The sequence below is a fragment of the Pseudarthrobacter raffinosi genome (genome assembly GCF_023913835.1).
Lineage (GTDB): Bacteria > Actinomycetota > Actinomycetes > Actinomycetales > Micrococcaceae > Arthrobacter > Arthrobacter raffinosi.
The window spans coordinates 1-56093 of record NZ_JAMXBG010000013.1 but is presented as its reverse complement, the minus strand read 5'-3'; the positions used below and the strand labels follow the sequence as shown (position 1 = coordinate 56093).

Below are 56093 nucleotides of genomic sequence, written 5' to 3'. Positions count from 1 at the left end.
TGGACATGATCGGAACATGCGCCGACGTGACCCGCATTGAAGACGTTGCCGCGCGTCTATTTGTTTCGCCGAGAACCCTGCAACGGGCAGCGCGGAAGTACATCGGCCTGAGCCCGTCCGCGCTTATCCGAAGGCGCCGCCTGCAAGAGGCCGCTGACCGGTCACGGACCGACCCGGCGACAGACCTCGCGGCGATAGCTGCCGAACTCGGCTACACCGACCATGCCCATCTGACGAACGACTTTCAAAAGTTCCTAGGATTCACGCCAAGCACGTATCGACGATCAGTCCTCCAGGACCAGGCCGAGAATCATGACGGCGGTGGATAGCTGAGGGCCCGGTGTCTTGCGCAGACCGCGTCGGGGTCATGGCATGGACGAGGACCCGGACAACGCAAAGGCCCCGCCTGCTCCTCTGGGGCGCGGGCGGGGCCTTGGCTGTCTTGCCTTAGACGCTGGGGGCGATCTCCGGGATGCGCGGCTTGGCGTTGCCGGCGAACGTGAACTTGGCGTCGTCGCCTTCGCCGTCCACGTCCACTACAACGATGTCGCCGGCGTGGAGCTCGCCGAACAGGATCTTCTCGGAGAGCTGGTCCTCGATCTCGCGCTGGATGGTGCGGCGCAGCGGCCGGGCACCCATGGCGGGATCGTAGCCGCGGGTCGCCAGGAGCACCTTGGCCGCGGTGGTGAGCTCGATGCCCATGTCCTTGTCCTTGAGGCGCTTCTCCAGGCGGCCAACGAACATGTCCACGATCTCGATGATCTCGTCCTGGGTGAGCTGCGGGAACACCACAACGTCATCCACACGGTTCAGGAACTCCGGACGGAAGTGCTGCTTGAGCTCTTCCGTCACACGGGCGCGCATCCGGTTGTAGCCGGTCTGCGTGTCTGTGCCGGACTGGAAGCCGGTGGCCACGCTCTTGGAGATGTCCCGGGTGCCCAGGTTTGTGGTCATGATGATCACGGTGTTCTTGAAGTCCACCACGCGGCCCTGGGAGTCGGTCAGGCGGCCGTCTTCCAGGATCTGCAGGAGTGAGTTGAAGAGGTCAGCGTGCGCCTTCTCCACTTCGTCGAACAGGACCACGGAGAACGGACGACGGCGGACCTTCTCGGTGAGCTGGCCACCCTCTTCGTAGCCGACATAGCCCGGAGGGGCACCGAAGAGCCGTGAAACGGTGTGCTTCTCCGAGTACTCGGACATGTCCAGCGTGATGAGGGCGTCCTCGTCACCGAACAGGAATTCGGCCAGGGCCTTGGCGAGCTCGGTCTTGCCGACGCCGGTGGGGCCGGCGAAGATGAACGAGCCGCCCGGACGCTTGGGGTCCTTCAGGCCTGCACGGGTACGGCGGATTGCCTGGGACAGGGACCTGATGGCCTCGTTCTGGCCCACCACACGCTTGTGCAGTTCGTCTTCCATCTTCAGCAGGCGCGTGGACTCTTCCTCGGTCAGCTTGAAGACCGGGATGCCGGTGGAGTTGGCCAATACCTCGGCGATGAGATCCTCATCCACCTCGGAAATGTCATCCATACCGCCGGACTTCCAGTGGCGTTCCTTCTCGGAGCGCTCGGTAATGAGCTTCTGCTCCTTGTCCCGGAGCGAAGCGGCGCCTTCGAAGTCCTGCGCGTCGATGGCGGATTCCTTCTCCATCTTCAGCTTGGCGATCCGCTCATCCATGGCCTTCAGCTCCGGCGGAGCGGTCATCCGGCGGATGCGCAACCGGGCACCGGCCTCATCGATCAGGTCGATGGCCTTGTCCGGCAGGAAGCGGTCCGAGATGTAGCGCTCGGAGAGGTTCGCGGCCGACGCGAGGGCGCCGTCGGTGATGGTGACGCGGTGGTGCGCCTCGTAGCGGTCACGCAGGCCCTTGAGGATCTCGATCGCGTGCGCGACGGAGGGCTCCTTGACCTGGATCGGCTGGAAGCGGCGCTCAAGCGCGGCATCCTTCTCGATGTGCTTGCGGTACTCATCCAAGGTGGTGGCACCGATGGTCTGCAGTTCACCGCGGGCCAGCATGGGCTTCAGGATGGACGCAGCATCGATCGCACCCTCGGCCGCACCGGCACCCACAAGCGTGTGGATCTCGTCGATGAAGAGGATGATGTCGCCGCGGGTGCGGATTTCCTTCAGGACCTTCTTCAGGCGCTCTTCGAAGTCACCGCGGTACCGGGAGCCGGCCACGAGTGAACCGAGGTCCAGGGTGTACAGCTGCTTGTCCTTGATGGTTTCCGGGACGTCGCCGCGGACAATCGCCTGGGCGAGGCCTTCGACGACGGCGGTCTTGCCGACGCCGGGCTCACCGATCAGGACAGGGTTGTTCTTGGTGCGGCGCGACAGGACCTGCATAACGCGTTCCATCTCGGACTCGCGTCCGATCACCGGGTCCAGCTTGTTCTCGCGCGCAGCCTGCGTGAGGTTGCGGCCGAACTGGTCCAGGACCACGGAACCGGCGGGAGTGCCCTCGGGCTGGCCGGGACCGACGCCGGCGCCGGTAGTCTCCTTGCCCTGGTAGCCGGAGAGGAGCTGAATGACCTGCTGGCGGACGCGGTTAAGGTCTGCGCCGAGCTTGACCAGCACCTGGGCGGCCACACCCTCACCCTCGCGGATGAGGCCCAGCAGGATGTGCTCCGTGCCGATGTAGTTATGGCCCAGCTGCAGGGCTTCCCGCAGCGAGAGTTCCAGCACCTTCTTGGCGCGCGGGGTGAAGGGGATGTGGCCGGATGGGGCCTGCTGGCCCTGGCCGATGATCTCCTGTACCTGTTCGCGCACGCCGTCGAGCGAAATGCTCAAGGACTCAAGAGCTTTGGCGGCAACGCCTTCACCTTCATGGATCAGACCCAAGAGGATGTGTTCGGTACCAATGTAATTGTGGTTCAGCATGCGTGCCTCTTCTTGGGCAAGCACAACTACGCGACGGGCACGGTCCGTAAATCGCTCAAACATTTTCGCCACACTCCTAGCTACGACGTACTTTGATGCTACGTGGCGGACCCCCACTTGGGGAGCGTGTTCGCCACAGGGGAAACATGACGTGTTCAACCTCCCGTCACCCTGCACCGCTTGGATCAATGCAAGAACCTCAAGCAAGGAGAAACGTCATGGAAGTCATCACCCTGCTCATGACCGCCGCGACCGTAGCCCTCGCCGGGATTGGCGGGCTCTACTACTCCTACGCCTGCTCGGTGATGCCGGGGCTGCGCGCCACCGATGATGCGACATTTGTCAGTGCCATGTCCGGGATCAATACCGCCATCCAGAATCCGGTGTTCGCGCTGAGCTTTGTCGGCGCCTTCCTCGCATTGGCGGGCTCGGCAGCCTTTTCGTGGGCCGACGGGCTTGCCAGCGCACTCCCCCTCTCTGTTTCCCTGGCCTGCTACACGGCCACGCTGGTCATCACCTTCGCCGCGAACATCCCCTTGAATAAATCGTTCGAACGCCGGTGGACCCGGTGGAACATCCACCGCACCTGGCTGTCGCTGGCCGCACTGGTCGCGCTCAGCGTTGCCTGGGCAGCGTTGGGTCAGCCGTGAGATTGCAACAGCGCGCTACTTCCGGAAGTCGAACAGCGCCGTGTGTGTTGTCCCGTCGTTCAGTCCCAGTGTGAATTGCCGGCACGTCCCTGCCCAGTCTTTCTGGGTTTTCCACACGTAGGTGTAGGTATCGGAGCCGGCCGCGTAGCTCAGCGAACTGCCTCCCGCGGCGACAGTCTGCTCCACTTCGTCCGGCGCGGTGCCGCCGGGGCACGCTATAGCGGACGACGACGGTGCTCCCGCCGCCAGGATATCCAGCCCCCGGTTCCCGCCGACCCCCAACTTGATGGGCGCGGCAGCGCCTGCCTTCATGGCGTTCAGGGTGCCGCCGTTATCCACCGGCTGCAGGAACCCGCGGAACGGCCAACGCGGCTGGCCCACGGCGAACTGTCCTGGTAGCCAAGCAATTCCGCGAAAGCGCCGTCATCGCGGCCTGAAGATGCTGTGTACCAGCTTTCAAGGAATCCTGCGGCGGTGGTCCTGATCTTGTATGTTCCATTCGTCAGATCGAACGACGTGCTTGCCACGCCCGAACTTGCCGTTTGCGGGATCGCAAGCACAAGGCCGCCATCAATGGCGTTGAAGACCTCAAAGGTGACGTCGGTGGCAATTGCGGGGCCCGGACTCGCATTGATGCTGGCCAGGAGTTCCGTCGAATCCAGGACGACGCTTAAGCGCACTTCATCATCCGCGAATGCCGGAGCGCCGAGAGGCACAGCCAGCAGGAGAATCAGCGTCGCCAGGACTGCCGTAAATCGCCGAGACCCGCTAATTCCAGACATTCCAGGCTCCCGCCGCGTATACATTCGAGTGGGCGAATTCGAGCGGGCGTCCCAGACCGAAGGCTCAAACCGAATCGCCGGCTCATCCCAAGGAAATTGCGCGACGATTAGCCCAACGGTACGACCGGAGGCCGTTAGTCAGCAAGGATTTTGCGCATACCCAAGCCCGTCTTTGCGCATTCAAAATTGGCATCAAAAAACCCTGCCCCCACCCGAAGGTGAAGACAGGGCCTAATACGCCGTCGGAGAGGCGTAGGTCAGGAATTTGCCTTTTGGTAGGCTTCCTGGATTTCAGCCTGAATTCGGCCGCGGCTGTTAACCGTGTAGCCGTTATCCCGCGCCCATTGACGGATCTGCGCGGAGTCGTTGGTACGGGGACCTACCACCGCTTTGGTGCGGGTGGCTCTGCCGGCCGAGGTCTTGCGCCCGGCAGCAACAAAGCGCTCCAGGGCAGAACGGAGCTCGGCCGCGTTGGCCGAGGACAGATCGATTTCGTAGCTGACCCCATCGAGGCCAAAACGGACGTTCTCGTCCGCAGATCCCCCATCCAGATCATCGACGAGGATGATGTTTACTTTCTGTGCCATTAAATATGTCTTCCTCTTGGAAAGGTTCGGTTGTCAGAAAATGAGGATGTTCCTATTAAAAGTATGAACCTCTTTATGGCAACGCGTCAAAGCGTCGGATCGTTCCTGTGGATATCCACAGGAGTCCGCAGAAAGCTCTTCCGAGCTATTTGTCCGTTTCCGGGTTCTGTTCCTTCAATGGCGCGGTGGAACGCGCGTCCGCCTCGGCTTGGGCACGCTTTTCCGCCTGCCGCTCGGACTTATCGGCATTGAAGATGGATTTCATGGCGAACCAGAAAAGCAGGCCAACCACGAGCGACGGCAGCAGTACGGCTACATATTCCATGATTAGTGGCCTTCGGGCTTCAGAAGCGGGAAAAGGATGGTTTCGCGGATACCGGCGCCGGTGAACAACATAACCAGCCGGTCAATACCCAGACCGATGCCGCCCATGGGCGGCGCGCCGTATTCGAGGGCCCGCAGGAAGTCCTCGTCCAGCTGCATGGCCTCGACATCGCCCGCAGCAGCGTGCCGCGACTGTTCGGTCAGCCGCTCACGCTGGATGACGGGGTCGATCAGCTCGGAGAAGGCCGTGCCGCGTTCCATGCCGCCGATGATGAGGTCCCAAGCTTCGATCAGCCGGCCGTCCTCCCGGTGCGGGCGGGCCAGCGGCTGGGCAGACGGCGGGTAGTCGTACACAAACGTGGGGTTCAGCAGTGTGGGCTCCACAATTTCGCCGAACAGTTCCACGGCCAGTTTCTCGGCGTCCCACTTCGGGTCCACCTTGACCTCGTGCTTTTGGGCGATTTCGCGCAGCACCTCAAGCGACGTATCAGGTGTGACTTCCTGGCCAACGGCGTCGGACAGTCCCGGGTAGACCGAAACCCAGGCCCAGTCGCCGTCGAGGTTGATTTCCCCGGCTTCCGTCTGGAGGGTTCGGCCCACACCCGCGGCGTCAGCGGCGTCGAGGATGATCTCCTTGATGCGCTCGGCCATGACGAACTGGTCCGCCCATGCTTCGTAGCACTCAAGGGTGGTGAATTCGGGGCTGTGGGTGGAGTCCACACCCTCGTTGCGGAAGACGCGGCCCATGTCGTAGACGCGGTCGATCCCGCCCACGACAGCACGCTTGAGGTAAAGCTCGGTGGCAATGCGAAGGGTCATCTTCTGGTCGAACGCGTTCATGTGCGTCTCGAACGGGCGGGCCAGGGCGCCGCCGTGGACCAGCTGCAGGATGGGGGTTTCCACCTCGACATAGCTGTGGCGGTGCAGGCTCTCGCGGATGGAACGGGTAATCGCGGCGCGGGTGTAAACCATTTCCCGGGCTTCGTCGCGCACCATCAGGTCAACGTAGCGCTGGCGGACGCGGGTTTCCTCGTTCAGTTCCGCGTGCAACACCGGCAACGGACGGAGTGCTTTGGAGGCCATGGACCAGGACTCGGCCATCACGGACAGCTCGCCGCGGCGGGAGGAAATCACTTCGCCCTTGATGAACACGTGGTCGCCGAGGTCCACCAGCGCCTTCCAGTCAGCGAGCGCTTCCTCGCCCACGTTGGCCAGGCTGAGCATCGCCTGCAGCCGGGTGCCCTTGCCGTCAACGCCGCCTTCCTGGAGCGTGGCGAAGCAGAGCTTGCCGGTATTGCGCACAAAAACCACGCGGCCCGTGACGCCTACAACGTCGCCCGTGGTGTCGTCAGCCTCAAGGTGCGCGTACTTTTCGCGGATCTCCGTGAGGGAATGCGTGCGTTCCACACCCACCGGATATGCCTCGGTGCCCCGCTCGATCAGCTTTGCACGCTTGTCCATGCGGATGCGCATCTGCTCGCTGGCGTCGAGCGGCTCTGGGGCATTTTTTGGGGTGGGGGTGTTTTGGGAAGTCACAATCCCCAAGTTTACCGGGAGTTCGCGCCGCCGGCTCCCGGCGGACGCCCAGGCATAGACTCGGGCTGTGGAGACGTGGAAAGTTGAAGCGGAGGACGGCGGGCGCCTCGACGTGCACTCCTTCCGCACCCCCGCGGGGCTGGACCCGGCGACGGCGGGACCTCCCGGCGTCGTACTCATCCACGGCACTTTGGTCACCGACGCCCTCTACCGGCCCTTTGCCCGGAAGCTCAGCGTCCTGCTGTGCCGGCCGGTGCACTGCTACAACCGGCGCGGCAGGGCGGGGTCAGCCCCGCAGCCGGAGGACTATTCCGTGAAGACCGAAGTCAGTGACCTTGCCGCGGTCATGCGCCAGACCGGCGCGACGGATGTGGTGGCCCACAGCTACGGCGGCTTCGTGGCGCTGCAGGCGGCCCGGACCCTGCCCGTGGGCCGGCTGGTGACCTATGACGCCGCGGTGTCGCTGTCCGGAAACCTGAGCCACCGCTGGCGGCCGGAGCTTGAGGATGCCGTCACTGCGGGCCAGCTCAACCACGCCTGGGCGCACCTGGTCCAGGGCCTGGCCACGGCGGGCCCGCTGTCCTACCTCCCGCTCGGCGCGCTGCGAATGCTGAGCATCCTCTCGGCCAGGACCAACCTGGGCGCGGAGATGCGCCAGCTGCTGCCCACGGCCGTCACCGAAATGCGTGCCGTACTCGACGCCGAAGCCGAACTGGACCATTTCACCGCCCTCACCACCCCCGTCCTGATGCTCAGCGGCGGCTGGAGTCCGGCGTATTTTGCCGAGACGGGGCGGCAACTGGCGGCCGCCGTGCCGTCCATCACCTTCCAGGTGGTCCCCGGCCAGCTGCACGAGGGGCCCATCCGTCCCGGCAAGGGGCTCGCCGTACGGATTGCCCGGTTCATCAGCGGCAGCGACGGCCAGGCCCGGAAGCTGGGGAGGCGCCGGTAGGTCGCTTCGCCGATGGGGAGCTTTGCCGCGCGCCTAGGATGAGGAGCGTGAAAGAACAGGAAGTCCCCACGCACGACGGCGGCAGGCTGGCTTTGTACAGCTACGGAACCGAGGATGCGCCGGGAGAGCGCCGGGTAGTGGTCATCGGCGGTGCATTCCTCACCGCCCTGATCTACCGGCCGTTCTCGATGGCATTGGCCGACGGGCTGGGCGACGGGTGGGCCGTGGATGTCTATGACCGGCGCGGCAGGGGCAACTCCACCGAGCAGCCGGCCGACTACTCCATGGCCACGGAGATCGCCGATGTCCGCACGGTCATGGATGCCACGGGCGCCCGCAACATCCTGGGCCACAGCCTCGGCGGATCGGTTGCCCTGAACGCCGTCCAGGAGTTCGCGGGCACCCCGCACGAACCGGACAAGCTGGCGGTCTACGACGCGGCCGTCAACATCGACGGCAGCGTCGACATGTCCTGGCTGGACGATTTCGAGGCTGCGGTGAACGCCGGCAAGGTGGGGCATGCCATGGCCCGGATGAAAAAAGGCATGCAGCCGGGCACCGCGCTTTCAAAGATCCCCGAGCCGGTCCTTGCTGGGCTGATGGCCGTGGTGTCCCGCACCAAGGTGAACAAGATGCTCCGGGAGCTGATGCCCACCGGCGTGGGCGAACTGCGCGCCGCGTATGACGAAGCCGAGCATGCCAGGAACTTCGCCGTCCTGCCCGCCAACACGCACTTTATGGTGGGCGGCAAGAGCCCGAGCTACTACAAGGTCACGGCCCAGCGCCTTCATGCTGCCGTCCCGGGGAGCACGTTCGAGCTCTCACCCAAGGGCTTCCACGGCTCCATTCCCGCCGCGGTGAAGGAACTTGTCACTGACATCGCGGAATACTTCAGGGGCTAAGGCTTTCCGCAGGTTGCTCGGCTAGGCTCGGATCATGACGAGCGAGAACATCAAGACCCCCGACGGCGGCACGCTGGAGCTCTACTCCACGGGTGCTGAACTGGCGTCCGCCGGCTCCGGCGTGGTTGTGGTCCCGGCCTCCATGGTGACCGCCGCCGACTACACAAAGTTCGCCCAGAAGCTCAGCGCAGCCTTGGGCCGCCCGGTCCACACCTTCAACCGCAGGGGCCGGGGTTCGTCGTCGCCGCAGGCCGAGGACTACACGCTGGACGCGGACATCCGGGACCTGGACGCCGTTATGAAACACACGTCCAGCACCGACGTCTTTGGCCACAGCTTCGGCGGCGCGGTGGCCCTGCACGCGGCCCGGACCCTTCCGGTGGAGCGGCTGGCCGTGTATGACCCGGCTGTGTCCGTGAACCACAGTGTGAAGGCCGACTGGACCACTGAATACGAACGCGCCACGGCTGCCGGGGACGACGACCGCGCCCTGGCCGTGCTCACCAAGGGCCTGGAGACCGGCGCCTTCTCACGGATGCCGCTGTCCATGCTCACCATCGCCAACAAGCTCACCGCCGGCACCCACGTAGGCAAGCAGCAGCGTGAACTGATGCGCACCGGCGTCCGGGAAATCAAAGCGATCATCGCCGCGGACATGCCAGCCGAGCCCTTCCTGGAACTGCCCCTGGAAACGCTGATTATTGTGGGCGAGAAGAGCCCCGCGTACTTCGGTGTCGCCTGCGGCCAGATCCATGACATCCTGACCGGCTCCAGCTACACCATCCTGCAGGGGGCCGGCCACGACGGCGTCCTCCGCGCCCCGGACAAGCTCATCACCGAGCTGAGCGACTTCTTCGCCGGCTAGCCTCCATCACTCCAACGCGGGTCACTTATCGCCCCATCCGGCGGTCCGGAAGGGCGCAATGTGACCCCGCGTTGGATTGGCGGTGTCCGCTAGTGGACGCCGTTGCCCGGGGCGGCGCCTTCTGTTTTGCGCATCATCGCGGAAAGTACGACGGCGGCGAGGGCTATGACGGTTGCCGTCAGGAACGCTGCGCTCATGCCGGCAACGAGGCCGGACGCGGCCGAGACGACGGCGAAAATGGATACCAGCAGCGCCGTGCCGGCGGCGCCGGCTACCTGCTGGGCGGTGCTCATGATCGCCGAGCCGTGCGAGTAGAGATGCGGCGGCAGCGGGTTCAGGCCGGTGGTAAATGCCGGGGTGAACAGCAGCGCCAGGCCGAAACTCAGCCCCACGTGGAGGGTGACGATCCACCAGACCGGAGTGCCGGCGTCGAGCGTTGTAAATTGCCACAGCGCCAGCACCATGAGTATGGAACCGGTGACGGTGAGCGGCAGCGGGCCCACTTTGTCGAACAGCCGGCCGATGAACGGGCCCAGCAGGCCCATCGCCAGCCCGCCCGGAAGCAGCGCGAGCCCGGTCTCCAGCGAACCCAGGCCGCGGATTTCCTGCAGGTAGAGCGGCAGCAGGATCACGCCGCCGAAGAGCGCCATCATGGCCACCACCATCAGCAGCACGGAGACCGTGAACATCCTGAAGTTGAAGGCGCGGAGGTCCAGCAGCGGGGCTTCGGCCTTCTGCAGCCGGAGCTGGCGGAGCACAAAGACCGTCAGGCTGGCGACTCCGATGACCAGCGCGGCGATGGCCACGGCGCTCGGACCGCTTTGGCCGCCGCCGATCTGGCTGAGACCGTACACCAGGCCACCGAAAGCAGGAACCGTCAGAAGTACGGAGAGGAAGTCGAGCTTGGTCTTCTCGGTTTCGCCCACGTTCGTCAGGTACTTGGCGCCGATGGCCAGCGCGGCCAAGGCGACCGGCAGGACAAAGACGAACATAAAGCGCCAGGTGAAGTGCTCCAGGATCAGCCCGGAGACTGTCGGCCCCATGGCCGGTGCCACGGAGATGGCGATACTGACGTTGCCCATCACAGCGCCGCGCTTGGCCAGCGGGACGAGGGTAAGGATGGTGGTCATCAGCAACGGAAGCATGATGGCCGTGCCGCCGGCCTGGACGATGCGGGCCAGGAGCAGGATCTCAAAACCTGGAGCCACTGCGGCCAGGGCGGTGCCGCCGGCGAAAAGTCCCATGGCCAGCATAAAGACGGCCCGCGTGGACAGGCTTTGGAGGATGAACCCGGTAGTGGGGATGACCACGGCCATGGTGAGCATAAAGCCGGTGGAGAGCCACTGGACGGTGGGCGCGTCCACGCCAAGGTCAACCATCAGCCGCTGCAGGGCAACATTCATGATGGTCTCGTTCAGGATCACCACAAAGGTCGCCACGAGCAAGGTGGCGATGATGGTCACCGATTCGCGGGACATCTTCTCCGGCGCGGGCTTCGGCGCCGCAACCGGCCCGGGCCGCCCGGAGGCGTTCGAAGAGACTTCTGTAGACATGGGTGTTCCCCCAGGGAGTAAGAATGAAGTGGCTCGCGAGCATCGTCGCTGCAGGTTCAAACACTCTACCGGCCGGAGTAATTCCGGCGAACAGGATTTTCTTCGGCACGGGCTTTTTCTGAGCGGTCGTTTTGGCTGGCCGGTGTGGTTTAATCAGCGCACTTAGTTATGAGTCGGGGCTGGGGCCTCTAGTGATGTTCGACCGCGCAAGCGGTCAGGCAGGAGCCCCAGTTGGACGCGTACTCCTCCGCATATCCGGCAGGCCGCCACTACCACGGCGCTGGCCGAAGCCCGTTGTCCCTGGTTCTTTCGGTGGCTGCCGCTTTGATGGTTTTGCTGGCTGCCGTCACTTCGGCCGTGGTCCGCTCTGAGGGCGTCACCGGAACCGTGAATGCCCCCTTCGCCGGGACCGGGCCGGTTGGCGCCATGGCCGCGGTTGGTGCAGGCGCCGAGGACGGGAGCATCGCGAGGATTATCAGCAGGGTCTCCGGCTTCCGCGTTGGCGTGGCCGTCGCGGATACAGCGGGCGGACCGGTCCGCACTTTTGGCGACACGGCGGCCTATCCTGCGGCCAGCACTGCCAAGCTCATCACCGCAGCGGCCTATCTCAAGCTTGTAGAGGCCGGTGAAGTGCGCCTCGATGAGACGCTGGGGAACTTCACTGCCGCGTTCCAGCTCAAGTCCATGATCAACAGCAGCAACAATGATTCCTGGCTTCTGTTGATGGACAGGCTCGGCTACCAGCGGCTGATCCAGTATGCCGCCTCGATTGGCATAGCCTACGATCCCGAAGACAACCGGCTGACTCCCGGGGAAGTGGCCCAGGTCCTGACGAAGCTGTACGCCGGACGGCTGCTTAACCCCATCAATACCGCACAGTTGCTGGGGTACATGCAGGAAACCAACAACGAGGAACTAATCCCCGCCGCCTCGGGGCCCGGCATTACCGTCTATCACAAATACGGCCAGCTTGGAGGAAACCTCCATGACGCAGCCCTTTTGGAACATGGCGGGACAACGTATGCGCTGGTGATCTTCACCGAAGGCGCCGATAGCACCGACGAGGCCGAACGGACCGAAATGATCCACGATCTGACGCGGGCAGTCGTCGGGACGCTCTTTCCGGCGGGATAGGCAAGGTGCTGTTGACTCCGTGCAATCCGGCGCTCGGCATTGAGGGAACGGAGCATTCGTGGGCAGGTGGCTTAAGTGTCCGCTCGCGCCGGGGCTTAAGTGACTGTGAGACCGGGTGGTCAGCTGCGGTGGTGCTCAATCAGCCAGCTGGCCATCTGCTGGGCCCGCTTGGCCGCTTGGGTGTCCCCTTCGGTGGCTGAGACGATGGACCCCTTCATCAGGATGTGCCACGACCGGGCGAAATCCTCGGGGCGGTCCAGCCCGGCCTGCTCCGCGAGGGCCTGCACATGGCCCCTGATCCTGGCCAGGTAGTCAATGCTGGCCTGGCCCAGCGGATGGGCCGGGCCCATTTCCAGCAGGATGTTGATGAAGGAGCAGGCCTCGAAGTCGTCGCGCAGGAACCAGTCGCCGAAGACGTCGAAGATGGCAAGGAGCTGTTCAGTGGGGGTAGTGCCGCGCAGTTTGGCCTGGCCAACGATGGCATCAACTGTCCATACCTGGTCCCGCTGCTCCAGGAACGCCAAGACCAGTGCATCCTTGGACGGGAAGTGCCGGTAAAAAGTTGCCTTTGCCACGCCGGAACGTTCGATCAGTTCGTTAACCCCCACGTCCCGCACACCGCGGCGGGAAAACAGTTCGTAGGCTACTGCAAGGATCCGGCCCCGGGAATCGGCAGGAAGAAATGGCGCCTCGGCGGCTAACTCCGCAGGAGACAGCGCGGGTTCTGCAGTGTGGTCTGCATCGGAAATCATCGTACGAATAGTTTACTCCAAGGCGCAGACAGACCGGTCTTACTCGCTGTAGTGTTTTTCCCAGACGCAGTGCGATGACGCCGGCGGGACCCTCTAAAGCCCGTCGGCCTGGCGCAAGGAGGCCCCGATGTCAGCAGAGCGAACGTTCGATTTTATCCCGTGTGGCGACACTGACCCCTGGATAGAAAGCACCGATGCGTCCGCCGAGGTCCGGCACTTCGCGCGGGAATCCTTGCGGTGGCAGGCGCAGGAAATCATTGATGAAGTGCTCCGTGGAACGGCTCCCGGCGAGGAGCTGGCCCGGGCCAGGTTGCGCCGCTGCGTCGCCCAGAACCCGGGCAAGCCCGAACGTGCACTCCTTGAACAGCTGATGCTCAACCGCGACCCGCAGGGTGAATCAACGCAGTAACAGCCTGCCTTACAACGTGAGGCTGCGGTCCACAATGCGCCCGGCGGTCATGTGCAGGCTCTGGCTGTTGGCGCGGGCATGGTTCCGCAGCAGGTTGAATGCCGCGTCCATGTCCACCCCGGCGGTATGGGCAATGACGCCCTTGGCCTGCTCAATCAGCACCCGGGTGTTCAATGCCAGCTGCAGCTGCTCGTTGACCAGTACCGCTTCCCTGATGGTGCGTTCCTGCATAAGGCTGATAGTGGCGACGTCGGCAAGGGCCTGGCCGATCGCGGCATCCTCTGCAGTCAGGAAACCCTCCCGGGCCCCGAACAGACCCATGGCCCCGATAATCCTGCCGTGAACGCGCATGGGCACAGCATGCACGGAGCGGAAGCCCTGCGACAGCGCGGCTTGGCGAAAACCCAGCCACTTGGTAAGCCCGGCAATGTCGTCCACTGAGACTGCCGACCCTGTCACGTAGCACTCAACGCAGGGACCGGCTCCGGCTTGAAGCTGGAGCACCTCGACGAGTTGGCTCTGCTCGCTGGTGGATGCGACAACCTGCAGTTCTCCGCTGGGATCGGCAAGCAACAGACCCGCGGCTGCGACGTCAAGGAGACCCACGGATTCCTCCACCAGGATATGCAGAAGATCCACGACGTCGTAGTCGGCCACCAGCGTGTCAGTGAGCTTGACGAACGCCGCACTGGCGCGCTCGGCGCGGGTACTGGTTACCATGGCCCTATTTTACTGCAGGGCAGATCCGCTGGCCCCACCCTTGTCGGTGTCGAAGCTGAGCCTTCTTTCGAGCACAGCGGCGGCCGTCTCCCCCAACGTGAGGTCATTGGCAAAAGCGTAGGCACGCAACAAAAGCAAGGATTCCGCTGCCGTAGCACCAGACTGCGCCAGTACCATCCCGGTGGCCTGGTGGATCTCGCGGCGCGACATAAGCGCCGGCTCCAGGGCTGGATCCGTATCCGTTGAGCTGAGGCTCAGGATCTTGCGCAGGAGGTACCAGGAAGTCTGCCCGGCAAGTACGGCCGCCATCGACTGGTCCGACCGGTTCAGGTTTCCACGAACGGCGTGATACAGCTCAACAACACCGAGGTCCATCGCGCCTACTGTGAGTGGAAAAACGAACAGCGCGGCTGCGTCCGTCCCGGCGATCGCCTGCCGGAACATGGGCCATTCGTCGTCGGCTGTGGACTGTGCGTCGGGGATCAGCACGGGCAAGCGGGTCTTGTGGGCCCGCCACCGCGGGCCTTCGCCGAGGTTGAACTGCAGTTCGTCCAGGCGGGCGGCGAGTTCGTCGCTGGCGGAGACCAGGGTCTCCGCGGCAGAGCCGCCGAAGAGGGACACCGCGGCACCCGTTATGGGCAGCTTCTCCAGATATGGAGCACACACGTTCTGGTCACCGGCAACCATATCGGGTGCAATGTCCATGGTGAGCCTCTGATCCCTGAATCATCCCGCAGTGAAAGATCCGGCGGCAGGCTGAACCGGAACGGCGGAGTTGTCACTTCAAGGATACAGATTGCGGCGAACCCGCCCGTCGTCGCCGACCGGGCCTCAGTCCGGCCCTTCCTGTCCGTTGGCATTGGCCATCTCTGAGGTGACCATCAGGTGGTCACGCAACGCCCGTTCCGGTGCGCCCGGGTGGGCGGCCACACACCTGCGAAGGCGCCATTTGACGTCAGCCAGATCCGGTGCCGGGTCCTCCAAGATCGAGTAGATAATTTCGTAGGCCTGCCATCCGATCGGCGTGAATCCGTCAGCTGCGACGTGGTTGGCCATCGCCCCCTCCACCTTAGGGATCGTGGCGCTCACGGGTCTCGCCGAAAAGTACGGCCTCGCTGACCATAACGGTATAGGTGTCGTGTGCGTGGCGGGTTACCAGAATCCCGCACAGGCCAGTGCTGGAGGCAAACTGGCGGGCCATGTCAACGGCCGAATTCAAATAGTCGTCCAGGACGGACGCGTGATTCACTTTGACGAGATAGGACAGCCCGTCATCGATTGTGCGGATCATTGGATTCGCTCCTGACTTGAGCGTGGCCGGTAGGCCACGGGGATAGGGAATACACGCGAGCATCCCGCTTGCCGTGTATGCGGCTGCGCCGGGCAGACAGGAGCCGGGCAACACAAAAGGCCGAGGATAACTGCGGAAGAAGTTTGGGGTGCCCTGCGTGAAATTTGTCCTCCTGGAGTACGCCGACATAAGGCGATGCCAGGGTCTGGGGCAACAAGTTCAGCATAGCCCATGCCGAGACAGACGGACAGGAATCCGAGGCCTTGAGCGCCCCGGAAGCGGACCCTACATGTCAGCTGCTCAGCGGCACGTTGTCGATCAGCCGGACCGGCCCCACCTTGGCGGCGATGAGAGCCAGGCCTTCGCCGCGGAACGGGACTTTCCAGCAGTTCTCGGCCAGCGGCTCAAGGGTGAGCGGATCCACGACGTCGAAGTAGTCCAGTCCCACCAACGACTGCGATTCAACCATGGCCCGGGCCGATTCCAGATCAAGCGGCTGGTGGGCAGTTGCCCGCTCCGCCAGGAGCCGCAGCGCCCGTGACAACACCAGGGCGGCCTCGCGCTCCTCTGCGGAGAGGAACCGGTTGCGGCTGGAAAGGGCCAGCCCGTCCGCGGACCGGACGGTGGGCACGGCAACAATTTCGACGGGGAAATTCAGGTCCGCCACCATACGGCGCACCAGCGCCAGCTGCTGGGCGTCCTTTTGCCCGAAATAGGCCCGATAGGCCGGCAGTCCCCCGCCGCCTGAGGCAAAAGCACCGGCCGGTGGAAGCCCTGCGCCGGGGATGCCGTAGTGCAGCAGCTTGGCAACCACGGTGAGGGCCCCGTCGAAATGGCCCGGCCGTGTGGCGCCTTCCCACTTTTCCCCCAGGGTGCCGGCGGTCACGCGGACCAGCGGCTCGCCGCCGGGATAGACCTCTTCCACCGGAGGCGCAAACACGAGGTCCACGCCCTGTTCCTCAAGCAGGGCAAGATCGGCGTCGAGCGTGCGCGGGTACCGGTCCAGATCCACCGCATCGCCGAACTGGAGCGGGTTCACAAAGATGGACGCCACCACTACGTCGTTCTGTTCGACGGCGGTGCGCGCCAGCCGGGCGTGGCCTTCATGCAGCGCGCCCATGGTGGGCACCAGGCCCTGGGACCTGCCCGCCTTCTGTGCGAGCAGCCGGGCACTCGCCTCCCTGAGCTCTGCGGCCGTTGTCACCAGTTGCGTGGCCATGTCAGTTTCCCTCTTCCAGGGCCGCGCGGAGGGCCCCCACTTGATCCTCTTTGAGCAGCCCCCGGCTGCTGGCCCGCCGTGCCGTGGCACGGGCCATGGCGACGTAAGCCTCCAGCACATCGCCGTGAGCACCGGCGTCGTACTCCCTTAACGCCTCGGCGTGGGCCGCCACTGTCCCCACATCGCCGCGGGCCACCGGCCCGGTCAGCGCCGATTCGCCGGAAGCGAGCGCGTTCTCCAGCGTGGCCCGCAGCAAAGGCCCCAGCATCCGCTCCGGCGCGTCGACGCCAACGTCGCGGAGCAGCTGCGAAGCCTGCGCCACCAGGGTGACCATATGGTTCGAGCCATGGGCGAGGGCCGTGTGATAAAGCGTCCGGTCCCCCTCCGCGATGGCCACGGGTTCGGCACCCATCTCCACCACTAGCGCCTGGGCAATGGGCAGCATCGCGGCATCAGCGGTCACGCCAAAGGTGCAATCCAGCAGTCGTGTCAGGTCCAGGCCCATCCCCGTGAACGTCATGGCGGGGTGCAGTGCAAGGGGGATGGCTCCGGCGGCGCGCACCGGGCGAAGCACCCCCACGCCGAACCTGCCCGAGGTGTGCGCCACAATCTGTCCGGGCTGCCACGCCCCGAGTTTGGCGAGTCCGTCCACCAGTCCGGCCAAGGCGTCGTCGGGCACGGCCAGAAGCACCAGTTCAGACCGTTCCACAATCTCCTGGATCTCCAGGATGGGCACGCCGGGCAGCAGCGTCTCCGCCCGTTCACGGCTGGCCTCGGACACCGCAGAAACCCCGACGACGGCGTGCTCGGCTGAGCGCAACGCCGCACCAAGGACGGCGCCCACTTTCCCGGCACCGATGATTCCGACGCCAAGGCGCCCGGGCTTAGCCACGTTGCGGGCCTTCCTGTGGGGGACTGGTTTCGGCAGGCTCAACCACCGGACTAGCGGGTTCGACAGGCTCAATCACCGGAGCTGGCTCAGCCACCGGAGCGGGCGCCACCGTTGCCAGCCATTGTTCACTGGTCTGCCGCTTGCGGGCGAGCCGGGCGCGGGCGGACTGGGCATCAAAAAGGCCCCGGGCCTCGTCAAGTCCGGCCTGGGTGAGCCGTGGCGAGACCGGCCCCGCCGTGGTGTGCAGGACAAGGTCCGCCACACGGAACCGCCGGGCGAGCGGACCCTGGTGCAGTGCCATTGACTGGGTGCGCTGGTGCGGGACCACCACCAGTTCCCGCCACCACCGGCCCGAGCGGATCAGCAGGGCGGTGTCAGTGGTGGCGAAGCCATTGCGGCGCCAGCCCAGCGGCGCGAGGAACCTGCCGCGGTGCGGCGTGGTGACAAATCCGCCGTCGGAATCCAGCCCCGTGAGCCCGGCAGCGAAGGTGCGGCCGGGCTCTGGTGTGCCGGGATCCGGCAGCACGAGCGCGAGCATGGACATCACGTCGGGCAGCTTGCCTACGGGCAGCAGCGTGGTCCGGGACGCTGTCTCGCCATTGCTCCCGACTGCGCCGTACCCGGCCACGTTGACCTGGATCCGGTACCAGCCGAACATCCGCCATAGTGGGGACTGTGCCACTTTCAGCGCCTGGACCCTGCCCGGGGGCAGCGTCTGCGCCTGCGTGTCCAAGAGCCCGTAGCGGAGCCGGATCCCGTCCGGCGAAATGGCGGCGGTGAAGTTGTAGCCCTTGTTAAAGAAGCCCCAGTAGCTGGCTGCGAGGCCCAGCACCGCCGGGATCAGGTAGAAAAAGAAGCTCCGGTTGTCCGTCACGGCGGACAGGATCACGGCGGCGATGCCGCCCACCACCACAAAAAAGCTCTGCTCACTGAGCAGCAGGGAACCGATAAGGCGCGACGGCGGCACGGAGAGCACCGGATATTCGGGCGCCTCGGGCGCGGCCCCCTGCGGCCGGGACGGGTCCGGGACCACGCCTGCGGCCCGTGCCAGGATGGTGGCCCGGAGCTGGCGGGCATCGTCCATCCGCAGGTACGCCAGCTTGACGGCCGATTCACCGGCGTCGGCCACCTCGAACTTGAGTTCGGCGAGGCCGAAGATCCTGGCCAGGAGGGGCTGCACGATGTCGATGGCCTGGACGCGGTCCAGCCGGGCCTGGCGCTGCTGGCGGAAGAGGAAGCCGGAGTTGACCCGGACGTACCCTTCGGCGACCTGGTACTTGGTGAAGTACCAGGTCAGGATGAAGCCCAGCACGGTCACCACAAGGACGATGCCGCCGCCGGCCACCAGCCAGGGTGCCCGGCCGGCGAAGTCCTCCTCGAACAGAGGACGGCCTTGCAGCAACCGTTCGAAAAAGTCCCGCCCGAAGAAGAAACCGATGGCTGCCAGGGCCACCCAGCCGCGCACAAATGGGGACGCCGGGTGCACACGCAGCCACTCGCCGTCGGGCGCCACCGGAACCGCAGTCGGTGCGCCGGCCTCCGGAACGTTTGACGTCACAGCCCTGCCAGCCTCGCTTCACCGCGGGCGGCGAGCTGCTCGCGCAGGCGTGCCCCTTCCACAGCGGGCAGGCCGGGGATGGTGGCGTTGGTTCCGGGCGAGGCGGTGTGGAGTTTGAGCGTGCAGAGTCCCAGCCCGCGTTCCACCGGGCCCACGCCGATGTCCACGTATTGCATGCGGCCGTAGGGAACCGCCATGGTCCGTTGGAAAAAGATGCCGCCCCGGATCAGCAGGTCATCGTCGCGCTCGGCGTAACCGATGGCGCGCACCTGGCGCGGAATCAGCAGCAGCCGCCAGATGGCCAGAACCAGAGTCACCGCCGGGACGGTGATAGCCAGCCACAGCGGGGGCCAGCGCCACCAGCCGAGCAGGACAAGAACGAGGGGCAGGCTCAGGACGACCACCGTGACCAGATTCCCTATGGCCCACTGCACCAGCCGCACCGTGACGTATTTCGGGGATACCCGCTGCCAGGTAATGCCCGGCGGATCAATCGCCTCTGTACGCATATTCGCCTTCCCCTGCGGCTTCGCCGCGTACCCCGCGGCCGGGTTTCCCCTCACCGGGCGTTGCATCGGTGTCTTCGGGCGGGATCTTGCAGAACCGCTCCACCAGCAGGCCGACGACGATCATCACCAGACCGCCGGCAGCGATCGCGATTGCCACCCAGGTGATGTCCTGGTCGCTGCGCAGGTTCCAGATGCGCAGCTGGTCCAGGAAGATCCCCGCGTGCCAGCCCAACAGGACGGTGCCCGCGTAGGCGCACGCCTGGGCGAGCACCAGGGTCCTGGCGGCAAGGATCGGGTCCAGCGCCTTCTTGCGTTTGGTGCTGTTGCGCCACCGGAGCACGCGGATGCCAAGAACCAGTGTGATGGCAACAATCACGCCCATGGTGGCCAGCGCGGTGGCCGGAAGAACCGGCGTGGCCATGCTGTAGCGCGTGGTCACCACGGTGGCCGACCAGCCGGCCACGGTCAGGACCAGGCCGATCAGCAGCAGGCGGACAGGGTTGATGGGCTTCACTGGTTACTCGACCGCCCCGGCTGTGGGGACGCCGTCGTAATCGCCGAAACCGTCGAACGGGGCGAGGTCGCCAAAATCGGGGGCGCGGGTGGCCAGCTCGCTGATGCGTTCCCCGCCCAGGGTTGCCGCCGGCTCGATGAGGGACCACGGATACAGCACAAAGGCGCGTCCGGCGGCACGCGGGTGCGGCAGGGTCAGCACCGGGTCGTCACTGGTGAGGTCACCGTAGGTGATGATGTCGACGTCGAGTGTCCGGGGTCCCCAGCGCACTTCACGAACGCGGAGGTGCTTGTTTTCCACCGCCTGGCAGTGCTTCAGCAGCTCCGCCGGGGACAACGTGGTTTCCACGGTGATGATCATGTTCAGGAAGTCTGGCTGGCCGGCCGGGCCGCCAACGGCTTTGGTCTGCACCACCGGGGAAACGGCCTGCAGGCGCACCTCCGGCGGGTCCACCAGGTCAGCAACGGCCTCGGACAGGGTGTCGTTCCGCTCGCCCAGGTTGCTGCCGAGGGCAAGGACGGCTTTGGTGTACCCGGAGCTCATGACCGCTGCCCGTCCTGCCGCGCTTCTTGCCAGGCACTGTGTGTCCTGTTCCGGTGCACGCTGACAGCCACATCGCCGAAGGGCACCTCGATGGGCGCCTTGGGCTTGTGGACGGTGATGTCCACGGCCTGGATGCTGAATTCTGCGAGCAGGCCATCGGCGATCCGGACGGCCAGGGCCTCGATCAGGTTCAGCGGCTCCCCGGTGATCCAGTCCTTGATCCGCTCAGCCACTTCGCCGTAGTGGGCAGTGTCCCGGACGTCGTCGGATACTGCGGCTTTGGCGAAGTCCAGGTGCAGCACGGCGTCCACCACAAACGGCTGGCCCTCGCGGCGCTCGAAATCGAAGACGCCGTGATGGCCGACGGCGGTGACGCCGCTCAGCGTGATCTTGTCCATGGGTGCCCGGCCTAGGTGGTGGTAGGGGCGGCGGCCATCCGCGCGGCCACCTTGACGGCGTCAAGGCTTGGACCGACGTCGTGCACACGGACGGCCCAGGCCCCCCGGAACGCGCTGATCGCGGTGATGGCGGCCGTGGCGGACTCGCGTTCCTCCGGTGCGGCGGACTTGCCGGCGACTGTGAGGAGTGTGCCCAGGAAGCGCTTGCGGGAGGCGGCCACCAGAACCTTGTGCCCCAGGGTGTCCAGCTGGTCCAGGTGCTGCAGGAGCTCCCAGTTCTGGGCGTCGTTCTTGGCGAAGCCCAGGCCCGGGTCAACGATGATCTGCTCTTTGCTCACCCCGGCTGCGTAGAGCTTGTCGCGGACGCCGGCCAGTTCTGCCACCACTTCGCCGGCCACATCCTGGTATTCGGCCAGCGAGTTCATGGTGCGGGCGTCGCCGCGGCGGTGCGTGAGGACATACGGCACTTTGGACGCGGCTACGAGCTCGGCCATCTCCGGCTCGATGGTCAGCCCGGAAACGTCGTTGATGATGGCGGCGCCGGCCTTCAGGGCAGCAGCTGCCGTGGCGGCGTGGGTGGTGTCGATGCTGACCAGGGCGCCCGCTTTGACCAGGGCTTCGATGACGGGGATCACCCGGCGCTGTTCTTCCTCCGGGCTGACGTCCTCCGCGTCGGGGCGCGTCGATTCGCCGCCGACGTCGATGATGTCCGCTCCGGCGTAGAACATCCGCAGGCCCGCCGCGATGGCGGTGTCCGCCGTCGCATGCTTTCCGCCGTCGCTGAAGGAGTCCGGGGTGACGTTCAGGATGCCCATGACCAGGGTGCGGCCGGTGGGCAGGTCCGCGAATTTCGCGGCCGGGCGCGGTTTGCGCAGGATGGGCAGCGGAGATGTTGCGGGCCCGGTTCCCGGGGCTGCAGCGAGTGAGTCCATGGTCTGTTACTTACCTTCCGAGGATGAGGCTCATGGCTTCGGCACGGGTGGCCGGGTCATGAAGCTGCCCGCGGACCGCGCTGGTGACGGTCTTTGCTCCGGGCTTGCGGACACCGCGCATGGACATGCACATGTGTTCGCATTCGACAACGACAATCGCGCCACGCGGCTTGAGGTGGCTGACCATTGCTTCGACGATCTGCGTGGTGAGGCGCTCCTGCACCTGGGGGCGCCGGGCGTAGATATCCACGAGGCGCGCCAGCTTGCTGAGTCCGGTCACTTTGCCCTCGTGGGAGGGAATGTAGCCGACGTGGGCAACCCCGTGGAACGGCACCAGGTGGTGCTCGCACGTTGAGTAGAACGGGATGTCCTTGACCAGGACCAGTTCTTCGTGGTCCAGGTCGAAGGTGGTGGAAAGGACGTCCGCAGGATCAAGGTGCAACCCTGAGAACACCTCAGCGTAGGCCTTGGCCACCCGCCTGGGGGTGTCCACAAGGCCGCCGCGGTCCGGGTCCTCCCCGATGGCCAGGAGGATTTCACGGACGGCCGCCTCAATCCGGGGCCGGTCCACTTTCTCGTGCTTTTTGTGGTGGGATCCGTCCTCCGCCGGGTGTCCGGCGGAGGCGGGAGCGTCGTCGTCGTCGAAGTGAGTCACAGAAGAAAGCTTAGCCGTGCGTGGCGTCAGGCCCCGAGTCGGGGATGCCGCCCTGGAACGAGGCGTCATCCGGGACACCCTGCGGGTGCAGCGGCAGCGCGTCCAGCGGTTCCTCGAGACGGGCCTGCTTGGCTTCCTCCTGGGCTTCGCGCTCAGATTTCTCCAGGCGGGATTCCACGGGGCCGGCCTGCTGGACCGGACGGGTCTCCTTGGACAGCCACACCTCGCGGAAGTCACGCTTGCGGATGTCCGTGAAGATGTGCGCGATCTCAGCCTGGTTGAGGGTCTCCCGTTCCAGGAGTTCCAGGGCCAGCTGGTCCAGGACGTCCCGGTTTTCGGTGAGGATGGCGTAGGCCTCGTCATGCGCCTGGTCGATCAGGCGGCGCACTTCCTCATCCACCACGTAGGCGATCTGGTCCGAGTAGTTGCGCTCGTGCCCTGCGTCGCGGCCCAGGAAGGGTTCGCCGCCGCCCTGGCCCAGGCGTACCGCGCCGACTCGTTCGCTCATGCCGTACTCGGTGACCATCTTGCGGGCCGTGGAGGTGGCCTTTTCGATGTCGTTGGAGGCTCCCGTGGAGGGATCGTGGAAGACGATCTCTTCCGCCACGCGGCCGCCCATCGCGTAGGCCATCTGGTCCAGCAGTTCGTTGCGGGTGATGGAGTACTTGTCGTTCTCCGGGACCACCATGGTGTAGCCCAGGGCGCGGCCGCGGGGCAGGATGGTGATCTTGGTGACCGGCGCCGAGTTCCGCAGGGCTGCCGCCACCAGGGCGTGTCCGCCTTCGTGGTACGCGGTGATCTTGCGTTCGTGTTCCTTCATCACGCGGCTGCGCTTCTGCGGGCCTGCCATGACGCGGTCGATGGCCTCGTCCAGGGCGCGGTCATCGATGAGGTTGGCGTTGGAGCGTGCGGTCAGCAGGGCGGCCTCGTTCAGGACATTCGCGAGATCCGCGCCGGTGTAGCCGGGGGTTTTCTTCGCGACCGCCTTGAGGTCAACGCCCGGGGCCATCGGCTTGCCCTTGGCGTGCACCTGTAGGATCTGGTCGCGGCCGATCAGGTCCGGGGCGTCCACCGAGATCTGGCGGTCAAAACGGCCCGGACGCAGCAGGGCCGGGTCCAGGACGTCGGGGCGGTTGGTGGCCGCAATCAGGATGACGTTGGTTTTAACGTCGAAGCCGTCCATTTCAACCAGCAACTGGTTGAGGGTCTGCTCACGTTCGTCATTGCCGCCGCCGATGCCGGCACCGCGGTGACGGCCGACGGCGTCGATCTCGTCGACAAAGATAATGGCCGGAGAGTTGGCTTTGGCCTGTTCAAAGAGGTCGCGGACACGGGACGCGCCCACGCCGACAAACATTTCCACGAAGTCCGAGCCGGAGATGGAGAAGAACGGCACGCCGGCCTCACCGGCGACGGCACGGGCCAGGAGGGTCTTGCCGGTTCCCGGAGCGCCGTAGAGCAGCACGCCCTTGGGGATCTTGGCGCCCACGGCCTGGAACTTGGCCGGTTCCTGCAGGAACTCCTTGATTTCCTGGAGCTCCTCCACAGCCTCGTCCGCGCCGGCAACGTCAACGAAGGTCACCTGCGGCATGTCCTTGTTGACCATCTTGGCCTTGGACTTGCCGAACTGCATGATCTTCGAGCCGCCGCCCTGCATCCGGGTCATCAGGAACCAGAACAGTGCACCAAGCAGGATGACGGGGATCAGCAGCGAGAGCAGGCCGGAGAACCAGTTGCTTTCAATCGGCTGGTCCGTGTAGCCATTGGCGGGCTTGGCGGCTGTGACGGCCTTGACGACGTCGATGGCGCGGGCGTCGACGAAGTAGAACTGGACGCTCTTGCCCTTGTCCTGACCGTCGACCTGCAGGGTGTCTTTCAGGACCAGGTCAACGCGGTTTTCGCCGTCGAAGATCTTTGCCTGCTCCACCTTGCCGCTGTCGGCGAGGAGCTCGAGGCCCTTGTCCGTGTCGATCCGTGCCGCACCACCGGGAGCCAGTGTTGCAAAGGCCACGAGAAGCATGGCGATCACAACAACGATCCAGATGCCCGGGCCCTTGAAGAAACTCTTAGCTTTCATCTGTTCGGGGGCTGGCCCCGTCCCTCCTGGTAGTGCTGCACGGCGAATGGTCTGCGCGCGTGTGATGCTGCATCAGCTACTAGCTATACACCGTTCGGAGTAATTCACGCACGGTGCTGCGCAAAAGTTCCCTCTGGGCGTAGCGGGATGTGGGAGGCAAACGGGACTCCCCAGATCAGCCAACGGATCAGCGCGCGGGCGCCGCCACCGAATCGCGCAGTACCGGCGGGCAGTCCAGGATGGTCGGGTGGAGCGCCATGAGGGCCAGGTCCGTCTTGCCCTCGATGGCGTCGATCAGGTTCTCGGCCGCCCAGGCACCCATTTCGTAGTGCGGCAGGGCCACCGTAGTCAGGCCCGGGTACAGGTTTGCCGCGATGAGTTCCTGGTCATCGAAGCCCACCACAGACAAGTCCCCGGGGATGGACAGCTCCAGCTCCGCAGCGGCCCGGTAGGCGCCCATGGCCATCCGGTCGTTGTAGCAGAACAGCCCGGTGGGCCTGTCTTCACGCCCCAACATCCGGCGGACCGCCGCATAGCCTCCCTGCACTTCGGAGAGCTCCGACTCGACAGGTGCCGCGTCGCCGTCGAGGCCAGGAGGATTCCGACGGCGGTGCGGGCACCGCCCTCCTCGTCGGGCACCACGGCCGTGATGCCGCCGCCGGTGCTGACGGAGTCCACCAGCACCGCCGGTACGCTGCCAAGGTTGACGGGCAGCTGCACGTGGCGGTGGTACATGGTGGCGTAAAGGATGCCATCAACCCGGGGCTCGCGGATCCGGACGTATTGATTATCATCAGGTTGTAGCCGCGGGCACGGGCGGCCTCGTCCGCGCCCAGGATGATGCGACCTGCATGGAGTGTGGTGGCGATATCCTCGCTGACCAGGCCCAGCATTCCGGTCCGCCGGGTGCGGAGCGCCTGGGCCAGGCGGTTAGGGCCGTAGCCGAGCTGCTCAGCGGCGGACTTCACCTTGTCCCTGGTTTCCGGGCTGATCCGTGCGTACGACACGTCATTCAGGACATGGGAGACCGTGGTAACAGACACCCCGGCGGCGACTGCTACGTCCTTGATCCCAATGTTCTTGTTGCTCAACGGTCTCCCACGTCCTCTGCAATGCAGCGAGATGGCATTTCACGGCAGCGTCCGTTGGTGCGACTGCCGTGAAATGCCATCTCGGCGAGAGTGGCTACTCGTAAACGTGCGGGGCGAGCGTGCCCACGAAGTCCAGGTTGCGGTACTTCTCGGCGTAGTCCAGGCCGTAGCCCACCACGAACTCGTTGGGGATGTCGTAGCCGACGTACTTGACGTCGATCTCCACCTTGGCGGCCGTGGGCTTGCGGAAGGCGGTGCAGATCTCCACGGAAGCGGTGCCGCGGGATTCCAGGTTGGTCTTGAGCCAGGACAGGGTCAGGCCGGAGTCAATGATGTCCTCGACGATCAGGACGTCCTTGCCCATCAGGTCCGTGTCCAGGTCCTTGAGGATCCGGACAACACCCGAGGACTGGGTGCCGGAGCCGTAGGAGGACACTGCCATCCAGTCCATCGAAACGTGGCTGTGGAGCGCGCGGGCGAGGTCGGCCATAACCATCACAGCGCCCTTGAGTACACCGACCAGAAGGATTTCGCGGCCTTCGTAGTCCTTGTCGATCTGCGCAGCGAGCTCAGCGATCCGCTGTTGGATCTGTTCCTTGGTGTAGAGAACGTGCTTGAGGTCTGCCTGGACGTCGTTTGAATCCACCAATGGCTCCTGTGTAGATGCGGGGTGCGACTATTCTTGGGGCGGTTTTTGAGGCCGGAATACTAGCTTCCCACAGCGGGCCGCTTCACGGGGAACGGGGGCGCCGCCGTCGGGACCGTCGGGCCGCGTTTCCGCAGCGTCCCGCTGGGCCAGCTCGGCGAGGGACAGCCGGTACACGCTCACACCGCCAGGCAGCTCCACGGGACCGGCGGAACCCTGCCGGCGCAGCAGCGCTTCCGCTGCCAGAAGGCGCTGGTAGCTGGGCTGTTGGCCCCCGACGTCGGCCGCTGCCTTGGCGATGACCCGGAACCTGATGGCCGGGGAAAGTTCCCCCAGAGCCTCCTCCCGGAGGCTGACCTCCGGTCCGGACCGCTCGGCCAAGGCTGCAAATGTGCGATCTGCCACGTCCTCCAGATAGTCGGCGTCCAACTGCAGGATGGACGCGGTCCGGGCCAGGGATTCAGCCACGCCGGGCCCGAGTTTTTCCTCGAGCATCGGCAGCACTTCCACCCGGGTCCGGGAGCGGGCAAACGACGGGTCTGCATTGCTGGGATCGTGCCAGGGCTCGAGGTCTTCGACATCGCAGATCTCCAGGGTCTCTGCGCGGCGCAGGCCGAGGAAGGGCCTGAGCAACAGGCCGCGGGCTGGCCGCATTCCAGCCAGCGAGCGCGTGCCGGAGCCGCGGGCAAGACCCAGCAGGACCTGTTCGGCCTGGTCGTCCAGCGTGTGGCCGAGCAGGATGGCCGCGGCTCGGTGCTCGTGGGCCGCAGCCTCCAACGCTGCATGGCGGGCATCCCGGGCGGCGGCCTCCGGGCCCATCCCGGTGCTGGCGACGGTGACGGTCCGGAGGTCCACCGGGGAAAGACCCAGTTCCTTCAGTGTCTGGACTGTGGCCGCAGCCACCTGGGCCGAGCCCTCCTGCAGCTGGTGGTCAACCACGACGGCGCCGACCGTCAGTGGGTACCCGTCAACGTGGCCGCGGCGGGCAAAATAGGCTGCCACCGCCGCGAGGGCCAGCGAATCCGGTCCACCACTGCAGGCCACCAGCACGTGGGCCGGATAGCCGGCGTCCGCCAGGGCGTTCTGGACCATTTTGCGCGCCTTGCCGACGACGGGCGCAAGCCGGCCGGGCCGTCGTCGTCCGCTTGAAGCCGTGCGGGCGTCCGGCACCTTTGGGGCGTGCGGCACCTATAGGCCCATCCGGTCAACCCACAGCTTGGGATCGTGGATTTCAGGCTCGGTGGGAAGGTTATCCGCGGATTCCCACACCCTGTTGAAGCCCTCCATGCCAACCAGCTCCACTACGGCGCGGACAAACTTGGCGCCGTCGGAATACTGGCGCATCTTGGCGTCCAGGCCAAGGAGGCTGCGGATGAATTTCTCCATCACGCCGCGGTCTTTGCCACGGTCGGTGAAGCGCTGCCGGATGGTCCTGACCGAGGGGACGATGCTGGCGTCGACGGCGTCCATCACCACGTTGGCGTGGCCCTCCAGCAGGCTCATCACTGCCGTCAGGTGCGACAGGGACGCCTTCTCCTCGGGGTTCTGCAGCAGGTCCAGGATGGCGCCGCGGCCGGGCGTATTGCCGGTGGCGGTCCGGTCCTTGAGGGAACGCGCGGCGGCGGAGGCACGCTCCATCAGCGAATCAACGTTGCCCAGCAGGTGCCCGCTGAGGTTGTCGATCTCGGAAAGCATGTGGTGGCGGAGCCAGGGCGCAGCCGCGAACTGCACCCGGTGCGTCTGCTCGTGCAAGCAGACCCAGAGCCTGAAATCCTCCGGCGTGACGTTGAGCTCGCGCTCCACAGCCACGATGTTTGGCGCCACAAGCAGCAGCCGGCCAGCCGCGGGCGCGTTGGAACCTTCGGCGAGCGCGGCGAACGGATCGTACTGGCCCAGGACTTTGCTGGACAGGAACGCCAGGACAGCGCCGAGCTGGCTGCCCGTGATGGCGCCGCTGACGCTGGCCGCCGCCGGGCTGACGTTGCCGCGGCGGCTTTCGAGCATTTTATCCATGGCGGGTTTGAGCATCACGGCGAAGCTCTGTGTGTTTGCCTTGGCCCAATTGGCCCGGTCCACCACCAGGACAGAGGAGTCGCGCAGGTCCCGCGCGGCTTCGAGGCCCGTGATTTCGTGGACGTGCGGGACGGAGGCGTCGGCGAGGCGGCGCAGGCTGTCCACGGCTTCGCCGATTTCCGCCGAGTTGAGGGTTGGCCCCGCGGAGGCCAGCCGGGCCGCCGTGGACGCGGCCAGGTCCCAGTTGATCAGGGCCGGGGCCGGGCTGGATGATGCCGGGGCTGACGAATCACGCACAGTGGACTCCATAGCCCCATCACATCACAGCGGACGGCGGATGGTCCTTAAGTTCGCTGACCGGCGAACGGCTCGGGGCATCCGGTGACCTGCGCCTGTGTGTGGTTCGTTTCAGAAATCGGCCGGTTGCGCTGTCCTTCACCCACGTCACGGAGTCTTGGTGGCAACTTCGGCAGGAGCCGTCTTGGCGTAGACGTCCTTACTGACCTCATATCCGTGCTGGTCGAGCTCAAGTGCTTGTTCATTGACGTCGGCCAGTTGGGCGTCGGAGAGCTGTTCGATTTTTTCGAGGTCCAGGGTTTCCTGTTTCACGCCACCCTCGGCTGTCACCCTTACCAGCCCAGTGCCGGCTGAATAGAACTTACGCTGGTGGCCTACATCCGGTTCCAGCGGATTGTGCTCATCAATCACCAGCACGCCTTCGTAGCAGTCGGTGGGGACGCATAGCGCTACGTTGTCCTCGTAGGCACGCGCGCAATCGAGGAAACCCACTGAAGCCGCGTGAGCCTGAACATATTCCGGCGTGCCGGTCCGTGGCTGCGCTTGCATTGCAATGCCGGCTTGGCTCCCCGAAATCCCGTGGATGAAAGTATTGGGCGCCCCAATAAATTTGTCGTTTTCGAACTCCTCGGGATACTCACCGAAGAGCCAAACCGCTCCAGCGTTATCCTGGGCAAAAAAGGCCAGCTCCGATTCAACCAGCGCCCCGTCCTGGTAATCGCGGTCCCACATCACCAGGGTTTTCACACCGTCAATGACCTTGGTCAGGCCGGTTACGGTGTGTGTGACCCTGCGTTCGGTGGTGTCATCTTCAGCGGCGACCGTGCCGGTGGTGGAATACACGGTGCCTGGCTTTAGCGGAAACCACTTGTTGTCGATCGTCGGAGAGCTTTGGAAGGTGGTCTTGTCGAAGTTGACCGCAGACCCTGGCCCGCACAGCTCTGGCGCCTGCGACGTCGCTGTCGGCGACCCTGACGGCGATGCCGGCTCCGAAGTGCCGGTGGAGGTGGGCTGCGCTTGCCCGGCATCCGGCGCCGCGCACGACGCCACCGTCGACATTGCCAGAAGCAGCGTGAAAGCGGAACTAAGGGCTGATAGTCGTTTATTTGGCTGGAACATCATTGTGGCCTTCACTCTCGGAATTTATTGCTTTCAGCAACTGTCACGGGCGCCCCGTTTAGGAGCTCACCGAGGGGCAGCGCTGTCGAAACCGCGCCGGGTCTGGGACCGATCCGAAGACCTCTGTACGGGAGCGCGGAGAGCCGCCGAACACGCGGCCTCGAGCACAAGGTCAGGCCGTGCCGCGCCTTGGCGGGAGCGGGTCGGGACGCCATCACGGAATTTGATCGGAAATGGACACCAGCCTCACCCCTAATGACGGTTTCGACGTCGGAGGTTCCGTGCGTAGCCAAACACGGAGCCCGCGTGTGGTTGAGCCTAGGGCTGGCCTCCGTCAAGTGTCACGAGTAGCCGGTACTTGTTTTTCCGCCCGCCGCGCCGCAAGTACTTGCTCCCAAAAGAGCAGGCCCGCATAACAGCGGTCCGGACCCGCACGAACGGTGTTGCCCGGCACCGCTATTGCGGCGCAGGGCAGCGGTTACGGTAGGAACCCGGTTGCGGTAGGAGCAGGTCAGCGGCAGCCGCAGGCGGCGAGCGCCGTGGCGGCTCGGTCCAGGGCTTCCCGGTTCCCGGCGGCGCCAGGCTTCAGGTCGTTGCCGATGAAGGAGAAGACCAGGAGCCGGCCGTCGGCGTCCACCACGTAGCCGCTGAGGGCGATGACCGAATTCAGGGTCCCGGTCTTGGCCCGCACCAGGCCGGCACCGCGGGCCGTGGAGCCATCGACGTAGCGGGTGTCCAGTGTTCCGGTCAGCCCCGCGACCGGAAATCCATCCAGCGCGGCCCGCAAACGGGTGTCGGTCCCGCTGGTGATGGCACGCACCACTTCCGCGAACTGGCGGGCAGAGACCTGGTTGCCCAGCGCCAGCCCGGACACGTCCGCGAGCCGCATGGTGTCCGTAGGGATGCCCAAATCCGCGAGCTGTGCGCGGACTGCTCCAGTGGCGCCGTCGTTGCTGGCGGGCTCCCCCGCAGCCGCCGAGGCCATTCGGCCCAGGACCTCCGCCAGGTAGTTGTCCGAGGTCTGCAGCATGAGGTCCACCTGCTGGCCAACCGTGGCGGACTGGACCTCGGCAAGCACCGCCGGCTCTTCTGCCGGGGGCGCATCGCCCGAGGGTGCGGTGTAACGTACGACGCCGGCCGCTACCGTGAGTCCCGCAGCGGCACCCGCCGTCTTGAGCTGCGCCGCAAACGCCTCGGCGGCGGTGATTGCAGAGTCCTGCGGGCGGGGTCCGGTGGTCACGGCCGGGTCAAAGCGCGCCGAGTTCAGCGCAAGCGGGTACAGCGGGGCAACCTCGCCCGCCGCAACGTCCCCGTCCGCCCAGGCGGGGTTCAGCGTTGGGCCGGTGAACAGGGAGTCATCCACCAGGACCGTCAGCTCGCCGGTTGTTCCGGCGGCTTGGAGCGCGTTCACGGTGGCGGTGGCGAGGGTGGCGAGTCCGGCGCGGCCCATCACCTGGTTGGGCGCAGATTCCCCGGCACCCAGGAGGACGTCGCCACCGCCGGTGAGCACCACCTGATTGGCAGCGGGCCCGGCCAGGACCTTGGTGCTGAAACGGTGGTCCGGCCCGATTGCGCGCAGGGCGGCCACGGCAGTGAGCAGCTTCATATTGGAGGCGGGGATCCGGCTCTCCGAACCTCCGCGGTCAAACAGGACCTGGCCAGTGAGCGCATCCTGGACCAGCCCCGTGAAGCTGCCGTCGCCGTCGGGCTTTAACAATCCGCCCAACTGAGCGGCGACCGCGGAGGGCAGCGGGATGGGCGCCGACTCCGTGAGCGGAGAAAGGCCCATTCTGGCGGAAAGCGCGGTGGGGGCCTGCTGCCAGGCGGGCACTTCGGGTGTCGCCGCAGGACGCGGGCTGACGAAAGCAGGGACAACCAGCCACGCGGCGGGAAGGGCCAGCATAACGATCACGGCCAGGAGCAGCGCGTTGGGCCAGGCACGCAGTCTGCGCTGGACCGTGCGCCTGAACGCCGCCCTTATCCCTGCGGGACGCGATGTTTCCTTCATGCTGGTGCTGGTCCTCAAGTCCTGAAATTTCCCCGCAAGTTCCTGAAACCTGGGCCTCTCGCTATATCCTCAATAGTAGTCGGCGGCACCGACACTCCTTTTTGTTGTTCGTCTCCTGTGCCGCGAACCCCCTGCAATTGCCGAGGAGCATTCCATGAAGCATGACGTGACCATCGAGATCCCCAAGGGATCTCGCGTCAAGTACGAAGTTGACCACGAGACCGGCCGCGTCCGCCTGGACCGCGTCCTCTTCACCTCCATGCAGTACCCCACGCACTACGGTTTCTTCGAGAACACCCTGGGCGAAGACGGCGACCCGCTGGACGCACTGGTGCTCCTGCAGGACTTCGACCTGCACCCCGGCGTCATCGTTGAGTCCCGCCCCATCGGCGTTTTCAACATGACCGACGACGGCGGCGGCGACGCCAAGGTCCTGTGCGTCCCGGTTGACGCCCGTTTTGACCACATCCAGGAAATCAGCGATGTCAGCGAATTCCTGATCAAGGAAATCGAGCACTTCTTCACCCGTTACAAGGACCTGGAGCCGGGCAAGTGGGTCAAGGCCGAGGGCTGGGGCGACCGCGCCGCCGCCGAGGCCGAGCTGGAAGCCTCCATCAAGCGTTACGTGCCGGCAGCGCACTAGTCCGCACGGTCTCAGCAACGCGGGGTCACTTCCCGCCCATTCCACCTCCGGAATTGGGCAGGAAGTGACCCCGCATTGTGGTTTAAGGTGGAGGGTGAGTTCCGAGCCTTCGAATCCCCCGTATTTTGAGCCGCCGTATTTTGAACCGCCGTGCGGGCCCATCACAGGGTGGCGGGACGGTGAGGTGGTTCGCGCAACCGGTATCCCCTACGCCACCGCGGGCCGCTTTCAGCCTCCGGTGACAGCGCCCGACTGGACTGCCGGTTTTGCTGCCACCACCCTCTCGCCCGCCTGCCCGCAGGGCCCCGTTCCGTTCCTGGACGACGTCCTGGGTACCCGGTACGGCGAGCTCCCCGGAAGTGAGGACTGCCAGCGCCTGTCGATCACGGCTCCGGCCGGGCTTGCCGACGGCGAACAGGTCCCCGTCATGGTGTGGCTGCACGGCGGCTCCTACACGTCCGGCTCCGGCGACCTGGCGATCTTTGATGCCCAGTCTCTGGTATCGGAGAACCGGGTCATCGTGGTCTCCGTGACCTACCGCCTGGGCCTGTTCGGATATTTGGCCACCGGCACCGGCCGGCCCGCGAACCTCGGCCTGCTGGACCAGTTGGAAGCGTTCCGGTGGGTGCAGCGCAACATTTCGGCCTTCGGTGGGGATCCGGGGCGGGTCACCGCGTTCGGGCAGTCCGCAGGCGGCGACTCCGTAGCCCACCTCATGGCGACGCCCGAGGCACCGTCCCTGTTCCAGCGGGCCATCATCCAGAGTGCACCGCTGGGGATCACCCGCGGCCGGCACAAGATGAGCCGTGCCATGGGCATCGCCGCCGAAGCCGTCACGGAGGACACCCCGATGCTGGACATTGTGGCCATCGAAGACCACGTGTCACAGGTGGCCCGGAAGTACGGCCTGATGGCGGCCATGCCGTTCGGCACGCAGTACAGCCACGCCCCGCTGCCGCCGGAATCACGCGTCGAGGCCGCCTGGAACGCCACGGCCCCGGGCATCGAAGTGCTGATCGGGCACACGTCCGACGAGGCCCGGCTGTTCCTGCCCCGCAGTCCCGTGGTCAGCCTGCTGGGCAAAGTCCCGGTGCTGGGTGCGGCCGCCGTGAAAGCCATCAACTGGGCGGTGACGGAGGCGGTCTACGGCCGGGCAGCCCGGAAGTTTGCCCGCCGTCACGCCCGCGCGGGAGGCAAGGCCTACAGCTACCTGCTGTCCTGGGGCGCACCGGGAAACTTCTACCGCGCCGCACACACCGTTGACCTGCCGCTGCTCTTCGGAAACCAGCAGACCTGGGCCGCCGCCGGGCTCCTCAAGGGCGCAACCTGGGCTGAGATCGACGCCGTGGGCCGCGAGATGCGCCGGCTGTGGGCTGACTTTGCCCGCGGCGACGGCCTTGAGCAGGCGGGCAGGATTCCCGGCGCGCTGCAGTACCGTGCAGCGCGATGAGGACACTGGGCGTCGATCTAGCAGCGGCGACCAAAAAGACGGCCGTCGCCGTCTTGGAATGGGATGCTGGCACTGCGCGCCTGGAGCACCTCGCCCTCGACGTGCATGACAGGGAAATTGTGGAACTGTTCGGCGCCAGTTCGATGACCGCGATCGACTGCCCAGTTGGCTGGCCGGACGCCTTCTTGCCGTTCCTGACAGGCCACCTGAATTTTGACGCGCATCCAGTCCTGGACCACGACGGCATCGAGGGACGCCGACTGCTGGCCTACCGGGAAACTGACCGCTTCGTCACGGGGCACACCGGGCTGATTCCGCTAAGCGTCTCCGCCGACCGGCTCGCCCACCCGGCCATGCGGTGTGCTGTGATTCAGGCCAAGATCGCCGCTGAGTACGGGCCGCAGGCCAGGGACGGGTCCGGCCGCTTAGCAGAGGTCTACCCTGCAGCGTCCCTCAAAGTCTGGGGTCTCCAGGCCCGTGGCTACAAAGGCCGGGGCACTCCTGAGTCCAAGCGTCTTGGTGTGATTCTGGAGCAGCTGGTCGCGGCGGCGCCATGGCTGGACCTTGCCGGCAACGAGGACCGGCTGACTGCCTCCGACGACCTTTTTGACGCGGTGATCGCCTCTTTGACCGCCCGCGCCGTGGCGGCGACCCAGACTCTCCGTCCACCGGACCTTTATGCTGCCGCAGCTCTAACCGAAGGCTGGATCCACGTTCCGTCCGGCCAGCTGGCCGATCTCTTGGCCTAGCTGCTTTCCTTTTGGGCCATCAGCGTCCAGTTCCGGATCTCCTCCGGGTCCTCGCCGTGCGTGCGGGTGTGTTCGCGGGCCTGGATCCGCCGGTCCTGAAGGTCCTGCCGCAGCAGCGAGTGCTTTTCGGCCAGGCCGGGTACGCGGTCAATGGCGTCGATGGCCAGCTGGAAGCGGTCGATCCCGTTGAGCATGGCCATGTCGAACGGCGTGGTGGTGGTCCCTTCCTCCTTGTAGCCGCGCACGTGCAGGCCGTCCTGGTTGGTGCGGCGGTAGGCCAGCCGGTGGATCAGCGAGGGATAGCCGTGGTAGGCGAAGATGATCGGTTTGTCCGGGGTAAAGATGCCGTCAAAGTCCGACGCCGGAAGGCCGTGCGGGTGCTCACTCACGTCCTGGAGCCGCATCAGGTCAACCACGTTGACCACGCGGACCTTCAGCCCCGGGACGCCCCGCTTCAGCAGTTCGGCCGCGGCCACTGTTTCCACCGTAGGCACATCCCCGGCACAGGCCAGAACAACATCCGGGTCCTCCCCTGGCACCTCCGAACCCGCGAATTCCCAGATGCCCAGGCCGCGGCGGCAGTGGTTCGCTGCGTCGCCCGGGCCCAGCCAGGTGGGCGACGGCTGCTTGCCGCTGACCACAATGTTCACGTAATCGGTGGATGCCAGGCAGTGCTCCATGACCGAGAGCAGCGTGTTCACGTCCGGCGGCAGGTACACCCGGATGACCTCGGCTTTCTTGTTCACCGCGTGATCGATGAATCCGGGATCCTGATGCGAAAAACCGTTGTGGTCCTGCTGCCACACATGGGACGAGAGCAGGTAGTTCAGCGACGCCACGGGCTGGCGCCACGGGAGCTTGAGGTGGACCTTGAGCCACTTGGCGTGCTGGTTGAACATGGAATCCACAATGTGGATGAAGGCCTCGTAACAGCTGAACACCCCGTGCCGGCCGGACAGGAGGTACCCTTCCAGCCAGCCCTGGCACAGGTGCTCGCTGAGCACCTCCAGAACCCGGCCCGAACGCGCAAGGTGCTCGTCGACGTCGTCAATCCGGTACTGCCAGACCTTGTCCGTCACTTCGTAGACGGCCTGAAGCCGGTTGGATGCCGTCTCATCCGGCCCGAAGAGGCGGAAGTTCTCCATGTTCAGCGAGATAACGTCCCGCATCCACGAGCCCAGGGTGATCATGGGGCTGATCCGTTCGGTTCCCGGCGCCGCGACGTCGACGGCGTGGGCTGCGTAGGCGGGCAGCTTCAGCGGTGTGCGAAGGAGTCCGCCGTTGGCGTGCGGGGTGGCGCTCATCCGGAGGTTTCCGGTGGGCGCATTCGTGGCTACGTCGGGCCTGAGCCTGCCCTCGGCGTCGAACAGCTCCTCCGGACGGTAGGAGTTCAGCCACTCCTCCAGCTGTTTCAGGTGTGCGCTGTTGGTGCGGACTTCCGCCAGCGGGACCTGGTGGCTCCGCCAGGTGCCCTCCACCTGGAGTCCGTCCACTATCCGCGGTCCCGTCCAGCCCTTGGGCGAGCGCAGCACAATCATGGGCCAGTGCGGCGCAGCGGCGCTTCCTGCGGCACCGGCCGCAGTGCCGCCGTCGTCCGCTGTCCCGCCCGCCCCGTCCGCCCCGCCCCGGCGGGAGTCCTGGATGGCGCGGATCCCGGTCAGGCAGGTGTCGACGGCGGCCGCGAAGTCCCGGTGCGCCTGCTCCGTGTCGTTCGGGTCCTCGACGGTCACGAAATACGGTTCGTGGCCGTAACCGCGCAGCAGCTGCTCCAGCTGTTCCTGCGGCATGCGCGCCAGGATAGTGGGGTTGGCGATCTTGTAGCCGTTCAGGTGCAGGATGGGCAGGACGGCACCATCCGCGGCCGGATCCAGGAAGTTGTGCGAGTGCCAGCTCGCCGCGAGCGGCCCCGTTTCGGCCTCGCCGTCGCCGATCACGACGGCGGTGATCAGCTGGGGATTGTCGAACACGGACCCGTAGGCGTGGGCCAGCGCGTACCCGAGTTCACCGCCTTCGCTGATGGAACCCGGGGTTTCCGGCGCCGCGTGGCTGGGAATGCCGCCGGGGTAGGAAAACTGGCGGAAGAGTTCGGCCATTCCTGCCTCGTCGGGGCCCACCTGGCCGTAGATTTCCGAGTACGTGCCCTCAAGCCAGGCGTTCGCCACAACAGCAGGACCGCCATGGCCCGGGCCGGCAACGAAGAGCATCTCCTGTTGGTCCCGGCGGATCACACGGTTGAGGTGTGCGTACACAAAGTTCAGCCCGGGAGTGGTGCCCCAGTGGCCCAGGAGCCTGGATTTGGTGTGGTCCGCAGCAAGGGGTTCCCGCAGCAGCGGATTTGAGCGCAGGTAGATCTGCCCCACGGAAAGGTAGTTCGCGGCCCGCCACCAACGGTCCACGAGGTCCAGTGTTTCCTCCCCCAAGTTGTCCTGCCCCATGCTGCCGGCCATGACCATCCTCACGTAGCTGCGCGCCGCCGTCGGCAGCCGAGCCTCCATCGCAACACCTATCGGTACGCGGCACAACCCTGGCCCTGAAGGACTCCTGGCCGACTTGCCCTGGGCCAACTACTAACCGGTAGTCTGTGTTTCACATGTTCACGTTGACCATCAACCAGACCGACAGCCGGCGCGACGGCGACCGCGTCCCTCAGCTGCTGAAGGACCTGCGGCACATACCCGCGCGCCTGGATTTCGACCGGTCTGTGGAGGATGAAGTCCAGGGCATCGTGGACTGCCCGCATCAGGCCGTGGAGGCTGCCCTGATCGCCCTGCGCTGCGGCTCCTGGTACGTGGGGCTCGGCGTCGGGCCGGTCAACGAGCCGCTTCCCAACCAAATCAAGGATGCCTCCGGCCACGGCCTGATCTATGCCCGGCGCGCGGTGGACAGGCTCCGGAACAGCAAGGAACGCATCCCGGTCGCAGTGGAAGGACCATTGGCAGACGTCGCCCACGAGGCCGAGGCCGTGCTGCGGCTTTTGGGCCATATAGTGCGGGACAGATCCGGGGCTGAATGGCGCGTGCTGGACCTCATGACTCCCGGCGTCCGCGGACAGCAGAAAGCGGTGGCCCAGGAACTCAGCATCACCACCCAGGCCGTCAGCAAAGCAGTGGCCCGGTCCCAATGGAACGAGGAACACGCTGCCCGCCCCGCTGCTGCACGGTTGCTTGCACTCATCCTTGAGGTGCGCTGAACGCAGCTGACTCACGCCGCCGCTACTGCATGGCGCCGATGATCGCCCCCATCGCCGTGAACGTCACGATGTTGTAGCTGGCATTGATGGCGAACAGCATGAGGCTGCGGCGTTCAAAGAGGTAGTTGACGCCCAGGGCAGCCGCAACCCAGGCCGCGCCCGCAGCCAGCCCGGCCAGGGCACCGAATCCGGCACCGCCGTCGCCGATAAACGCCGCGAGCACCACGGCCATCACCGCTGCGAGCAGGAACGATCCCACAAAAACCCGCACGGTCCCGCTCTTCAGCTGCTCAGCCGTGACACCGGCCTCGCGCTGCCATACCTTAGCGAAGAGCACCGAGTACCAGAGCCCTCCCACGATGAAGCTCGCTAGGGCGGAACGAGGGCGTCCACGAGGCCCTCAACGAGCCGTCCCACATCGGGGAGATCTACCCTGACGGCATCCACGGTGCCATCGCGGCCGGGCTGCGCTCCTACTACCCAGACGCCGAGATCACGACGGCGGTCCTGGCCACCGACGATGAGCACGGCCTCGACGAGGACATCCTCGCCGACACCGACGTCCTGCTGTGGTGGGGCCACATGGCCCACGCCGAGGTGAGCGAGGCCGTCGTCGAACGCGTCCACCGCCACGTCCTGGGCGGGATGGGGCTCATCGTGCTCCACTCGGGGCACTTCGCCAAGGTTTTCACGCGGCTGCTGGGCACCAGCTGCTCCCTGGCGTGGCGGAACGACGGCGAACGCGAGCTGGTGTGGACCGTCAAGCCGTCGCATCCCATCGCCGAGGGTGTAGACAGTCCCATCGTCATCCCCGAGCAGGAGATGTACGGCGAGCTGTTCGACATCCCGGACCCCGACCACCTGATCTTCATCAGCTCGTTCGCCGGCGGCGAGGTGTTCCGGTCCGGTGTCACGTTCACCCGCGGCAAGGGCCGGATCTTCTACTTCAGCCCCGGCGACCAGGAATACCCGGTGTACCACCACCCGCAGATCCAGCGGGTCCTCGCGAACGGCGTGCGCTGGGCGGCCCAGCCTGAGCTGCACCGATCCGTACCGGCCCTTCCCGGGGCTGGTTCGAGGGGGCTTAGCGTTTGGCAAGCACCCACGAGTTTTGTCCAGATAATGCCCGTTTGGAGGCGTTTGGCGGCATTATCTGGACAAAAACTCCAGGCAAGTCGGCAGAAGCAGCTCTACGACAGGAGGCTGCGCAGCACGTGCGCGGCGCCGTCGTCGAGCACCGAAAGCGTGACCTCATCCGCGGCGGCGATAACTTCCTCCGGGGCCTGGCCCATGGCGACTCCGCGCCCGGCCCAGCCCAGCATTTCGATGTCGTTCCGGCCGTCGCCAATGGCCACGGTCCGGTGGGGTTCAGCCCCCAACTGGCCGCGGAGCCGTTCGAGCGCGCTGGCCTTGGTGACGCCGGCTGCGGCGATATCCAGCCACGCCGTCCAGCCGACCGAGTAGGTAACGCCGGCCAGTCCGATCTCCTGGATGGTTGCGGTGAACTCTTCCGGGGTGTTTTCGGTGCTGAACACCACCAGGCGGACGGCGGTGGCTTCGAGCAGAGTCTGGAAGTCGACGCCGATGGCCTCGACGCCGAAGCTGGCGTCTTGGAAGCGTTCCGTGGACAGGAAGTTGCCGTCCTCGTCCTCCAGCGCGTACTTGGCCGTGGGCAGCTTCTGGCGTAACGCCCTCAGCGCCGGGGCCGGATCGAAGGTGGCCTTGTGGATGATTTCATATCCGTCGGTCAGGTCCGGATCCAGCCGGAGCGTCACGCCGCCGTTGCAGCAGACGGCGTAGCCGCGGTCGATGCCGATCTGCTCGATGATGGGCAGCGTGGCGTTCAGGGAACGGCCGGTGGCGATGAGGACGTCGTGCCCTGCAGCCACCACGGCCTGGGCGGCCTCACGGACAGGCACTGACATGTGGCCGTCGTGGTCCACCAGGGTTCCGTCCACGTCCAGGGCAACCATGAACTTGGCGGTGCTGTTTTCGCTTGCGATCCGCTGGTCATCGATGCCAGCGACTGTGGTTTCAGTCAATGTAGTCATACATCCAGTAGACCAGAGACCCCCTAAAACCGGCTAGGACGCAGGCCACAGCGCGCATGAACACCCGGTTAATACTCACAGGGTTATCCCCAGTGTGAGTGTTAACCTTGGGCACGCTGTCCGCCTCCCGGCCAGCCGTAGATTCCCCGCCGGGTCCTGGAGGTACTCGAATTGGCTGACGAGGCTTCGGAATCCGTAGGCGAGTCCCGGAGCAGAGCACTCATCCACATCTTGGGGCTCCCGGCTCCGGTCCTGCAGCATTCCTTTTATGACCATGAAGGTTTCATTGCACGGACGGACTTCTTCTGGCCTGAATGCGGCGTCGTTGGGGAGTTCGACGGCGACGCCAAGTACCTCGACGACGACCTCCTGGACGGCCGCAGCACACGGGAAACCGTCCTGGCCGAGAAGAAGCGTGAAGATCGGCTCCGGGCGCTTGGCTACAAGGTCGTCCGCTGGGACTGGAAAGCCGTAACCGACCCGGAGTTATTGCGGCGGAAACTTGAACGCGCCGGAGTAACACGCAAGAATCCCCGCCGCGTGGCCTAATCCCCCTCGCGTTACAAGGGGAATCGACCACGCGGCGGGGAATTGTCAGCGAGGCAGCCGGAGCCTAAAGGACCGGGAAGACTTCCATGCCGCCGAGGTACTTCTGCAGTGCGGCCGGGACGTTGACCGAGCCATCGGCGTTCTGGTGGTGCTCCAGGATGGCCACGATCCAGCGGGTGGTGGCCAGCGTGCCGTTGAGGGTGGCTACGGCACGGGTGCCCTTGGCAACGCCTTCGTCGTTGACCACACGCTCGCGGATGTTCAGGCGGCGGGCCTGGAACGTGGTGCAGTTCGAGGTGGAGGTCAGCTCACGGTAGGCGCCCTGCGTCGGAACCCAGGCTTCGCAGTCGAACTTGCGGGCCGCGGACATGCCGAGGTCGCCGGCGGCGGTGTCAATGACGCGGTACGGGAGCTCGCACTTGGCCAGCATCTCCTCTTCCCAGGCCAGGAGCCGTTCGTGTTCGGCTGCGGCCTTCTCCACCGCGGTGTAAACGAACATCTCCACCTTGTTGAACTGGTGGACACGGATGATGCCGCGGGTGTCCTTGCCGTGCGAGCCAGCCTCACGGCGGTAGCAGGAGCTCTGCCCGGCGAACCGGATCGGGCCGGTCGTCAGGTCCAGGATCTCGTCCGCGTGGTAGCCGGCCAAGGCAACCTCGGAGGTGCCCACCAGGTAAAGGTCGTCCTCGGCGAGACGGTAGATCTCGGCGTCGTGCTTTACATCAAAGCCTGTGCCCTGCATGGTTTCGGGGCGCACCAAGGTTGGGGTGATCATGGGAACGAAGCCGGCCTCGATGGCCTGGTCCATGGCCATCTGCAGCAACGCCATCTCCAGGCGTGCACCCACGCCGCGCAGGAAGTAGAAGCGTGAGCCCGAAACTTTCGCGCCGCGCTCCATGTCGATGGCGCCGATCAGCTCACCGATTTCCAGGTGGTCCTTCGGCTCGAAATCGGGGAACTCGCGGGGCGTTCCAACGGTTTTGACCACCACGTAGTCGTCCTCGCCGCCCTCGGGGACGCCGCCCTCAATAAGGTTCGGGATACTGCGCAGCAGTTCGTCCTGCTTGGCCTGGGCAGCGTCTGCTTCGGCCGATGCGGCCTTCACAGTGTTGGCCAGTTCCTTGACCTCGGCGAGCAGGGCTTTCTTCTCATCGCCCTTGGCCTGCGCCACCTGCTTGCCGAAGACGTTCTGCTCGGCGCGGAGGTTTTCAAACCGGATCAGGGCGGCACGCCTGGCGGAGTCTGCGGCCATGATCGCGTCCACCACTGATTCGTCTGCGCCGCGGGCGCGCTGGCTGGCACGGAACTTATCCGGGTTTTCGCTGAGGTCTTTTACGTCGATCACCAGACAAGAGTATCGAATCCGGCGGAACCAACACTGCCGGGCCGGACGGGGGGGGAATCGCGGCGCCGCGGCCGGGATACTGTTGAAGCACCATGAACGACTGGCTTCTCTACGTCCTGAGCGCGGCGGCGCTGGCTTTCGCCGTATCCAGCTGGTGGGGCGTCCGGAAGCTCAAGGCCCTGCACGTCCGCAGCGCGGTCCATGAAGAAGCGCACGAAACGGGCCTCACCCAGCAACGCGTGGTCGTCATCCTCAACCCCGTCAAGGCACGCGCCCCCGAAGCGAAGGAAGCCATCCGGCGCGCCTGCCTAACAGCCGGCTGGGACGAACCCCTCTTCCTGGAGACGACCGCCGAGGACCCGGGATACTCCCAGGCCCGGTCGGCCCTGAACTACAAGGCCGACGTCGTTCTGGTGGGCGGTGGCGACGGTACTGTGCGGGTGGTGGCAGAGTCCCTCGCACACACGGATGTGGCCATGGGCCTGATTCCGCTGGGGACGGGAAACCTCCTGGCGCGAAACGTGGATCTGGATGTCAACGACCTTCACGCCAACGTGCAGACAGCGCTTTTCGGCCACCAACGCTACATCGATACCGCGCGGATGGGCATCGAGAATTCCCGCACGGGACACTCGTCTGAGCACGCATTCCTGGTTATCGCCGGGATCGGCATGGACGCCGAAATACTCGCTGATACCAATGCCGGCCTCAAGAAAGCCGTGGGTTGGCTTGCTTATACCGAGGCCGGAATGCGTCACATGCCCGGGCGGCGACGGAAGGTATCAGTCGCGCTGGATGACAAGCCGGAGCAGGTCCGGAACATCCGCAGCGTCCTCTTTGCCAACTGTGGGCTGGTCCCGGGCGGGATCGATTTCATCCCGGAAGCCATGATCGATGACGGCATGCTGGACGTGGTGGTCATGAGCCCCCGCAGCGCCATCGGCTGGCTGGCCATGTACGCGAAAATCCTCTTTAAACACAAGGGCAACCTGCCCATCATGACTATGTACCGGGCCGGCCGAATCGTCATCAAGTGCCCGGAGCCCATGCCGACACAGATCGACGGCGACACGTCCGGGTTGGCCACCAAGCTCACCGTCCGGGTGGAGCCGCGCTCGCTTCTGATAAGGGTCAAGGGCCAACCAGCCTGAGCCGGTCCCGTCTCAGGCGGTTGCCTTCTTGGCAGCTCCAGCCTCTGCAGCAGCTTTCGCGGCACGTGCCTCGGACTGCTCACGGATCATGGCCTGCTCCTCTTCGAAGCGCAGGCGGTCGGCGCGGTCAGCGTCATCCCCGTCCCAGTCCTGGTTGTCGGCTGTGGGCTTCGGATTAACGATCATGCCCTGGCCGTCGTTGTCTGTGCTGCTGGTACTCATGACCTGTTCCCTTCATTAGGGGCCATCCCCCAAGTGGATCAAGCAAGCATACGCACAGTAACTATCACAGGGAAGTACCTTGGCCTACGCTGTGGGCGAAGCCTCGGGCGGCGTCAAGCTCCGTTCATTCCCCCTGCAGAATCCGCCCGACCCATTCATGCGCCGCCCGGAATGCCTCGTCAGATGTGTGTTGCGCGACGCTGGAGCTTTGGGCGTCCGCCCGTCCATAGGAGCCAAGGAAGCGGGTGGCCGGGCTGATGCGGTGAAGGCCAGCCAAGGCGTCGGCCACACGGGCGTCCGCGATGTGCCCATCGGCGTCGATGCTGAAAAAGTAGTGTCCCAGATACTGACCCGTCGGCCGGGATTCGATCCGGCTGAGGTTCACGCCCCTCGTGGCGAACTGGTCCAGGATTTCCATCAGCGCACCCGGGCGGTCTTCCGGAAGCGGGACTACGACGGTGGTCTTATCCGCACCGGTCCGTTCAGGTAATGCGCCCGGCCTGCTCACCAGGATGAACCGCGTCACCGCACCCGGGTTGTCGCCGATGTTTTCCGCCAGGACGGTCAGCCCCGGCTGCTCCTGGGCCACAATGGGCGCACAGATCGCGGCGTCGTAGTGGGCGTCGCCGCCCAGGAGCCCCATGGCGGCCGCCGCGGTGGAGGAACCGGCAACATATTCTGCACCTGGAATATTCGCATCCACCCAGAGACGGCACTGTGCCCAGGCATGGCCGTGAGTGGAAATGCGGCGGATATCATCAATGCCCACTCCGGGTCGGGCCACCAGGACAAAGCTGATGGGGACCAGGACTTCGCGGATGATGCGGAGTTCCTGCCCGCCGGCGATGGCGTCCAGGGTGGCCGTGACCCCGCCTTCCACCGAGTTCTCAATGGGGACCATCGCTGCGTCCGCAGAGCCATCGCGGACCATGTCCAGCGCAGCGTTGACGTTGGAGGCCGGGATGCGATAGGCCTCTCCGGCATCCGGAACCTGCATCAATGCCGCCTCGGTAAAGGTGCCCTGAGGCCCGAGGAAAGTGTACGTAACAGGTGTCGCGGGCATGGATTCCTCTGTGGTGACGGGACGCAGGTTCGGGCTGAACTAAAGAATGAGCGGCTTGAGGCCGTTGTCGGACACGAGTGGCTTGCCGGACTCGAGCCACTGGTCCATTCCGCCGGCCACGTTGATGGCTGTATAGCCCTGTCCGGTGAGCCATTGCGCGGCGCGGAAGGACCGTCCGCCAGTGCGGCAGATGACATAGACGTCCTGGTCCGGGTCCAGTTCGTCAAGCCGCGCCGGAAGCTGGTCCAGGGGAATGTGCACAGCGTCCTCAGCGTGTCCGGCTACCCATTCGTAGTCTTCGCGGACATCCAGGATCACGGCGTCGGCTGGGACGTCGTTGACGGGCACGGTATCAAAATCGCTCATGGGAGTCCTCTTTCGGAGAATCACGGGTCTCCTTCCAGCCTAGCGCCAGCCGATCGTCCCGCTCCCGAAACCAGGGACAAGTTACGCTGTTGAAGACCCGTAGGAGGATCCTTGCCCGCTGAGCAGCCCACCATTTTGGCCACGTCTGGAGGCTACAGGCAAGGTGCTCGAACACGCTTGGAGTTTGACCGCCTGCTGCACTACGCCGTGGAGCTTTCCGGAGCCAGCGGACGCCCGCCGCGGGTCACCCACGTGGGTACGGCCGCCGGGGATCAGCGCGGGTTCAATGCGGAAATGGATGAGGCCGCGCGGCTGGCGGGCTTCGACTTCAGCCACCTCAACCTCTTCACCATGCCAAACCACGCAGACCCGGAGGCGCATCTGCTGGAGCAGGACGTGGTGTGGGTGAACGGCGGCTCCGTGGTGAACCTGCTTGCCGTCTGGCGTGCCCACGGGCTGGACGGCATCCTCCACCGCGTGTGGCAGCACGGAGTTGTGCTGGCGGGGGTTTCGGCCGGATCAATCTGCTGGTACCAGGGCGGCACCACTGATTCGTTTGGGCCGGAGCTGCGTGCAGTGCCCAATGGCTTGGCCTTCCTCCCGTACGCCAATGGCGTCCATTACGACTCAGAGGAAAGGCGGCGCCCGCTGGTGCACCGGCTCGTGGCTGACGGAATGCTGGGTGAAACGCACTGCACGGACGACGGCGTGGGGCTGGTCTACCACGGCACGGAACTTGTGGAAGCGGTTGCCGAGGTACGGGGCAAGGGCGCTTACATCGTCACCGCGGAAGCCGGTGGAGCGGATGGAACCACCGCTTCCGAGAGGCGCCTGGAGCCTCGCTTCCTTGGCTGACATCCACAAACTGCCGGCTGTTCGGCTCCGGGATGCGCTCCGCGCGGGAGAGCTTTCAGCGCGGGAAGCCACAGCCCATTTCCTGGCCCGGATCGCAGAGCAGAACCCGTTGCTGGGCGCCTTTGTCACGGTCACGGCGGATCAGGCGATGACCGACGCAGCCGCCGCCGATGCCCGGTTCGTCCAGTTCCGAAAAGACTCCGGGCACGACTCTGCGCGGGACTCCGGAGGCAGCGCGGGCGCCCTGCCACTTCTGCACGGCATGCCGGTGGCATTCAAGGACCTGACCGACGTCGCCGGCGTGGTGACCACCCATGGAAGCGCTGCACTTGACCACAAACCGGCGCCCGCCGATGGCGCACTCGCCAAAGTCCTCAAGGCCGCTGGCGTGGTCTCACTGGGCAAGACGCAGGTTCCGGAGTTTGGACTGACGGCGTACAGCGAAAACCGCATCGCACCGCCGTCGCGCAATCCCCATGCCCCGAGCCGGAGTTCCGGCGGCTCCTCCGGGGGCAGCGCTGCCGCGGTGGCCGCGGGCCTGCTTCCGTTCGCGCCAGGGACCGACGGCGGCGGTTCCGTCCGCATCCCGGCCGCCGCCTGCGGCCTCGTGGGACTCAAACCCGGCCGCGGCGTGGTGCCGTCGGGCGAGAGTTCAGGCGACCCCGCCCGCCTGGTCGTAGCGGGGCCCCTGGCCCGCAGCGCAGCCGACTCGGCCCTGCTGATGGATGCTCTGGCGCCGTCCCCTGACAGCAGTTATCTCGACGCCGTGGCGCACGAACCCCGCCCGCTGCGCATAGGCCTGACCCTGGAAAGCCCCTGGTTTGCCACCTTTCCGTTCACGCCCGAACCCGAAGCCCTGGCCGCGCTGCAGGCGGGCACCGAAATGCTGGAGCATGCCGGGCACGCCGTCAGCGAAGCCGCCATCCGCTACGACAACCGCTACCCGGACGCCTTCACCACCGCGTGGACCGCCGCCGTCGGAACCGCCCGGATCAGTCCGCACCGCGAAGCGCTTCTGGCCCCGCTGACCCGTACGTTCAGGCGCCGGGCCCAGCAGCGCAGCGCCGCAAAACTCAATGAATCGCTGGCGTTCCTGCGGCAATTCGAACGCGACACGATCACGCAGTACGGCGGCTGGGACCTGATGCTGATGCCGGCCCTGGCGCAGACGCCGCGCCCCGTGGGCTGGTTTACCGGCGCCACGCACGGCGACGAACCGTGGCCGGCAGCAGAATGGCCCGGGGACGCCGACGGCGACTACCGCCGGCAGTGCGAATTCGCCCCGTGGTCCTCCATGGTGAATGTCTGCGGCCTGCCTGCCATCACCATTCCCGTGCACTGGACCGGCGGGCAACCAGCGCATGGCCTGCCGATGGGGATCCAGCTTGTAGGACCGGCGGGATCGGAACTGCTCCTGCTCCAGGTGGCGGCCCAGCTCGGCTTCTGATGCCAGTTTGAACGGCTCCGGGTGTCGACTCCGGGGCCGATCCGGAGGACGATTAAGGGGCAGTCACTATGAGGAGGTCTGTGATGTGCTATTCATCGATGGAGGATTTCGGGTGGCGTAACAAGAGAGAAGCCGACCGGAAACCCGAAGCGCACCAGGAAACACCGCCGGACCGGCCGGAGCCGCATTACACGGCCCAGGACTTCACCTTCTGGGCCTTCCCGCGTCGCCGGCGGACCCATGAAGCCCAGGAACCGGCCCCTGAGCGCACGCGCGAGAAAGTCTGATTTTGCGAGTCAGGCCCACCTGAAGAAAGGCCCCCTGACGGGGGCCTTTCCGCTGCCCGGACGTGGGCGCCTACCCGCCGAGCTCCCGGAACTTCCTGGACCGTGCCGCCAACAGTTCAGAAACCGGAACACCAGCCAGGGTCCCCAGCTCGTATTCGATGGCCCGGGCCATCCGGGCGCAGAACTCCCTGGGCTCCAGTGACGCGTCGTCCCGTTCATCCACGATGTGGTCCACCAGGCCGTTGGCGTAGAGCGCGCCTACATTGACGCCTTGGGCGTCGGCCATCTGCGGCGCAAAATCCGTGGTGCGGTGCACAATCGCGCTGGCCCCCTCGGGCGGCAGCGGCGACAGCCAGCTGTGCTGGGCGGCGATGGTCCGGTCCGCCGGGAGCAGCGCCAGCGCGCCGCCGCCGGCGCCCTGCCCCAGCAGCACCGAGACCGACGGCGACTCCAGCCCGATCAGTTCGTGGAGGGACCGTGCGATCTCGCCGGCCAGACCGCCTTCTTCCGCTTCCTGCGACAAGGCCGCACCTGCGGTGTCGATGACGGTCAGCAACGGCAGACGGAGTTCCTCGGCAAGCTTCATCCCCCGCCGCGCCTCCCGCAGGGAACCGGGACCCATTCCGGCTGCGTCCTTGCGCAGGGGGCGGGCATGGCCCAGGACGATGCAGGACTGTCCGCCGAACCGGGCCAGGGCCAGCAGGAGGCCAGGGTCCTTTTCGCCCTGGCCTGTTCCGTTCAGGGGAAGGGCGTCATCGGCGCCGTACCGGAGGAGCTGGCGCAGGTCCGGGCGGCGCGGCTGCCTGGAAATGCCGATGGACGTCCACGCGTCCACGGCCGCCGGCCGCACGGCGAGGGTTGCCGGTCGGTGAACGGGCCCGGCAGTGGGACTCGCAGTGGGACTCGTCGTGGGCTTCGCCGCGAGGATGTCCAGTGCCCGCCCGATAATCTCCGCAAGCTCTGACGGTTCCACGACGGCGTCGATCAGGCCCTTGCTGAACAGATTCTCCGCCACCTGCACACCGTCCGGAAAGGCCTCCCCGTGCAGGGCTTCGTAGACGCGCGGGCCCAGGAAGCCCAGCAGCGCCCCCGGTTCGGCCACGTTGATGTGGCCCAGCGAGCCCCAGGAGGCCATCACTCCCCCGGTGGTGGGATGCCGCAGGTAGACCAGATACGGCAGCCCGGCCTGGCGGTGGGCACGCACGGCCCCGGTGATCTTTACCATGGACAGGAACGCCAGGGTCCCCTCCTGCATACGCGTTCCGCCTGAAGCGGGGCCTGCCAGCAAGGGGAGCCCTTCGGCGGTAGCCCGCTCCACGGCGGCGACGATCCGCTGGGCTGCCGCATGGCCGATCGATCCGGCCAGGAAGGAGAATTCGCTGACGATGACCGCCACCCGGTGTCCCCGGATCCGGCCGGATCCGGTGATGACTGATTCGTCCGTTCCGCTCCGTTCCCGCGCCTTTGCGAGGTCGCGGGCGTAGTCCACGTTCGCGTCCGGCTGCCGGACAGGCATGTCCCAGGAGACGAACGTGCCCGGATCAACAACGGCCGCCAGCAGCCCGGCCGCGTCCAGGTGCCTGACCTTTTCCGTCGTCAGCACCTTAGTTCACCCCCGCAACGGCCGCAGACATGCCCAGCCACTCGCGGATTTTCTGTCCGTCCCCGTTCAGAAGGGGCGGCGCATCGTGTTCGGTCGGGGTGGTCTCTGCTGCGTCGCCGCGTGAGAAAAACCTCAGCGGGGGCCCGGGCAGGCTGACCTTCCCAAGCACCGGATGCTCCACATCAACCACCAGCCCCTGCGATGCCACCTGCTCCCAGGCGTACACCTCGTCCAGCGAGCGCACCTTCCCGGCCGGGATCCCGGCGTCGTTCAGTTTTTCGAGCAGCTCGGCGGCACCATACGCGGCAAAAACGCGTTCGACGGCGGCAATCACCGCCGTGCGGTTTCGCACCCTCTCCGCGTTACTGGCGAAGCCCGTCGCTGCCGGATCGAGGCCAAAGGCCGCGGCGAACGAGGACCACAGCTTTTCGCTGCCGACGCTGATCTGGACGGACCCGTTACGGCACGCGAACAGGCCGTAGGGGGCGATGGACGGGTGGTGGTTGCCCTGGGCCTGGGGTACTTCGCCGGCGACGGTGGTGCGTGTCCCCTGGAAGGCGTGGACGCCGATGAGCGACGCCAGCAGTGAGGTGCGGACGATCTGCCCGGCGTCGGTCCTGTCCCGCTCCACCAGCGCTGCGAGGACGCCGAAGGCCCCGTTCATTCCGGACAGGAGGTCGGCGATGGGCACACCCACGCGCTGGGGGTCCTCCGGCCCGGAGCCGGTGAGCGACATCAGCCCGGCCTCGCCCTGAAGGATCTGGTCATAGCCGCTGCGCTGGGACTCCGGGCCGTCGTGCCCGAACCCGGTGATGGAGAGGATCACCAGCCGCGGATTGAGGTCATGCATCGCGGCGGTGGAGAAACCGAGCCGGTCCATCACGCCGGGGCGGAAGTTTTCAATGACGACGTCGGCACGTTCCAGCAGCCCGCGCAGCACCTCCTGCCCGTCAGTGCCTTTCAGGTCCAGGCTGATGGACTCCTTGTTCCGGTTGCAGGACATGAAATAGGTGGACTGCAGATCGTCCTCGGGCCCGACGAACGGCGGGCCCCAGCCGCGGGTGTCGTCACCGGATCCGGGGTTCTCCACCTTGATGACGCGGGCACCGAGATCGGCCAGCATCATGCCGGCGTGCGGTCCTGCGAGCGCCCGGCTCAGGTCCACCACGAGGTGCCCTGACAGTGGGCCGCTCCTGTGGTCTTCGTCTGTTCTGCTCATTGCTGGATTCCTTCGGGGTGAGGTTGGTGCACAATTGCCGGCAAAGCGGCCCGTGCTGGGCGGGATCGGGGCGGGCACTTAGAGCCAGCCCGGAACCACCAGGGCCAGCCACGCGAGGAGCGGTCCGGCCACGATGACGATCCCGCTGTAGCCGAGGATCTGCTTGTAGAAGCTGTCCTTGTCCACGCCTTCCGGGGCATTGGCCAGGACCAGTGCCCCGTTGGTGGAGAACGGGGAAACGTCCACGATGGTGGCGGCGACCGCGAGCGCACAGATCACGCCGACGGCGCCGATCTCACCGGTGGAGAGGAACGGCACGGCCAGCGGGATGAGGGCGGCGAGGATGGCCGTGGAGGATGCGAACGCGGACACAACGGCGCCGATGTAGCAGATGAGGAGGGCCGCCAGCAGCGGCATGCCCATGGCGGCCACGCCGTTGGAAACAAACTGGATGGTTCCGGCCTCCTCCAGGACTCCGACAAACGTGAGCATGCCGCAGATCAGGAGCACCGTTGACCAGCTGATCTTGTTGATCGCGCCCTTCTGGGCCTTCGGCGAGACCAGTGCCAGCACGATGGCGATGGTGATGGATACAAAGCCGACGTCGACTTTGAAGCCCAGGGCAATGACGGCCAGTGCGATCAGGCCGGCGATGGTCACCAGCTGGGGGATCCGCTCCGACCGCTCCTTGGTGGCTGCGACGCCGTCGCCTGCATGGTCGCGGGGGCCGTACATGCCGGAGCCGAAGCCCTTGAACGGAACATCTGATCCTGCCTTGGCGCCGACACTCACGGCCATGCGGGCTTCGGCAGCCTGCTCTACGAAATGGCTCACCCGGGAGGACAGGAGGGCCCGGCCGCCCAGGACAATGAACAGCACGAGTGCGATGACGAGGTTGAACACCAGGCTGCTCAGGAAGAGCGCGGTGGGGCTGAAATCCAGGTTTGTCTTGGCGAGGATGCCGTTGACTGTGACGCCGTAGACGGCAATCGGGGAGAATCCGCCGGCCTGGGCGCCGTGGATAACCATCATGCCCATCAGCAGCGGGCTGATCTTGTACTTACCGGCGAAGCTGAGGGCAATCGGGGCAATGATGGCGACGGCGGCGGGAGACAGTGCGCCAACGGACGTAATGAGCGCGGTGACGGCAAACATAACCCACGGAATCAGGGCCACCCGGTTGCCCACCATCCTGACGGCCCCGCGGACCAGGAGGTCGATGGTGCCGTTGTTCTGCGCAATGGCGAAAAGGTAGGTGACCCCGACGATGGTCAGGAACAGGCCGCCGGGAAAGTTAGCCAGGATCTCGTTAGTGGACATGCCCAACACCACGCTGCCCAGCAGGAAGGAACCGACAAACGCAAGGGCACCCATGTTCAGGGGCAGGACGGTGGCGAGCAGGAACATTGCGGCCAGGATGATGATCGATAAGACAGGAGCGGACATCGTTGGTCCTCCTAGGAAGGAAAAATGTGACGTGAGTAACTGACTCACTGGACTAGCCTCCTAGACACTAGGTCTATCTGTCAATACGCCTGCCGTGTATTCTTGGGGAAACCGACGACATAGTGAGGCCCATGTGGAGAAGACGGCACGGCTTGGCCTGGAGCGCGTATCGCGGCCACGGCTGTACGAGCAGCTGGTGGAGCAGATCCTGGCCTATATCGAGTCCGCCCAGCTGGTGCCGGGCGATCTGCTGCCGGCCGAACGCGACCTGGCCGATCGGCTGGGGGTTTCGCGGGCGACGCTGGCCCAGGCGCTGGTGGCGCTCGAAGTGCTGGGAGTGATCGATGTGCAGCACGGTACCGGCGCCGTCCTGGCCCGGCGGTCCAGCGTGGCATCAGTGATCAAGGGCCTGCGTGAACACCAGAGCCGGCTGCCGGAAATCGTGGAGGCGCGCAGCACCCTTGAGGTGAAACTGGCCGCACTGGCCGCGGAACGGCGCACGGAGGAGGACCTGGCGGCCATCGACGCGGCCTTGGAGGTCATGGCCGCCGAAATCGGAGGGGGCGAGCGCGGCGCGCACGGCGACGAGCTGTTCCATCAGGCGGTCACCGGCGCCGCCCACTCAGCGGTACTGGCCCAGCTGATGGCGGTCATCGCCGAAATGATCCTGGAAACGCGGATAGAGTCGTTGGGACAGCCGGGGCGGCCCGAACAGTCGCTGGCCTCGCACCGGACCATTGCAGACGCCATCCGCGCGCAGGACCCCACTGGTGCAGCCGCAGCCATGTTGGCCCACATTGAGCTGGTCTCGGACGTGGAGCTGCTCCGCTGATCCGTCAGGACGCCGGCGGCCGGCCGGGTGCGTTACCTCCCCAGGCTGGCTCAGTATGAGTACCCGGACGAGCGGTACATGGCCAGTCCGATGATGACGAACAACCAGAACGCCCCGTAACCCAGCAGGCAAAGGTAGCCCAGGACCAGCCCGGTGATGGACATGCCCTTGCCAGAGGGTTCCCGGCGGAGGGCCAGATGGCCGGTGATGATTGCGGCGATCTGCGGAATCATGAACCAGCCAAGGATGACCGAGGAAATCCCGAGGACCATGCTGGCGATGCTCAGGCCCTTTGGCTGCTGGGCGGGCATGCCGTAGTAGGCGGGCTGCCCGTACGCCGGCTGGCCGTAAGGGCTTGCGGGCTGGCCATAAGGGCTGGCACCCTGGCCGTAAGGGCTTGCGGGCTGGCCATACGTCGCGCCGTACGGATCGCCAGGCTGGCTGTAGGCACCGGGTTGGTTGTACTGGCCTGACTGGCTGTACTGGTCCTGGCCAAACTGATTCTGGCCGTACGGGTTCTGGTCATACGGCGGCGGCGCCGGAATGCTTGGGCCCTGCGGCGGCACAAACTGCGGCGGCTCGTAGCCTGCCGGCGAATCGCCGGGTCCCGCACCGGACCCTTGCGAATCAGGGCGCGGAGTTGGCTGGTCAGTCATGATTTTCCCCATTCGAAGTCTCCGCTTCCCAGCCTACCGCCGCCTGCATCACGGGCCTACAGCCGCCCTCATCCAGTGCTACCGCCCCCAATACGGCAGCACGTAGACAGCAAAAACCACAAAGGCAGCCAGGAACATCAACCGGGTCATTCCATTGGCCGCGTCGTGCTGCGCCTTCGACTTCCTGGCGCGTCCCGAGCCGCCGCTGCCGGCCCCACTACGCGCCCCACGGCGGGTGCCATAGGCGGGGTGCCGGGGCCCGCTCCGGCCCCCTGTCTGCCCGGACCGCGGCGGCCCAGCCACCGGCGGCCCTCCACCCTTCGGCTCTACGGTCGGTGACTTAGCCGGCTCTACGGTCGGTGACTTAACTGTCAGCGGCTTCACGGTCAGCGGCTTCACCGCAGAACTTTCCGCCGCAGATTCCTGCGTGAGCTGCTCGCCGAGGTGCGCATACAGGCCCACCACCGTCTGCTGGTCCAGCACCGGGGGCAGCGCCAGCACGGCAGCAACAACGCGGTCTGCCCCTGCCACGGCGACGTCTGAATTGGTGATGCCGAAAAGGTCCGGCTGCCCGGTGAGGCAGATCAACGGGCGGACGAACCGCCGGTAGGGCGGCGCCAGCACGGACGCGACGGCGGCGCACTGCGCCAATGCCCCGTCAACCGACTGCGTCCTGGCAAATCGGCCCTGCCACAGGACACCGGCGGCGACACTGACCTCGCCGGTCCAGTTCTTGGCATCGACCACCACCACCCCGCCGGGACCAACCAGCACATGGTCAAGGATGGCTTTGGGCCGCCCGGGCCAGTGGACGTCGTTCAGCAGGTACCAGCCGTGCGGAATGAGCAGGCTCAACCTGTCCGCCACGAGCCGTTCGCCCACAGCACCGGCGTCCCGCGACTTCGTGGCCCGTTCGGCCTGATCGAGTTGGCGTTTCAGCCGCTGCACCCGTTCTGCAGCAAGCCTCGACTGCTCGGCCGCGCCTTCTCCTGCCCCCATGACCTACCCCCTGGCTCCCGCTTGCCAACTCGCTGCAGTGTGCGACTTACTGCAGTGCCAGACACTTACTGCAGAGCCCGACGGCGGCGCTCCCCGCCGTCGGGCATTCCTTCCTGAGTTTTTCCGAACGTAGCAGCGCCGCGGGGAGCCGGTATATAGGTACTTTTGGGCCCAGTACTCGCTTTAACTACTTGCTGCCAAGCGTCCGGCGGGGACTTTTCCGCGTCATAGGGACCGGATTATGGACTGCGCGTTTTGACTCCAGCCCACGTCTGGCATGCTGGTGCCATGGCTAGCCGCGCGGGCACAGTTGCCCAACCCCAGGACCTTGTTGACATCACTGCGCTCCTCGACGCGTATTACGACATCACGCCGGATCTGGGTGATCCCGGCCAGCGCGTGGCGTTCGGCACTTCCGGGCACCGCGGCTCGAGCCTCAAGGCGTCGTTCAACGAAAAACATATCGTCGCGATCACGCAGGCAATCGTGGAATACCGCGCCGGGCAGGGCATCACCGGCCCGCTTTTCCTGGCGAAGGACACCCACGCCCTCAGCGAGCCGGCGCAGAACTCCGCCCTGGAGGTTCTCGCGGCCAACGGCGTGCACGTGCTGATCGACGCGCGGCACGGCTACACCCCCACACCGGCACTGAGCCACGCCATCCTCACATACAACAACAACCGCCAGCCCGGCACTCCGGAAGCGGACGGCATTGTGGTCACGCCCAGCCACAACCCGCCCGGAGACGGCGGCTTCAAGTACAACCCTCCGCACGGCGGCCCGGCCGATTCCGACGCCACGGGCTGGATCGCCAACCGTGCCAACGAACTCCTCGAAAACGACCTGCGGGGCGTGAAGCGCATCCCCGTCTCCGACGCCCTCGCCGCGGACAGCACCGGCAAGTTCGACTTCCTCAGCAGCTACGTTGACGACCTCCCGTCCGTGTTGAACCTGGACGCCATCCGCGAGGCCGGTGTCCGCATCGGCGCCGACCCCATGGGCGGGGCTGCAGTGGATTACTGGGGCGAGATCGGCGAGCGCCACCACCTGGACCTGACCGTGGTGAACCCCACCGTGGATCCCCAGTGGGCGTTCATGACCTTGGACTGGGACGAGAAGATCCGGATGGACTGCTCCTCGCCGTTCGCTATGGCTTCCCTGATCAACAGGATGTCCGACGGCGGCAGTTCAGCCGCGTTCGACGTCGCCACCGGCAACGACGCCGACGCCGACCGCCACGGCATTGTCACACCTCTTGTCGACGGGGTGGGTGGCCTGATGAATCCGAACCACTACCTCGCCGTCGCCATCGATTACCTCTACCGCAACCGCAGCGGCTGGAACCCCAACTCGGTGGTGGGCAAGACCCTGGTTTCGTCCTCGATCATCGACCGTGTGGCGGAAAGCCTGGGCCGCAAACTCGTTGAGGTCCCCGTGGGCTTCAAGTGGTTTGTGCCGGGACTGCTGTCCGGCGAAGGCGCGTTCGGCGGCGAAGAGTCTGCCGGCGCTTCCTTTAACAAGCTGGACGGCAGCGTCTGGACCACCGACAAGGACGGCATCCTGCTGGCGCTGCTGGCCTCGGAGATCACCGCGGTCACCGGCAAGTCGCCATCGCAGCTGTACAAGGGCCTGACCGACCAGTTCGGCGCCCCCGTCTACGCGCGCATTGATGCAGCAGCCACGCGGGAGCAGAAGGCGGCACTCGGCAAGCTCTCGCCGTCGGACGTCACTGCAACTGAACTGGCCGGCGAAACCATCACCGCCAAGCTGACCGAGGCGCCCGGCAACGGCGCGTCCATCGGAGGGCTCAAGGTGGTCACGGAGAACGCCTGGTTCGCTGCGCGCCCGTCCGGGACCGAGGACGTCTACAAGATCTACGCCGAGTCCTTCAAGGGCGAGGAGCACCTCAAGCAGGTCCAGGCGGAAGCCAAGGCGCTGGTGGACGGCGTCATCGCCTAACCTCCCCAAAAAAAGACCAAACGCTCTCTCACTTAATGCGCTTAAATGACCGACGCTCTCTCACTTTCGTCAAGAAAGTGAGAGAGCGTCGGCGTTAAAGCCGCATTAAGCCTGTATGCCCCTTGCGGGGCGCCCGTTCCGGGCTGAAAATGTGCCTGTGGTCGCCTGTTGTCGACGCCGTAGTCACTATGGTTCTTTCAGTCCGT

At 65.7% G+C, this 56093-nt stretch carries 57 protein-coding genes and 2 pseudogenes (1 of these 59 running past the window's edge); 19 read left to right on the top strand and 40 right to left on the bottom strand.

All coding sequences use genetic code 11. From position 1 onward, the window contains the following. Positions 1-329, top strand: the final stretch of a protein-coding gene (locus NG697_RS13610; protein ID WP_252601714.1) for a helix-turn-helix transcriptional regulator. It extends 487 nt beyond the left edge of the window; only the last 329 of its 816 coding nucleotides appear in the window; its start codon lies off the left edge, out of view; the stop codon is at positions 327-329. Positions 330-447: 118 nt separating this feature from the next. Here the strand turns inward: NG697_RS13610 and NG697_RS13605 are convergent, their stop codons facing one another. After that, positions 448-2940, bottom strand: coding sequence for an ATP-dependent Clp protease ATP-binding subunit (locus NG697_RS13605; protein WP_252601716.1), 2493 nt, complete (start codon positions 2938-2940; stop codon positions 448-450). 155 nt (positions 2941-3095) lie between these two features. On the opposite strand from NG697_RS13605, the gene NG697_RS13600 reads away from it, so the two are divergent. Then, positions 3096-3527, top strand: a complete 432-nt coding sequence (locus NG697_RS13600) for an anthrone oxygenase family protein (RefSeq protein WP_252614481.1) — start codon at positions 3096-3098, stop codon at positions 3525-3527. A gap of 15 nt (positions 3528-3542) precedes the next feature. Here NG697_RS13600 and NG697_RS13595 read toward each other — a convergent pair whose 3' ends face one another. The 5 genes from NG697_RS13595 to lysS all read right to left on the bottom strand — a co-directional run bounded on the left by NG697_RS13595 (position 3543) and on the right by lysS (position 6756). Beyond that, on the bottom strand, positions 3543-3839 hold the full coding sequence (locus tag NG697_RS13595) for a PxKF domain-containing protein (RefSeq protein WP_252614480.1): 297 nt from the start codon (positions 3837-3839) through the stop codon (positions 3543-3545). Between the two features lie 5 nt (positions 3840-3844). Beyond that, positions 3845-4309 carry a hypothetical protein gene (locus NG697_RS13590; protein WP_252614479.1) on the bottom strand — a complete coding sequence of 155 codons (465 nt, stop codon included), beginning with the start codon at positions 4307-4309 and terminating at the stop codon, positions 3845-3847. 257 nt (positions 4310-4566) lie between these two features. Next, positions 4567-4896: a histone-like nucleoid-structuring protein Lsr2 gene (locus tag NG697_RS13585; RefSeq protein WP_104060154.1), complete on the bottom strand. Its 330-nt coding sequence runs from the start codon at positions 4894-4896 to the stop codon at positions 4567-4569. 145 nt (positions 4897-5041) lie between these two features. Further along, a complete protein-coding gene (locus NG697_RS13580; protein ID WP_252601721.1) occupies positions 5042-5221 on the bottom strand; it encodes a hypothetical protein in 180 nt (59 codons plus the stop codon). A gap of 2 nt (positions 5222-5223) precedes the next feature. Continuing rightward, positions 5224-6756, bottom strand: coding sequence for a lysine--tRNA ligase (gene lysS, locus NG697_RS13575; protein WP_252614478.1), 1533 nt, complete (start codon positions 6754-6756; stop codon positions 5224-5226). A 67-nt stretch (positions 6757-6823) separates the two neighbouring features. Here lysS and NG697_RS13570 point away from each other — a divergent pair, with 67 nt between their 5' ends. The 3 genes from NG697_RS13570 to NG697_RS13560 are packed head-to-tail and all read left to right on the top strand — an operon-like array spanning position 6824 to position 9475. Further along, positions 6824-7708, top strand: coding sequence for an alpha/beta fold hydrolase (locus NG697_RS13570; protein ID WP_252614477.1), 885 nt, complete (start codon positions 6824-6826; stop codon positions 7706-7708). Positions 7709-7746: 38 nt separating this feature from the next. Continuing rightward, positions 7747-8610 (top strand): alpha/beta fold hydrolase, encoded by an 864-nt coding sequence (locus NG697_RS13565; RefSeq protein ID WP_256471135.1) that lies wholly within the window; start codon positions 7747-7749, stop codon positions 8608-8610. Between the two features lie 34 nt (positions 8611-8644). Next, on the top strand, positions 8645-9475 hold the full coding sequence (locus NG697_RS13560) for an alpha/beta fold hydrolase (RefSeq protein WP_252610929.1): 831 nt from the start codon (positions 8645-8647) through the stop codon (positions 9473-9475). A gap of 89 nt (positions 9476-9564) precedes the next feature. Here NG697_RS13560 and NG697_RS13555 read toward each other — a convergent pair whose 3' ends face one another. Beyond that, positions 9565-11028: a DHA2 family efflux MFS transporter permease subunit gene (locus NG697_RS13555; protein ID WP_252614476.1), complete on the bottom strand. Its 1464-nt coding sequence runs from the start codon at positions 11026-11028 to the stop codon at positions 9565-9567. A gap of 231 nt (positions 11029-11259) precedes the next feature. Between NG697_RS13555 and NG697_RS13550 the strand changes: the two genes are divergently transcribed. Further along, positions 11260-12162 (top strand): serine hydrolase, encoded by a 903-nt coding sequence (locus tag NG697_RS13550; RefSeq protein ID WP_252614475.1) that lies wholly within the window; start codon positions 11260-11262, stop codon positions 12160-12162. Positions 12163-12281: 119 nt separating this feature from the next. Here NG697_RS13550 and NG697_RS13545 read toward each other — a convergent pair whose 3' ends face one another. Continuing rightward, the gene (locus tag NG697_RS13545) at positions 12282-12914 is read right to left on the bottom strand and encodes a TetR/AcrR family transcriptional regulator (protein ID WP_252601742.1); all 633 of its coding nucleotides are present in this window, start codon (positions 12912-12914) and stop codon (positions 12282-12284) included. 127 nt (positions 12915-13041) lie between these two features. On the opposite strand from NG697_RS13545, the gene NG697_RS13540 reads away from it, so the two are divergent. Next, positions 13042-13323 (top strand): hypothetical protein, encoded by a 282-nt coding sequence (locus NG697_RS13540; protein ID WP_252601745.1) that lies wholly within the window; start codon positions 13042-13044, stop codon positions 13321-13323. A gap of 9 nt (positions 13324-13332) precedes the next feature. Here the strand turns inward: NG697_RS13540 and NG697_RS13535 are convergent, their stop codons facing one another. The 20 genes and pseudogenes from NG697_RS13535 to dacB all read right to left on the bottom strand — a co-directional run bounded on the left by NG697_RS13535 (position 13333) and on the right by dacB (position 31805). Continuing rightward, positions 13333-14043: a GAF and ANTAR domain-containing protein gene (locus NG697_RS13535; protein ID WP_252601747.1), complete on the bottom strand. Its 711-nt coding sequence runs from the start codon at positions 14041-14043 to the stop codon at positions 13333-13335. A 9-nt stretch (positions 14044-14052) separates the two neighbouring features. Then, entirely contained in the window at positions 14053-14748 is a 696-nt protein-coding gene (locus tag NG697_RS13530) for a GAF and ANTAR domain-containing protein (RefSeq protein ID WP_252610923.1), read from the bottom strand. A gap of 126 nt (positions 14749-14874) precedes the next feature. Then, positions 14875-15132 (bottom strand): hypothetical protein, encoded by a 258-nt coding sequence (locus NG697_RS13525; protein ID WP_252601751.1) that lies wholly within the window; start codon positions 15130-15132, stop codon positions 14875-14877. After that, the gene (locus NG697_RS13520) at positions 15113-15334 is read right to left on the bottom strand and encodes a hypothetical protein (protein ID WP_252610921.1); all 222 of its coding nucleotides are present in this window, start codon (positions 15332-15334) and stop codon (positions 15113-15115) included. The genes NG697_RS13525 and NG697_RS13520 overlap by 20 nt, the downstream gene beginning before the upstream one ends. A 292-nt stretch (positions 15335-15626) precedes the next feature. Further along, positions 15627-16553: a 4-phosphopantoate--beta-alanine ligase gene (locus tag NG697_RS13515; protein WP_252614474.1), complete on the bottom strand. Its 927-nt coding sequence runs from the start codon at positions 16551-16553 to the stop codon at positions 15627-15629. Position 16554: 1 nt separating this feature from the next. Continuing rightward, the gene (locus tag NG697_RS13510) at positions 16555-17445 is read right to left on the bottom strand and encodes a Rossmann-like and DUF2520 domain-containing protein (RefSeq protein WP_252614473.1); all 891 of its coding nucleotides are present in this window, start codon (positions 17443-17445) and stop codon (positions 16555-16557) included. Then, positions 17438-19003 carry a PH domain-containing protein gene (locus NG697_RS13505; protein ID WP_252614472.1) on the bottom strand — a complete coding sequence of 522 codons (1566 nt, stop codon included), beginning with the start codon at positions 19001-19003 and terminating at the stop codon, positions 17438-17440. Before NG697_RS13505 ends, NG697_RS13510 begins: the two co-directional genes overlap by 8 nt. Beyond that, positions 19000-19512, bottom strand: coding sequence for a PH domain-containing protein (locus NG697_RS13500; RefSeq protein WP_252614471.1), 513 nt, complete (start codon positions 19510-19512; stop codon positions 19000-19002). Before NG697_RS13500 ends, NG697_RS13505 begins: the two co-directional genes overlap by 4 nt. Beyond that, positions 19493-20026, bottom strand: a complete 534-nt coding sequence (locus tag NG697_RS13495; protein WP_252601763.1) for a DUF3180 domain-containing protein — start codon at positions 20024-20026, stop codon at positions 19493-19495. The genes NG697_RS13500 and NG697_RS13495 overlap by 20 nt, the downstream gene beginning before the upstream one ends. 3 nt (positions 20027-20029) lie before the next feature. Further along, the gene (folK, locus tag NG697_RS13490) at positions 20030-20569 is read right to left on the bottom strand and encodes a 2-amino-4-hydroxy-6-hydroxymethyldihydropteridine diphosphokinase (RefSeq protein WP_252601766.1); all 540 of its coding nucleotides are present in this window, start codon (positions 20567-20569) and stop codon (positions 20030-20032) included. Then, positions 20566-20967 (bottom strand): dihydroneopterin aldolase, encoded by a 402-nt coding sequence (gene folB / locus NG697_RS13485; protein WP_252601769.1) that lies wholly within the window; start codon positions 20965-20967, stop codon positions 20566-20568. The genes folK and folB overlap by 4 nt, the downstream gene beginning before the upstream one ends. A gap of 11 nt (positions 20968-20978) precedes the next feature. After that, complete coding sequence (folP, locus tag NG697_RS13480) at positions 20979-21899, bottom strand: dihydropteroate synthase (protein ID WP_252614470.1); 921 nt, start codon at positions 21897-21899, stop codon at positions 20979-20981. 10 nt (positions 21900-21909) lie between these two features. Continuing rightward, positions 21910-22554 carry a GTP cyclohydrolase I FolE gene (gene folE / locus NG697_RS13475; RefSeq protein WP_252601775.1) on the bottom strand — a complete coding sequence of 215 codons (645 nt, stop codon included), beginning with the start codon at positions 22552-22554 and terminating at the stop codon, positions 21910-21912. A gap of 10 nt (positions 22555-22564) precedes the next feature. Beyond that, on the bottom strand, positions 22565-24631 hold the full coding sequence (gene ftsH, locus NG697_RS13470; protein WP_252601778.1) for an ATP-dependent zinc metalloprotease FtsH: 2067 nt from the start codon (positions 24629-24631) through the stop codon (positions 22565-22567). A gap of 187 nt (positions 24632-24818) precedes the next feature. Continuing rightward, positions 24819-25722 (bottom strand): annotated as a pseudogene (locus NG697_RS13465) (LacI family DNA-binding transcriptional regulator). 94 nt (positions 25723-25816) lie between these two features. Further along, positions 25817-26368: a hypoxanthine phosphoribosyltransferase gene (gene hpt / locus NG697_RS13460; protein WP_056347981.1), complete on the bottom strand. Its 552-nt coding sequence runs from the start codon at positions 26366-26368 to the stop codon at positions 25817-25819. Positions 26369-26398: 30 nt separating this feature from the next. Then, on the bottom strand, positions 26399-27460 hold the full coding sequence (tilS, locus tag NG697_RS13455) for a tRNA lysidine(34) synthetase TilS (protein WP_252614469.1): 1062 nt from the start codon (positions 27458-27460) through the stop codon (positions 26399-26401). 96 nt (positions 27461-27556) lie between these two features. Further along, complete coding sequence (locus NG697_RS13450) at positions 27557-28690, bottom strand: Rv3626c family coenzyme F420 biosynthesis-associated protein (protein WP_252601783.1); 1134 nt, start codon at positions 28688-28690, stop codon at positions 27557-27559. 135 nt (positions 28691-28825) lie between these two features. After that, positions 28826-29812 (bottom strand): hypothetical protein, encoded by a 987-nt coding sequence (locus tag NG697_RS13445; RefSeq protein ID WP_252601785.1) that lies wholly within the window; start codon positions 29810-29812, stop codon positions 28826-28828. A gap of 496 nt (positions 29813-30308) precedes the next feature. Beyond that, positions 30309-31805, bottom strand: a complete 1497-nt coding sequence (gene dacB, locus NG697_RS13440) for a D-alanyl-D-alanine carboxypeptidase/D-alanyl-D-alanine endopeptidase (RefSeq protein WP_374209928.1) — start codon at positions 31803-31805, stop codon at positions 30309-30311. A 154-nt stretch (positions 31806-31959) separates the two neighbouring features. Between dacB and NG697_RS13435 the strand changes: the two genes are divergently transcribed. The 3 genes from NG697_RS13435 to NG697_RS13425 all read left to right on the top strand — a co-directional run bounded on the left by NG697_RS13435 (position 31960) and on the right by NG697_RS13425 (position 34647). Further along, complete coding sequence (locus NG697_RS13435; RefSeq protein WP_056347687.1) at positions 31960-32448, top strand: inorganic diphosphatase; 489 nt, start codon at positions 31960-31962, stop codon at positions 32446-32448. Positions 32449-32608: 160 nt separating this feature from the next. After that, on the top strand, positions 32609-33898 hold the full coding sequence (locus NG697_RS13430; RefSeq protein WP_252610965.1) for a carboxylesterase family protein: 1290 nt from the start codon (positions 32609-32611) through the stop codon (positions 33896-33898). Then, on the top strand, positions 33895-34647 hold the full coding sequence (locus NG697_RS13425) for a DUF429 domain-containing protein (RefSeq protein ID WP_252601789.1): 753 nt from the start codon (positions 33895-33897) through the stop codon (positions 34645-34647). Before NG697_RS13430 ends, NG697_RS13425 begins: the two co-directional genes overlap by 4 nt. Here the strand turns inward: NG697_RS13425 and NG697_RS13420 are convergent. Next, a complete protein-coding gene (locus tag NG697_RS13420) occupies positions 34644-37094 on the bottom strand; it encodes a phosphoketolase family protein (RefSeq protein ID WP_252614502.1) in 2451 nt (816 codons plus the stop codon). The genes NG697_RS13425 and NG697_RS13420 overlap by 4 nt on opposite strands. A gap of 143 nt (positions 37095-37237) precedes the next feature. Here NG697_RS13420 and NG697_RS13415 point away from each other — a divergent pair, with 143 nt between their 5' ends. Then, positions 37238-37837: a hypothetical protein gene (locus NG697_RS13415; protein WP_252601791.1), complete on the top strand. Its 600-nt coding sequence runs from the start codon at positions 37238-37240 to the stop codon at positions 37835-37837. 22 nt (positions 37838-37859) lie between these two features. Here the strand turns inward: NG697_RS13415 and NG697_RS13410 are convergent, their stop codons facing one another. Then, positions 37860-38195, bottom strand: a complete 336-nt coding sequence (locus NG697_RS13410; protein WP_252601793.1) for a DUF1761 domain-containing protein — start codon at positions 38193-38195, stop codon at positions 37860-37862. 59 nt (positions 38196-38254) lie between these two features. Between NG697_RS13410 and NG697_RS13405 the strand changes: the two are divergent. Continuing rightward, a pseudogene (locus NG697_RS13405) lies at positions 38255-38803 on the top strand (ThuA domain-containing protein); the annotation flags it as partial. Positions 38804-39027: 224 nt separating this feature from the next. Here the strand turns inward: NG697_RS13405 and NG697_RS13400 are convergent. Continuing rightward, complete coding sequence (locus NG697_RS13400) at positions 39028-39888, bottom strand: HAD family hydrolase (RefSeq protein WP_252610908.1); 861 nt, start codon at positions 39886-39888, stop codon at positions 39028-39030. 171 nt (positions 39889-40059) lie between these two features. Here NG697_RS13400 and NG697_RS13395 point away from each other — a divergent pair, with 171 nt between their 5' ends. Continuing rightward, a complete protein-coding gene (locus NG697_RS13395) occupies positions 40060-40437 on the top strand; it encodes a hypothetical protein (RefSeq protein ID WP_252601799.1) in 378 nt (125 codons plus the stop codon). A gap of 64 nt (positions 40438-40501) precedes the next feature. Here NG697_RS13395 and serS read toward each other — a convergent pair whose 3' ends face one another. After that, entirely contained in the window at positions 40502-41782 is a 1281-nt protein-coding gene (serS, locus tag NG697_RS13390; protein ID WP_252614468.1) for a serine--tRNA ligase, read from the bottom strand. Positions 41783-41874: 92 nt separating this feature from the next. Here serS and NG697_RS13385 point away from each other — a divergent pair, with 92 nt between their 5' ends. Beyond that, complete coding sequence (locus NG697_RS13385) at positions 41875-42933, top strand: diacylglycerol/lipid kinase family protein (protein ID WP_252610905.1); 1059 nt, start codon at positions 41875-41877, stop codon at positions 42931-42933. Positions 42934-42945: 12 nt separating this feature from the next. Here NG697_RS13385 and NG697_RS13380 read toward each other — a convergent pair whose 3' ends face one another. The 3 genes from NG697_RS13380 to NG697_RS13370 all read right to left on the bottom strand — a co-directional run bounded on the left by NG697_RS13380 (position 42946) and on the right by NG697_RS13370 (position 44584). Further along, positions 42946-43155 (bottom strand): hypothetical protein, encoded by a 210-nt coding sequence (locus tag NG697_RS13380; protein ID WP_056347667.1) that lies wholly within the window; start codon positions 43153-43155, stop codon positions 42946-42948. A 124-nt stretch (positions 43156-43279) separates the two neighbouring features. Next, complete coding sequence (pheA, locus tag NG697_RS13375) at positions 43280-44218, bottom strand: prephenate dehydratase (protein WP_252601805.1); 939 nt, start codon at positions 44216-44218, stop codon at positions 43280-43282. A gap of 39 nt (positions 44219-44257) precedes the next feature. Continuing rightward, complete coding sequence (locus NG697_RS13370) at positions 44258-44584, bottom strand: rhodanese-like domain-containing protein (protein ID WP_056347663.1); 327 nt, start codon at positions 44582-44584, stop codon at positions 44258-44260. Between the two features lie 111 nt (positions 44585-44695). Here NG697_RS13370 and NG697_RS13365 point away from each other — a divergent pair, with 111 nt between their 5' ends. From NG697_RS13365 to NG697_RS13355, 3 genes are all read left to right on the top strand, one after another. Beyond that, complete coding sequence (locus tag NG697_RS13365; protein ID WP_252610904.1) at positions 44696-45439, top strand: Type 1 glutamine amidotransferase-like domain-containing protein; 744 nt, start codon at positions 44696-44698, stop codon at positions 45437-45439. Beyond that, the gene (locus tag NG697_RS13360) at positions 45432-46886 is read left to right on the top strand and encodes an amidase (RefSeq protein ID WP_252610903.1); all 1455 of its coding nucleotides are present in this window, start codon (positions 45432-45434) and stop codon (positions 46884-46886) included. Before NG697_RS13365 ends, NG697_RS13360 begins: the two co-directional genes overlap by 8 nt. Positions 46887-46969: 83 nt before the next feature. Beyond that, positions 46970-47173 carry a hypothetical protein gene (locus tag NG697_RS13355; protein WP_252614467.1) on the top strand — a complete coding sequence of 68 codons (204 nt, stop codon included), beginning with the start codon at positions 46970-46972 and terminating at the stop codon, positions 47171-47173. Positions 47174-47243: 70 nt separating this feature from the next. On the opposite strand, the gene NG697_RS13350 is transcribed toward NG697_RS13355, so the two are convergent. The 3 genes from NG697_RS13350 to NG697_RS13340 all read right to left on the bottom strand — a co-directional run bounded on the left by NG697_RS13350 (position 47244) and on the right by NG697_RS13340 (position 51441). Continuing rightward, a complete protein-coding gene (locus NG697_RS13350) occupies positions 47244-48776 on the bottom strand; it encodes a carboxyl transferase domain-containing protein (protein WP_252614466.1) in 1533 nt (510 codons plus the stop codon). Between the two features lies 1 nt (position 48777). Beyond that, positions 48778-49995: a CaiB/BaiF CoA transferase family protein gene (locus NG697_RS13345; protein ID WP_252610901.1), complete on the bottom strand. Its 1218-nt coding sequence runs from the start codon at positions 49993-49995 to the stop codon at positions 48778-48780. A 78-nt stretch (positions 49996-50073) separates the two neighbouring features. After that, positions 50074-51441 carry an SLC13 family permease gene (locus tag NG697_RS13340; RefSeq protein ID WP_252610900.1) on the bottom strand — a complete coding sequence of 456 codons (1368 nt, stop codon included), beginning with the start codon at positions 51439-51441 and terminating at the stop codon, positions 50074-50076. A 133-nt stretch (positions 51442-51574) separates the two neighbouring features. On the opposite strand from NG697_RS13340, the gene NG697_RS13335 reads away from it, so the two are divergent. Beyond that, entirely contained in the window at positions 51575-52273 is a 699-nt protein-coding gene (locus tag NG697_RS13335) for a FadR/GntR family transcriptional regulator (RefSeq protein WP_252601821.1), read from the top strand. Positions 52274-52323: 50 nt separating this feature from the next. Here NG697_RS13335 and NG697_RS13330 read toward each other — a convergent pair whose 3' ends face one another. Both NG697_RS13330 and NG697_RS13325 read right to left on the bottom strand, forming a co-directional pair. After that, entirely contained in the window at positions 52324-52929 is a 606-nt protein-coding gene (locus NG697_RS13330; protein WP_252610899.1) for a DUF4190 domain-containing protein, read from the bottom strand. A 78-nt stretch (positions 52930-53007) separates the two neighbouring features. Further along, on the bottom strand, positions 53008-53928 hold the full coding sequence (locus tag NG697_RS13325; protein ID WP_252610898.1) for a nuclease-related domain-containing protein: 921 nt from the start codon (positions 53926-53928) through the stop codon (positions 53008-53010). Between the two features lie 288 nt (positions 53929-54216). Here NG697_RS13325 and pgm point away from each other — a divergent pair, with 288 nt between their 5' ends. Beyond that, on the top strand, positions 54217-55887 hold the full coding sequence (pgm, locus tag NG697_RS13320; RefSeq protein WP_252610897.1) for a phosphoglucomutase (alpha-D-glucose-1,6-bisphosphate-dependent): 1671 nt from the start codon (positions 54217-54219) through the stop codon (positions 55885-55887). The last annotated feature ends 206 nt before the right edge of the window (positions 55888-56093 follow it).

Coding starts and splice junctions, on each gene's coding strand:
- NG697_RS13605 (WP_252601716.1), bottom strand. CDS start 2,940: ATGTTTGAGCGATTTACGGACCGTGCCCGTCGCGTAGTTGTGCTTGCC.
- NG697_RS13600 (WP_252614481.1), top strand. CDS start 3,096: ATGGAAGTCATCACCCTGCTCATGACCGCCGCGACCGTAGCCCTCGCC.
- NG697_RS13595 (WP_252614480.1), bottom strand. CDS start 3,839: ATGAAGGCAGGCGCTGCCGCGCCCATCAAGTTGGGGGTCGGCGGGAAC.
- NG697_RS13590 (WP_252614479.1), bottom strand. CDS start 4,309: ATGTCTGGAATTAGCGGGTCTCGGCGATTTACGGCAGTCCTGGCGACG.
- NG697_RS13585 (WP_104060154.1), bottom strand. CDS start 4,896: ATGGCACAGAAAGTAAACATCATCCTCGTCGATGATCTGGATGGGGGA.
- NG697_RS13580 (WP_252601721.1), bottom strand. CDS start 5,221: ATGGAATATGTAGCCGTACTGCTGCCGTCGCTCGTGGTTGGCCTGCTT.
- NG697_RS13565 (WP_256471135.1), top strand. CDS start 7,747: ATGAGGAGCGTGAAAGAACAGGAAGTCCCCACGCACGACGGCGGCAGG.
- NG697_RS13560 (WP_252610929.1), top strand. CDS start 8,645: ATGACGAGCGAGAACATCAAGACCCCCGACGGCGGCACGCTGGAGCTC.
- NG697_RS13555 (WP_252614476.1), bottom strand. CDS start 11,028: ATGTCTACAGAAGTCTCTTCGAACGCCTCCGGGCGGCCCGGGCCGGTT.
- NG697_RS13545 (WP_252601742.1), bottom strand. CDS start 12,914: ATGATTTCCGATGCAGACCACACTGCAGAACCCGCGCTGTCTCCTGCG.
- NG697_RS13540 (WP_252601745.1), top strand. CDS start 13,042: ATGTCAGCAGAGCGAACGTTCGATTTTATCCCGTGTGGCGACACTGAC.
- NG697_RS13535 (WP_252601747.1), bottom strand. CDS start 14,043: ATGGTAACCAGTACCCGCGCCGAGCGCGCCAGTGCGGCGTTCGTCAAG.
- NG697_RS13530 (WP_252610923.1), bottom strand. CDS start 14,748: ATGGACATTGCACCCGATATGGTTGCCGGTGACCAGAACGTGTGTGCT.
- NG697_RS13520 (WP_252610921.1), bottom strand. CDS start 15,334: ATGATCCGCACAATCGATGACGGGCTGTCCTATCTCGTCAAAGTGAAT.
- NG697_RS13515 (WP_252614474.1), bottom strand. CDS start 16,553: ATGGCCACGCAACTGGTGACAACGGCCGCAGAGCTCAGGGAGGCGAGT.
- NG697_RS13500 (WP_252614471.1), bottom strand. CDS start 19,512: ATGCGTACAGAGGCGATTGATCCGCCGGGCATTACCTGGCAGCGGGTA.
- folK (WP_252601766.1), bottom strand. CDS start 20,569: ATGAGCTCCGGGTACACCAAAGCCGTCCTTGCCCTCGGCAGCAACCTG.
- folB (WP_252601769.1), bottom strand. CDS start 20,967: ATGGACAAGATCACGCTGAGCGGCGTCACCGCCGTCGGCCATCACGGC.
- folP (WP_252614470.1), bottom strand. CDS start 21,899: ATGGACTCACTCGCTGCAGCCCCGGGAACCGGGCCCGCAACATCTCCG.
- ftsH (WP_252601778.1), bottom strand. CDS start 24,631: ATGAAAGCTAAGAGTTTCTTCAAGGGCCCGGGCATCTGGATCGTTGTT.
- tilS (WP_252614469.1), bottom strand. CDS start 27,460: ATGGTCCAGAACGCCCTGGCGGACGCCGGCTATCCGGCCCACGTGCTG.
- NG697_RS13450 (WP_252601783.1), bottom strand. CDS start 28,690: ATGGAGTCCACTGTGCGTGATTCGTCAGCCCCGGCATCATCCAGCCCG.
- dacB (WP_374209928.1), bottom strand. CDS start 31,805: ATGAAGGAAACATCGCGTCCCGCAGGGATAAGGGCGGCGTTCAGGCGC.
- NG697_RS13435 (WP_056347687.1), top strand. CDS start 31,960: ATGAAGCATGACGTGACCATCGAGATCCCCAAGGGATCTCGCGTCAAG.
- NG697_RS13425 (WP_252601789.1), top strand. CDS start 33,895: ATGAGGACACTGGGCGTCGATCTAGCAGCGGCGACCAAAAAGACGGCC.
- NG697_RS13420 (WP_252614502.1), bottom strand. CDS start 37,094: ATGGCCGGCAGCATGGGGCAGGACAACTTGGGGGAGGAAACACTGGAC.
- NG697_RS13415 (WP_252601791.1), top strand. CDS start 37,238: ATGTTCACGTTGACCATCAACCAGACCGACAGCCGGCGCGACGGCGAC.
- NG697_RS13400 (WP_252610908.1), bottom strand. CDS start 39,888: ATGACTACATTGACTGAAACCACAGTCGCTGGCATCGATGACCAGCGG.
- NG697_RS13385 (WP_252610905.1), top strand. CDS start 41,875: ATGAACGACTGGCTTCTCTACGTCCTGAGCGCGGCGGCGCTGGCTTTC.
- NG697_RS13380 (WP_056347667.1), bottom strand. CDS start 43,155: ATGAGTACCAGCAGCACAGACAACGACGGCCAGGGCATGATCGTTAAT.
- pheA (WP_252601805.1), bottom strand. CDS start 44,218: ATGCCCGCGACACCTGTTACGTACACTTTCCTCGGGCCTCAGGGCACC.
- NG697_RS13370 (WP_056347663.1), bottom strand. CDS start 44,584: ATGAGCGATTTTGATACCGTGCCCGTCAACGACGTCCCAGCCGACGCC.
- NG697_RS13355 (WP_252614467.1), top strand. CDS start 46,970: ATGTGCTATTCATCGATGGAGGATTTCGGGTGGCGTAACAAGAGAGAA.
- NG697_RS13345 (WP_252610901.1), bottom strand. CDS start 49,995: ATGAGCAGAACAGACGAAGACCACAGGAGCGGCCCACTGTCAGGGCAC.
- NG697_RS13340 (WP_252610900.1), bottom strand. CDS start 51,441: ATGTCCGCTCCTGTCTTATCGATCATCATCCTGGCCGCAATGTTCCTG.
- NG697_RS13330 (WP_252610899.1), bottom strand. CDS start 52,929: ATGACTGACCAGCCAACTCCGCGCCCTGATTCGCAAGGGTCCGGTGCG.
- NG697_RS13325 (WP_252610898.1), bottom strand. CDS start 53,928: ATGGGGGCAGGAGAAGGCGCGGCCGAGCAGTCGAGGCTTGCTGCAGAA.
- pgm (WP_252610897.1), top strand. CDS start 54,217: ATGGCTAGCCGCGCGGGCACAGTTGCCCAACCCCAGGACCTTGTTGAC.